Genomic DNA, 56,697 nt, shown 5'->3' on the forward strand with positions numbered 1-56,697 from the left:
TGGGTCGGGCAGGCCACACGCACGATCTGGCAGCCCGACGCCGTCAGCTCGGCGATCTGCTGGAGCGTCGCCCCGATGTCGGAGGTGCGGGTGGTCGTCATCGACTGCACCGACACCGGGGCGCCGCCCCCGACCGCCACCGGCCCGACCTGGATCCGCCGCGACACGCGCCGCTCGGCGATCGGCCGGACCGGTACCTCGGGGAGCCCCAAGGGGATGGCGGTCATGACGTCACTCCCGGTTCGAGGAGACGGTCTCGCGCATGGCGCGCAGGGACTCCTTGAGCGAGCCCATGGTGGCCAGGACGGCGGTGGGCTCGTAGCCGCAGTGCGCCATGCAGTTGTCGCAGCGCGGGTCCTTGCCGCGGCCGTACTTGTCCCAGTCCGTCTCCTCGATCAGTTCCCGGTACGTGGGCACGTATCCGTCGCTCATCAGGTAGCAGGGGCGCTGCCAGCCGAAGAGGGAGTAGTTCGGGATCGCCCAGGCCGTGCACGGGAAGTCGACCTTGCCCTCGAGGAAGTCGAGGAACAGCGGGGAGTGGTTGAGCCGCCAGCGGGCCCGGTTGCCGCCCGAGAAGGCCTTCTTGAACAGCTCCCGGGTCTGCTCCACGCCCAGGAAGTGCTCCTGGTCGGGCGCCTTCTCGTAGGCGTAGGCGGGCGAGATCATCATCTCGTCGACCTTGAGGTCGTCGTTGAGGAAGTTGAGGACCTCGACGATGGTCTGCGGGGTGTCGGTGTTGAAGAAGGTCGAGTTGGTGGTGACCCTGAAGCCGCGCCGCTTGGCCTCCTTGATGGCCTCCACGGCCTCGTCGAACACGCCCTCCTTCGCCACGGACTCGTCGTGACGTTCGCGCAGCCCGTCGATGTGCACCGCGAAGGCGAAGTACGGCGAGGGCTTGAACTTGTCCATCTTCTTGCGCATGAGCATGGCGTTGGTGCAGAGGAAGACGTACTTCCGCTTGGCCACCAACTGCCGCACGATCTCGTCGATCTGCGGGTGCATCAGCGGCTCGCCGCCCGCGATGGAGACCATCGGCGCGCCGGACTCCAGCACCGCCCCCACGGCCTGCGCGACCGGCATGCGCTGCTTGAGCACCCCGGCCGGGTGCTGGATCTTGCCGCATCCCTCACACGCCAGGTTGCAGGCGAAGAGCGGCTCCAGCTCCACGATGAGCGGGAACTTGTCCCGTCGGCGAATCTTCTGTTCGGCCAGGTATGTAGCGACCTTGATGGACTGGCGCAGCGGCATGGCCATCTGGGCTCACCTCCGGGGGAGCAACAAAGAACGGTGCCATTCGAAAAATGCGGGGAGAACGGATCGAAGAACACGGAAAGCCGATATTCCACCGCGTACGGTGCCGATCCGGACGAGTTCGTGTTCTGGAGCGTCCACGACCACCCGGACGGCCGCAACCGGGCGCGGGCCCGTGCGGACGGCGCTCAGGAGCGTGGCCGCGGACTCCATGTCCACGGCGATCGCGCCGGTCGCGAGCAGGTCGGCGCGTTCGGGGCCGCGGACGACGTGGTCCGAGCCGGTCAGCGGCCCGGTGTGGACGGTGCGCCCCGGGACGGCTCGCGCGAGTTCCTTCACGAGCCGGTCGGTCGCGACGCACGCGACGGTGGAGCGCGGATCCCGGGTCTCCTCGGCGACGACCAGGTCGCCGGGGTGCATACCGGGGGCGAGTCCCGCGCAGAAGCCGGTGGCGAGCACGGCGGCTTCGCCGAGCGCCGGGTCGGCGAGGACCCGGGCGACCGAGCGTTCGGCCGCCTTCGGGCCCATGCCGGTACGCAGGACGGTGACCGGCCCGCCGGCGCCGGCGCGGTCGCCGGTGCGCAGGGCGAGGTGCTCGATGCCGAGGGCGCAGGCGATCAGCAGCGGGGACGGGCCGGTCTGCGGGGTCATCAGCTGCCCTTCACCCCGGCCGCGGCGGACTCGGCGGGGGCCTGCGCGGGCCGGGACTTCTTGGCGAAGGGCTCCCCGTGGACGTACCGGCCGAGTGCGGTGAGCGGGAAGACCTGGCGGTAGAGGTGGTAGTTGATGGAGAAGTCCCACGGGAAACCGGTTCCCGTGAAGTAGGGCTCGTCCCACGAGCCGTCCTCGCGCTGGGTGGCAGCGAGCCACTCCACACCGCGCTCCACGGCCTTGGACTCCCGCTCCCCCGCGGCCAGCAGGGCCATCAGCGCCCAGCCGGTCTGCGAGGCGGTCGAGGCGCCCCGGCCGCTCCACTCCCGCACGTACCGGTAGGAGCGCAGGTCCTCGCCCCAGCCGCCGTCCTCGTTCTGCACGGACTCCAGCCAGCGCACCGCGCGGCGGATGGCCGGGTGCGAGGTGGGCAGCCCGGCGGCGGTCAGGGCGGGGATCACGGACCCGGTGCCGTAGACGTAGTTGACGCCCCAGCGGCCGAACCACGAGCCGTCCGCCTCCTGCGCGTCCAGGAGCCACTGGACGCCGCGGCGGGTGCGCGGGTCGTGGGCGAGGCCCTCGACGGCGAGCATCTCGACGACGTGCGCGGTGACGTCCGCGGACGGCGGGTCGATGACCTCGCCGAAGTCGCAGAACGGCAGCCGGTTGGGGAAGGCGCTGGTGTTGTCGACGTCGAAGGCGCCCCAGGCGCCGTTCTTCGACTGCATGCCGAGGTTCCAGCGCACCCCGCGGCCGATGGCCTTCTCCACCCGCTCCGGGTCGTGGTGCCTGACCCGGCGCAGCGCGAGGACGACCTCGGCGGTGTCGTCGATGTCGGGGTAGTTGTCGTTGTGGAACTCGAACGCCCAGCCGCCGGGCGGGAGTCCGGGGCGCTTGACCGACCAGTCGCCGGGGCGCACGATCTGTTCGCCGAGCATCCAGTCCGAGGCCTTCACCAGCTGCGGGTGGTCCTCGGGGACACCGGCGTCGGCCAGCGCGATGGTGGCCAGGCAGGTGTCCCACACCGGGGACTGGCAGGCCTCGATCATCCGGGCGCCGTCCTCGCGCCACACGGCGAAACGGTCCAGCGACTCCAGGCCGGCCCGCATCACGGGGTGTTCGAGGTCGTAGCCGAGCAGGTAGAGCGCGATGACCGAGTAGACGGCCGGGGGCTGGATGCCGCCCCAGCAGCCGTCGTTCTCCTGCCGCTCGATGATCCAGCGGGCGGCGCTGTTCATCGCGGCCTTCCGCAGCCGGCGCGGGGCGACCTTCCGGTAGGCGTGCAGGGCCTTGTCGATGCGCTGGAAGGCGCCGTCCCAGCTGGCCGCCGGGGCCAGGGGGCGGGGCGGGTTGGGCCGGGCCGGGTCGGTGTGCAGTTCGTCCAGCGGGAACGGCGCGGGACGCACCGGCCGCTTCGCGGAGACGATGGTGAGCGGCACGATGGTCTGCCGGGCCCAGCAGCCGAAGTCGTAGATGTTGAGCGGGACCCAGGTGGGGAAGTAGATGAGTTCCGGCGGGAGTTCGGGCAGGTCGTCCCACTTCCACCAGCCGAACAGGGCCAGCCAGATCCGGGTGAAGACGCGGGCGGAGGCGATTCCGCCGCGGGACCTGATCCACTCGGAGGCCCGCGCCATGTGGGGCGCGTCGGGCGAGTCGCCGGCCAGGCGGAGGGCGACATAGGCCTCGATGGTGGTGGACAGTTCGCCGGGGCCGCCGTAGAAGGTGGCCCAGGTGCCGTCCTCGCGCTGCTCGCCGCGGATGAACAGGGCGGCGGCGCGGGTGGTCTCCTCGTCCTGGATGCCGAGGAACTGACGCAGAAGCAGGTCTTCGGCGTCCATCGTGACGTTCGTCTCGAGGTCGCCCTTCCACCAGCCCTGGGTGTCCTGCTTGGAGAGCAGGAAGTCGGTGGCGCGCCGGGTGGCGCGTGCGGCGGCTTCGGGTACCCCGGCCGCCGCGGCGGGGACGGTGCTGTCGGTGTCGCTGGCCGAGGCTGCCAGGGGCCGCAGGGAGGCCCCGGTGCTTCCGTCGGTCGTCGCTGTCATGGCTTCCCCTTCGTGCAGTGTGCATGTGGTGCGTCTGCTGGGTCCGCCGTCGGCCGGTGCTCGTGTTCCCACGACACCGGCCGGCGACTACGCGAGGGCTATTCGACCGATAATGATCATCTCTTTCGTACAACGACGAAGTCCGCGAGGGCCGTGAACCGGTCCCGCACCCGGTCGGGCATGTCGACGGCGTCGAGGGCTTCGATGGCGATGGTGTGCTGGCGACGCGCCTCGTCGGCGGTCCACTCCCGCCCGCCCGCTTCCTCGATGAGGGCGGCACGGGCCGCGAACTCCTCCTCGGAGAAGTTCGCGAAGTCACTGGTCTTGGCGTCGGCGGTGAGGATCTCGCCGAGTCGCTCGGAGGCGGGCCCGCCGGCCGCGAGGGCGGCCACGACCGGCAGCGACTTCTTGCGCTGGCGCAGGTCGCTCCAGGTCTGCTTGCCGGTGGCGTCCGGGTCGCCCCAGATGCCGAGCAGGTCGTCGACGGCCTGGAAGGCGAGGCCCAGGTGGTAGCCGTACTTCTCGAGGGTGTCGGCGGTGGGCTCGTCGGCGCCGCCGAGCACCGCGCCGATGGAGCTGGCGCAGGCGAGCAGCGCGCCGGTCTTGTTGCCCTCCATCTCCAGGCACTCCTCGACGCTGACGCGGTCGCGGTGCTCGTAGGAGATGTCCTGGGCCTGACCGTCGATCAGGGAGCGGCTGGCCTTGGTCAGCCGGCGGGTGGCGCGGCCCGCCTCGACGGTGCCCAGTTCGAGCAGCACCTCGTTGGCGAGGGCGAACAGGGCGTCGCCGACCAGGATGGCCTGGGCGGGGCCGTGCACCTTCCAGACGGTGTCGCGGTGGCGGCGCTGTTCGTCGCCGTCCATCAGGTCGTCGTGCAGGAGGGAGAAGTTGTGCACCAGCTCCACGGCGACCGCGCCGGGCACGCCGGCCTCGGGCGCGGCGCCGGTGACCTCGGCGGAGAGCACGGCGAGCGCGGGGCGTACGGCCTTGCCGCCGTCGCCGTCGGCGGGGTTGCCCTGGGCGTCGATCCAGCCGAAGTGGTAGGCGGCGACGGTGTCCATGGGAGGGGCCAGGCGGTCGACCGCCGCCCGCAGGACCGGCGTGGCCAGGGTCCGGCCGCGCTCCAGAAGCGCGGTCACGTCCACCGTGGTCCGTCGATCGGCCGTCGGGGCCGGGGGCACAGTGGGCACAGTCTTTCCTCCAGTTGCGGTGCCGGGAGTGCGGGAGTCGGTCCCGCGTGGATCGGCTTTCACGCCGCCTCCTCGAAGAAATCGGGAAGGAGGCCGCGGGACCGGCCCGGGGTGCCGAGTGCGGCGGCGGCCGCCCCGACACCGCTGCGAACCGCACTCTCCATGGTCGCGGGCCACCCGGTGGCGGTCCACGCTCCGGCCAGGTAGAGGCCGGGTGCCTTGGTGCGGGCGCCGGGCCTCAGGCGTCCGACGCCGGGGGCGGGGGCGAACGTCGCGGTGCGTTCCCTGGTCACGAAGAAGTCCTTCACCTCGGCACCCCGGGTGCGCGGCAGCAGCCGCTCCAGTTCGGGCAGGTACCGCTCGCGCAGCGCGGCCACGGGCTCGTCGATCTCGCTCTGGGCGGTCGACTGGGACAGCGCCAGGTACTGACCCTCCTTCAGTCCGGAGGCCTCGGTGCGGTCGAACACCCACTGGACCGGGGTGCCGAGGGCCGTGAGGAACGGCGTGGCGAGCACCTTGCGGTCGTAGATCACGTGGATGTTGAGGATCGGCGCGGTGCCGATCTCCAGAAGATTCTCCGGGGCGTCGAGCGCGCCGTCCGGCAGCAGGTCGTGCGCCTCCCGCTGGGGCACGGCGAGGACGACGGCGTCGGCTTCGAGCGTCTCGCCGGGAACCTGAACGCTCCAGCCGCCGTTCTCGTTTACAGAGACGGAGGTGACGCGTGTACGGACCTCGGTACGGACGCCCGCGGAGTCGAGCGCCTTGCGGGCCAGCCGGTCGTGCAGTTCGCCCAGCGGGACTCGGGCCCACCCGATGTCGGCCGCCGACGGGTCGGACAGCAGACCGGTCTTGAACACCATCGCGGCGAGCCCCAGGGAGGCGTCGCCCGCGACCGCGTTGAGGGTGGCGACCCCGACCAGGTCCCACAGGGCCTCGATGGCACGCGCCGACTGACCGTGTGCGGTCAGCCAGCTGCCGAAGTCCTGGGTGTCCAGGGCCGGATCGGAGGGGTCGAGTCCGCCCAGCGCGAGCGCGGCGCGCCCCACGGAGGCGCGTTCGGCGAGGGAGAGGTGCGGGTAGGTCGCCAGGCTGCGCCCCAGGTGCAGGGGCACGGGCAGGGCGTCGCGCCGCAGTCTGCCGAGCCGGTTGCCCTCGGTCCTCGCCAGGTCGACCACGGGCACGTCGAGACGTTCCTGCACCGGTGCGAGCGCCGCTCCGCCGATCCTGTCGAGGAACCACCGGTAGGCGGTGCAGCAGCGCAGGTACACGTGCTGGCCGTTGTCGACGGTGAGGTCGCCGCGCTGGAAGGAGAAGGCGAGCCCGCCCAGCCGGGGACGTCCTTCGAGCAGGGTGACGCGCACGCCGGCGTCGGCGAGCGCGAGCGCGGTGGTGACCCCCGCGAGCCCGCCGCCGACCACGACGGCATGCCCGCCGGGGCCGAGGGCCGAGACGTTCGCGAGCACTCCGCCCTCACGCGTGCCCTTGCCCTGCGTCATGGTGCGCCCTTCCCTGTCCGGCCGCCGTGGTGTTTGAACGGCGTACGGCTGACCGTCTCAGTCAGGGACGCCGAGCGCCACCGCAGGGTTGCCCGCCGCTGCCCGCCGGTGGTTTTGTCCGGGTCCTGGGTGTCGAGTGTGCCCGGTGTGTCCATCAGGCGCGCCTCCTGACGGTCCGCCGGGTGACGTGCCGGGCGTCGAGGCCGGACAGGCCGCGCACGGCGACGTACGCCTTCTCGTGTCCCGGCAGGGAGACCCGGCCGCGCAGCACGGCCTCCGGGTCGCGCTCGATGCGGTCCAGGAGGCGGCGGTAGATGCCGGCCATGGCGGCCACGCAGGCGCCGCTGCGCCGGTCGAGCATCGGCAGCAGCCGGTAGCCCTCGGCGAAGAGGGCGCGGGCCCGGCGCACCTCGAAGTGCACGAGGCCGGTGAAGTCGGAGCCCTCGGGTGGGGTGGGTCCGTCGAACCCGGCCGAGCAGCCGAACTTGGCGAGGTCGTCGGCGGGCAGGTAGGTGCGCCCGCCCTCGGCGTCCTCCCGGACGTCGCGCAGGATGTTGGTGAGCTGAAGCGCCAGCCCGAGTGTGTCGGCGTACTCGGGTGCGCGCTCGGCGCCGCGTGCCCCCGGTTCGGTGCCGAACACGCCGAGCGAGAGGCGTCCAATGGCGCCCGCCACGCAGCGGCAGTAGACCTTGAGGTCGTCCCAGGTCTCGTAGGTCTCGCCGCGCAGGTCCATCTGGACGCCGTCGATCAGCTCGTCGAGGCCGCCGAGCGGGATCGGGAACCGCCGGGCCGCGTCGGCGAGGGCGACGGCGACCGGGTCGGTGTCGTCCTCGCCGACCGCGCCGTCCTGGATCCGGGCGAGCACGGCCCGGGTCTCCTCCAGCCTGGCGGCCTTGACGTCGCCCGGCAGCGCCCCGTCGCCGATGTCGTCCACGCGGCGCGAGAACGCGTACAGCGCGGACATCGCCCGCCGCTTGGGCGTGGGCAGCAGCCGGATGCCGTAGGCGAAGTTGCGTGCCTGCTGACCGGTGACGGCCTCGCAGTAGCTGTAGGCGGCGAGCACCGGTGCCGGCATGTTCGCTGACGACTCCACGGACCCGATCACCCCTCTCCTCGCAGGACCACGCCCGCCTCGCGCAGCAAGTGGACCTTGCCTGACCTGGGCGGGCCGGGAAGTACGTCGTGATCCGCCGCCGTGATCGCGCGCAGCGCCGCCCTTCCGCCCGCCACGAACCCCGCGAGGAGCAGCCGCAGCCTGCCGTGGACGCTACCCACCAGAGGGGCCCCTTCATTCAGCAGGTCGCGGGCGCGAGCGGCCTCGTACGCGATCAGGGCGCGCACGGAGGCGTTGGCGGTGGGGGCGGCGAGGTCCGACTCCTGGACGTGGAAACGTTTCATGTCCTCGGCGGGCAGGTAGATCCGGTCCCGTCCGAGGTCCTCGGCTACGTCCTGGAGATGCTCGACGATCTGCAGGGCGGTGCAGATCTCGTCGGAGCGGCGGATCCGTTCGGGGGTCGAGGTGCCGGTGACGGCCAGGACGAGCCGGCCGACCGGGTTGGCGGACAGCTCGCAGTAGGCGAGCAGGTCGTCGTAGGTCTCGTACCGTGCGACCAGCTGGTCCTGGCGGTTGGCGGCGACCAGGCCGAGGAAGGGCTCGGGGGTCAGCGCGTGGCGGCGCACGGTGGGCACGAGGCGGCGCAGCAGCGGGTGGCGGGGCGGGCCGTCGGAGCCGCCGGAGCCGCCGAAGACGCAGCGCAGGTCCGTCTCGAAGGCGTCCAGCATCAGCAGCCGGTCGTCGGCGCGGTCCTCGGGGACGCCGAGGAGGCGGGCGTCGGCGCCGCCGGGGGCGAGATCGCCGTCGCCGATGTCGTCGACGAGGCGGGCGAAGCCGTAGACGGCCATGAGGTCGGCGCGCCAGGCGCGGGGCAGGAAGAAGGGGGCGACGGGGAAGTTCTCGTCGGCGGCCTTGGCGAGGGTGCCGCGCTCCGGGTCGACGGCGTGCGCCGTCTCGGTGGCCGTCATCGCGGGCTGCCCTGGGCGGGGACGGCGCACGCTTCGGGGAGCCGGGGAGTTTCCGTAGCCATTGCCGTCACATCTCCCGTTCTACACTGCCGACCCAATACACACTATTTCGGACACGCCGCCCCGCCACCCGCGCGGCAGGCCCGCTCCAGGGTGTCGGGCATTATCGCCCCATGTGCCGCGTTTCGGGACCGGTACAGCTTACGTTGTACAACTCACGGGCGTCCGTCGGGGTGCACGACGCATCACAACAACACACCCATTGGCTTCAAGATTCCCGGGAACGCCAGGAGTTGACGCTTCCTTTGCAGACGCGGGGACCCGCCGGAACAGTTCCGGCGGGTCCCCGCGTGTCGGGCTACTTGCCCGTGAACTTCTCGTACTCCTTGAGCACCTCGTCGGTCGGGCCGTCCATGCGCAGCTCGCCGCGCTCCAGCCACAGGACACGGTTGCAGGTGTCTCGGATGGACTTGTTGTTGTGGCTGACCAGGAAGACCGTGCCGGCCTCCTTCTTCAGCTCCCGGATCCGCTCCTCGGAGCGGGTCTGGAACTTGCGGTCGCCGGTCGCCAGCGCCTCGTCGATCATCAGGACGTCGTGGTCCTTGGCGGCGGCGATGGAGAACCGCAGCCGGGCGGCCATGCCGGAGGAGTAGGTGCGCATCGGCAGGGTGATGAAGTCGCCCTTCTCGTTGATGCCGGAGAAGTCGACGATGTCCTGGTAGCGCTCCTTGATCTCCTCGCGGGTCATGCCCATGGCCAGGCCGCCGAGGATGACGTTCCGCTCGCCGGTCAGGTCGTTCATCAGGGCCGCGTTCACCCCGAGCAGGGAGGGCTGGCCGTCGGTGTAGACCTTGCCGCGCTCGGCGGGCAGCAGGCCGGCGATGGCCCGCAGCAGCGTCGACTTGCCGGAGCCGTTGGAGCCGATCAGGCCGATGGCCTCGCCCCGGTGGGCGGTGAAGGAGACGCCGCGCACGGCGTGCACCTTGCGCACGCCCCGCTCCTCGCCGCGCTTGATCATCCGGCTCAGGGCGGCGGTCGCGCTGCCCTTGCCGCTTCTGGCGCCGTTGACGCGGTAGACGATGTGCAGTTCGTCCGCGATGACCGTCGGCACCCGCTGGTCCTGCTGCTGCTCAGCCACGGCCGTACCTCTCCTCCGCCTTCCAGAAGTACACGAAGCCGCCGACGGCGAGGACCACGGCCCAGCCGAGCCCGACCGCCCACACGTGCGGCGGCAGGTTGTCGGAGCCGTACCCGTCGATCAGCGCGAAGCGGATCAGGTCCATGTAGACGGCGGCCGGGTTCCACTGGAGCACGTCGGCGAGCCAGTCCGGCTTGTCCTTCAGCATGACCGGGATGGAGAACATGACGCCCGAGGCGTACATCCAGGTCCGCATGATGAACGGCATCAGCTGGGCCAGGTCCGGTGTCTTGGCCCCCATGCGGGCCACGACGAGCGCGAGGCCCACGTTGAACAGGAACTGCAGGACGAGGGCCGGGAGGACCAGGAGCCAGGACAGCGAGGGGTAGCTGCCGAAGCCGATGACCACGGCGAACATGACGATCATCGACGCCAGCAGCTGCTGGAGCTGCTGGAGCGCGAACGAGATGGGCAGCGAGGCGCGCGGGAAGTGCAGCGCCCGCACCAGTCCGAGGTTGCCGGAGATGGCGCGCACACCCGCCATCGCGGAGGACTGGGTGAAGGTGAAGACGAACACGCCCGTCACGAGGAACGGGATGTACACGTCCTTGGGCATGCCCCGGCCCGCGTTGAGGATGAGACCGAAGATCGCGAAGTAGACGAACGCGTTCAGCAGCGGGGTGGCCACCTGCCACAGCTGGCCGAGCTTGGCCTGGCTGTACTGGGCGGTCAGCTTCGCCCGGGAGAAGGCGAGAATGAAGTGCCGCCGTCCCCAGAGCTGACGGACGTACTCCACGAGGGAAGGTCTGGCACCGCTCACGGACAGCCCGTACTTGGCGGCGAGCCGGGCCGGTGTGAGGCCCTCGTCGGGCGACACGGGCTTGGTCATGGCGACCGTGCCGTCGTGCGTTGTCTCACTCACTGGTGGATACTTTCGTCTTCGAAAATGCTCGGCCGCGCGGGCCTGCATGGACCTGGTGGCCCCGGTCGGGGCCGGAACGCTCTCGGTACGAGCTTGTCAGATCACCGGGGGCCGGCCCAGCCGGGTCAGCCGCCACACCGTACGCCACCGCATGGGCCGGCGGGGACCGCACGGGGTGGCCCAGCCCTCGCGGAAGCCGCCGAACCAGGCCTTGAGCGCAGGTCGCGACGGGCGGCGCAGCAGGGTCAGCGCCATCCACACCCCGAGGTAGACGGGGACCAGGAGCGCGGGCAAGTTGCGGCGGGCGAGCCAGACGCGGTTGCGGGCGACCATGCGGTGGTAGACCGCGTGCCGCGAGGGCGCGGTCGTGGGGTGGTTGAGCACCATGTCGGACCGGTAGTCGATCATCCAGCCCGCGTCCAGGGCCCGCCAGGCCAGGTCGGTCTCCTCGTGGGCGTAGAAGAACGCGTCCGGCAGCCCGCCGACCTGGGTCAGGACGCGGGTGCGCACCGCGTTGGCGCCGCCGAGGAAGGTGGTGACCCGGGAGGAGCGCATCGGGTCGGAGGCGCGCAGCCTCGGGACGTGCCGGCGCTGGGTCTCGCCGGTGTCCGGGTCGGCGATGCGGAAGCTGATGATGCCGAGTTCGTCGTCGGCGGCGAAGGCCTCGCGGCACAGCTCGGCGGTGTCGGTGCGGGCGAGCAGGCCGTCGTCGTCGAGGAAGAGCAGGACGTCGACGTCGCCGCCGCCGGGGCCGAAGGCCTCGATGCCGACGTTGCGGCCGCCGGGGATGCCCAGATTCTCGGGCAGCTCGACGGTGCGCACGCCCTCGGGCACCTCCGGGACGGGGGCACCGTTGCCGACCACGACGACCTCGACCGGGTCGCCGTCCTGCTTGGCAACCGAGTCGAGCAGGGCGCGCAGCTCCTCGGGGCGGTTGCCCATCGTGATGACGACGGCGCCGACCTTCATGGGCGTACTCACTTCAGCCTGCTGGAGGCGAGGATGGACACCAGGTGCAGCAGGGTCTGCAGCAGCGCGATGCCGGCGAGTACGGCGGTGCCGAGGCGGGTGAAGAACAGGTCGCCGCGCGCCTGGTCGACGATCGCGAGGACGAGGATCAGCAGGGACGCCTCGATGCCGAGGATGAGCCGGTGGAACTTGAGCGCCCCGGCGGCCCGGCGGGCCAGCGCCATGCCGGAGGAGCGGATCTCGGAGGCGGCCTCCTTGACCGGGGGCATCCCGTTCTGGTGCCGGGCGACGCCCACCAGGTCGGTCTCGGCCTTGATCAGGATGGCGCCGAGCGCGGCCAGGGTGCCGAGGAAGGCCCACAGCCAGTCGATGCGTCCGGTGCCCCAGATGTCGGCGGCGCGCAGGCCGAGGCCGACCAGGACGGCGGCGTCGGTCAGGTAGGCGCCGACGCGGTCCAGGTAGACCCCGCCGAGCGAGTACTGCTTCCTCCAGCGCGCGATCTCGCCGTCGACGCAGTCGAGCAGCAGGTACAGCTGGACCGCGACCACGCCGAGCACGGCACCCCAGACGCCCGGCACGAGCAGCGCGGGGGCCGCGAGCACGCCGCAGACGGTCATCAGGTACGTGAGCTGGTTGGGCGTGACCCTGGTGTTCACCAGGTAGCGGTCGATCCGCAGCGAGACCTCACGCATGTAGAGGCGTCCCGCCCAGTGCTCACCGCTGCGCCGGTCCTTGACCCCCGCGGGATGGACGACCGGGCGTAGTTCAGCTACCGATGGCCTTGACATAGTCGGCGTACAGGTCCTTGATCTGGTCGGTTTTGAGGTCGAGGTGCTCGAGGATCGTGTAGCGGCCGGGCCGCGTCTGGGGGGCGAACTCCACGGCCCGGAAGAACTCCTCGGGCGTGAACCCGATCTCCTCGGGCAGCACCGGCAGCCCGTGCCGCCGCAGGACCTCGGCCATGTGGGCGGACTCCTCGTGGGCCCCGCGCAGGTACATCGCGAAGGCCGCGCCCAGGCCGCACTGCTCGCCGTGGGCGGCGGCGCGGGTGGGGAAGAGCAGGTCGAAGGCGTGGTTGATCTCGTGGCAGGCGCCGGAGGCGGGCCGCGAGTCGCCGGAGACCGACATGGCGATGCCGGTGAGGACCAGTGCCTCGGCCAGCACCTGGAGGAAGTCGTTGTCGCCGATGCCGCCGGGGTGCCGGAGCACGGCCTCGCCGGCCTGGCGGGCCATCGCGGCGGCCAGGCCGTCGATCCGCTCGCCCTTGACGCGGTTGGCCAGCTCCCAGTCCGCGATCGCCGAGACGTTGGAGACGGCGTCGCCGATGCCGGCGCGCACGAAGCGGGCCGGGGCGGCGCGGACGACGTCCAGGTCGATGACGACGGCGATCGGGTTCGGCACGCCGTAGGAGCCCCGGCCCGCGTCGTTGTCGAGGGTGGCGACCGGGGAGCACAGGCCGTCGTGCGCGAGGTTGGTCGGCACGGCGACCAGCGGGAGGCCGATGCGCGCCGCCGCGAACTTGGCGCAGTCGATGATCTTGCCGCCGCCGAGGCCGACGACCGCGTCGTAGTGGCCGCCCTTCATGGCGCCGGCGAGCTTGATCGCGTCGTCCAGCGTCCCGCCGCCGACCTCGAACCAGTCGGCGCCGGGCAGCGACGGGGCGACGCGCTCGCGCAGCCGGGCACCCGAGCCGCCGCTGACGGCGACGGCGAGCTTGCCCGAGTGGGAGATGCGCTCGTCGGCGAGTACGCACCCCAGGTCGTCGAGGGCACCCGCGCGGATGTCCACGACGACCGGCGACGGGATGAGCCTCGTCAGTACAGGCACGCGATCTCCCTGCCCTTGGCGAGGTCGTCGTGGTTGTCGATCTCGACCCACTTGACGTCGCCGATCGGAGCCACGTCGACCTTGAAGCCGCGGTTGACGAGCTCCTGGTAGCCGTCCTCGTAGTACAGCTGCGGGTCGCGCTCGAAGGTGGTCTTCAGCGCGTCGGCCAGGTCCGCGGCGGCCTCGCCCTCGATGAGGGTGACGCCGATGTACTCGCCACTCGCCTCGGCCGGGTCCATCAGCTTGGTGATGCGCCGGACGCCCTTGTCGGGGTCGACGACGACCTTCATCTCCTCCTCGGCGAGGTTCTTCACCGTGTCGAGGGCGAGGATGATCTTCTTGCCGTCGCCGCGGGCGGCGAGCAGGGTCTTCTCGACGGAGACCGGGTGCACGGTGTCGCCGTTGGCGAGGATCACGCCGTCCTTGAGGGCGTCACGGCCGCACCACAGGGAGTAGGCGTTGTTCCACTCCTCGGCCTTGTCGTTGTCGATCAGGGTGAGCTTGACGCCGTACTTCTGCTCCAGCGCCTCCTTGCGGTCGTACACGGCCTCCTTGCGGTAGCCGACGATGATCCCGACCTCGGTCAGGCCGACCTCGGCGAAGTTCGCCAGCGTCAGGTCGAGGACCGTGATGCTGTCCTCCGCGCCCTCGGGGCCGACCGGGACCAGTGCCTTGGGCAGGATGTCGGTGTAGGGGCGCAGACGGCGTCCGGCGCCGGCCGCCAGCACGAGGCCGATCATGCGGGTTCTCCTTCGTCGTGTACGGCGGGTGCGCCGACCTTGTGGGCGGCGACCCAGAAGCGGATGCTCTCGACGAGCACCACGAGTGCCACGGCCACGGCGAGGACCGTGAGCGCGAGCTTGAACTGTGTGGCGGTGAGCAGCACGGCCAGCACGCAGATCACCAGCGTGCGGCCCTCGTGCCCGCCGATCGTCCGCACCAGCCACTGCGGCGGCGCGCCCGCGTCGCCGCGGATGCGGTAGACCGTGTCGTAGTGATGGTAGGCGACCGCGGCAACCAGCCCGAAAGCCGCCGGAAGGGCCCCGTTCACGTCGGCCTTCGCGGCCAGTGCCAGGACCGTGAGGTATTCCGCGGCCCGGAAGAACGGCGGGACCAGCCAGTCGAGGGCGCCCTTGAGGGGGCGGGCGACGGCGAGGGCGGAGGTCAGGACGTAGACGATCGCGGCGACGAGCGGCCAGGGGCCGCCGAAGCCGGTGAGCGCGGCCGCGGCGACGACGGCGGCGCCGCCGAGGAGGGCGACGGCGGGGGCGGTGAAGCCGGGCAGCCGGCGGGCGGCGGTGCGCAGGCCCTTGGCGCCGGCGTCGGCGAGCGGGCCGCTGTCGGCGAGGTCGGCCAGCGCCTTCGCCGCCCGGTCGGTGCGGGTGGCCCTGCGGGTCAGCGAGCGCAGGACCCGGCCGGCGGTGGTGTAGGTCGCGGAGAACGCGCAGCCGATCAGCAGCGCGTAGAAGGTGATCCGGGGCGTGGCCAGCGCGGTCAGCACGGCGATCATGGCCCAGCGTTCGCCGATCGGGAGCACGATCATGCGGCGCGCCCAGACCGTCCAGCCGACGCTGTCCAGCTTGTCGGAGAGGGCGGCGGTGGGGCTGGTGTTGGCGGAGGCGTCGTGGTTGGCCTCGTTGAAGGAGAAGTCGACGACGTGACGGCAGGTCTGCAGGACCATCGCGCCCAGCGCGAGGGCCCACACGTCGTCGCCGCCGCGGGCGGCGCCGAGGGCGAGGCCCGCGTAGTAGGCGTACTCCTTGGCCCGGTCGAAGGTGGCGTCGAGCCAGGCGCCGAGCGTGGAGTACTGCAGGGAGTAGCGGGCGAGCTGCCCGTCGGTGCAGTCGAGGACGAAGGACGCGATGAGCAGGACGCCGGCGGCGACGAAACCGCCGCGGGTGCCGGTGGCGGCGCAGCCCGCCGCTATGAGCGCGGTGATCAGCGAGGCGGTGGTGACCTGGTTGGGGGTCAGTCCGCGGCGCGCGCACCAGCGGGCGATGTAGCGGGAGTAGGGGCTGATGAAGAAGGTGGTGAAGAAACCGTCGCGGGCCTTGACCGCCGACTTCAGGCGTACGGCCTCGTCGTCGACGGCGGCGACGGCCTGCCGTGCCTCGTTGCGGGCCTGCGGGTCGGCGGGGACGGCGGCGACGAGGCTGCCGAGCTCGGGGCGGTGGACGTCGGCGCCGTCGGCGTCGAGGGCGGCGGTGATCCGGTCGGCGAGGCTGTCGACGGCCACGGCGGTGCCGCCACCCGCGGAGTTCTCGCGGGCCATCGCGCGGGTCAGCGCCTGGCGGGCCGCCGGCTGGGCGGTCACGGCGCCCGGGACCGCGGCGAGCGGGAAGCGGGGGTCGGTGAGGCCGAGGCGCAGGGCGTGCGGGTGGCCCACGAAGCGGGCGTCGACCACGGCGACCCGCTCCCCGCCCGGGACCCGGGCCAGGAGGGTCTCGGTGTCGGCGGCGCCGGAGGCGAGGTGCACGTCGAAGCCCAGGGACCGCAGCTCGCTCTCGATCGACGAACCGGGGACCGGCTGACCGGTGAGGATGGCGGTCGGCAACCGAACTCACTCCCTGGTGCCGGCGCCGCGGCGCCGGGCCTGTGCATGGTGGAGCGCCCGTGCCTGAGGCACCCGGGCGGCATGTCGGCAGAGGTTATCGGATGCCGGGAACGCCGTGTTCACCGCCCGTTTCACGGTCGGTCGACGCCGCTTGCACCCACCTTCGCCGCGATCATCATTGTGGATCCGGGGCCCGTCCCACAAACCGCGCTCCCAGACCGGGCATCGCGGACATCGCACAGTGTCGGCGGTTGTTCGCACAGGGTCAGGGCACTCCTGGGCGGACCACGTCGGCATTCGGCGGAGGCGACGCTTCCGAATGCCTCGCAGCGCTCTGACCTGCATAGCGTTTTCCCAGGTCAGGGCACATGACAACGGTGTTCAGTGCCGCGTTGCCCGATACCCCCTACCCGTAGTTGACTGTCATCCGGGCGCCCGGGGCCGGACGCCCCTGCGGACAAGGAGGCGGCTTTCTCATGGGGGCTGGGCACGATCACGGGCACGGACACGGGGGGCACGCCGGCGGGACGGTGACCGCCGCCTACCGGGGCCGGCTGCGGGTGGCGCTGGCGATCACCCTCGCGGTCATGGTCGTCGAGATCGCCGGCGGTCTGCTCGCCGACTCGCTCGCGCTGATCGCCGACGCCGCGCACATGGCGACGGACGCCCTGGGGCTCGGCATGGCCCTGCTGGCCGTCCACTTCGCGAGCCTCCCGCCGAGCGACCGCCGCACCTTCGGCTACGCCCGCGCCGAGATCCTGGCCGCCCTGGCCAACTGCCTGCTGCTGCTCGGGGTCGGCGGTTACGTCCTGTACGAGGCGATCGACCGGTTCATCACGCCGGCCGACACCGCGGGCGGGCCGACCGTGGTCTTCGGCGCGATCGGCCTGGTGGCCAACATGGTGTCGCTGTCGCTGCTGATGCGCGGCCAGAAGGAGAGCCTGAACGTGCGGGGCGCCTTCCTGGAGGTGGCGGCGGACGCGCTGGGCTCCCTGGCGGTGATCGTCTCGGCGCTGGTCATCCTGGCCACCGGCTGGCAGCCCGCCGACCCGATCGCGTCGCTGCTGATCGGCCTGATGATCGTGCCGCGTACCTGGCGGCTGCTGCGCGAGACCCTGGACGTGCTCCTGGAGGCCGCCCCCAAGGGCGTGGACATCGCCGAGGTGCGCGCCCACATACTGGCCCTCGACGGGGTCGAGGACGTGCACGACCTGCATGCCTGGACCATCACCTCGGGCATGCCCGTGCTGTCGGCGCACGTGGTGGTCGACGGCGAGGCGCTGAGCGCGATCGGCCACGAGAAGATGCTCCACGAGCTGCAGGGCTGCCTGGGCGACCACTTCGACGTGGAGCACTGCACGTTCCAGCTGGAACCCAGTGGTCACGCGGAGCACGAGGCGCGGTTGTGCCGTTGAGGTTCGGCGGGGGACACACCGGGCCGCCGAACCGTCCGGGGTTGCTGGGGACCGAACCGTCCGGGGCTGCTGGGGGGCGCGCAGGCAGCGGAACGCGCCGTTGAACGCCCCCGTCCGCTTCCGGTCCGCCGCGATGCCCTGCCCGGAGGCGAGGGACCGGGGGTTCCGGGAGGGCGGCGCCGGGAACGGTCTTCCATCGGACCCCTGCTCGGTGTCCGACCGGCCGCCCCCGGTGCCCGCGCGGGCACCGGGACATGCGGGTGTGCCGGGAAGTGCCGAGAGTGCCGGATTCGTACGGCACACTTGGGGCGCGAGGACCGATGTGAAGGATGGGTATGCCGATCACTCCTGCCACCGCGACGCCCAGCTCGTCGAACGGCACCGCAGACGCGATTTTGCTGGAACTGGTCGACGAGAACGGCTTGACGATCGGCACCGCGGAGAAGCTCTCCGCGCACCAGCCGCCGGGACGGCTGCACCGCGCCTTCTCCGTGTTCCTCTTCGACGAGCGGGGGCGGCTGCTGCTCCAGCAGCGGGCGCTGGGCAAGTACCACTCCCCCGGCGTGTGGTCCAACACCTGCTGCGGCCACCCCTACCCGGGTGAGGCTCCGTTCGCGGCGGCGGCCAGGCGGACGTACGAGGAGCTGGGGGTGTCGCCCTCGCTGCTCGCCGAGGCGGGCACGGTGCGCTACAACCATCCCGACCCGGCCTCCGGGCTGGTCGAGCAGGAGTACAACCACCTCTTCGTCGGCCTGGTGCAGGCCGAGCTGCGCGCGGACCCGGAGGAGGTGGCGGAGACGGCCTTCGTGTCCCCGGCGGAGCTGACGGAGCGGCACGCGAAGGACACCTTCTCGGCGTGGTTCATGACGGTGCTGGACGCTGCCCGGCCGGCCGTCCGCGAGCTGACGGGCCCGTCGGCGGGCTGGTGAGCCGACCCCGCGGCGGGGTGTCCGGGGCGGAGCGTCCTGCCGCGGAACGTGCTACCGCGGGGCGTGCTTGAGCGGCAGGGCGGCCCAGATCACCTTGCCGCCGCTCGCGGTGTGGGCGATGTCGCAGGCCCCGCCCGCCTCCCTGGTGACCTCGCGGACCAGGAGCAGCCCCCGCCCGCCGGTGCGGCCGTGGTCGGTCTCCAGGGCGGTCGGGCGGTAGGGGTGGTCGTCCTCCACGGCCACCCGCACCCACTCGGGTCCGACGGCGACCTCGACGGCGAGCTCCGGCGAGAGCACGGCCGCGTGCCGGACCGCGTTGGTGACCAGTTCCGAGACGATCAGCAGAAGGGCCTGCGTGACGTCGTCGCAGACCGGCACTCCCTGGCGCGTCAGCAGGTCGCGCACGGCGTGCCGGGCCTGCGGGACCGAGGCGTCCACGGCGGGGGCGGTGAACCGCCAGACACCTTCGTACGGCAGCGGCCCGGCGGGCCCGGTCTCGTCCATGGTCCGGTCGCCACCCCTGGGCTCGATTGTCACCACACCCCTGAGTGTTGGTAACGCGCCGGGCCGCTCCCGGGGACTGAACACAAGTCAGCAAAAATCGAGCGGTTTCTGATCGTTGGCGCATGACACGCGACCGTTCCTGTCCCGCCCGCCCGGCCGCTCGACACGGAGGGCCGATGGATAGCATCCGGTCCATGGAGCCGCAGCTGCTGCACCGGGTCGCCGACTCGGTCGCCACCGTCGTCGTCCACCACCCGGCCAAGCGCAACGCCATGACGGCCGGGATGTGGCGGGCGCTGCCCCGCGTCCTCGACGGCCTGGCCGCCGACCCCGGGGTGCGGGCGCTGGTGCTCACCGGTGAGGGCGCCACGTTCTGCGCCGGGGCGGACATCTCGACCCTGCGCGAGTCGGCCGAGGAGGCGCAGGGTCTGGCGGTACGGGCCGAGGAGGCCCTCGCCGCGTTCCCCAAGCCGACGCTGGCGGCGATCCGGGGGCACTGTGTGGGCGGCGGGGCACAGCTGGCGGCCGCGTGCGACCTGCGGTTCGCCGAGGAGACGGCGCTGTTCGGCGTGACCCCGGCCAAGCTGGGGGTCGTGTACCCGGCGTCCGCGACCCGGCGGCTGGTGGCGTTGACAGGGCCCGCCACGGCGAAGTACCTGCTGTTCAGCGGCGAGTTGATCGACGCTGCCCGGGCGCTGCGCACCGGACTGGTGGACGAGGTGCTGCCGGAGGGCGAACTCGACAAGCGGGTGGCGGAGTTCACCCGGGTGCTGGCGTCCCGCTCGCTGCTGACGCAGGCGGCGGCCAAGGAGTTCGCGAACGGACGCACGGACCGTGACGACCACTGGGCCGCGCAGGCACGCGGCAGCGGCGACACCGCGGAGGGGGTCGCCGCCTTCCTGGAGCGCAGGCAGCCGCGGTTCGGCTGGAGCGGGCCCGCGCCGGGGTGAACGGGCCGGGTCCGCGGAACTCCTCGCCGAGGTGCGCCGCCGCGTTCTGGTCGTCCTCTTCGACGACGTGCGGATTCGACGACGTGCGGAGTCTCGGTGTCACCGGCCCGGTGGCGGTCTTCGCGGGCGCCGAGAAGTACACACTCGCCCCCGGCGGCCAGGGCACCGGGTCCCCGCCCGGCCCGCGCCCGACCGACCGGCTGCGCGGGCACGGGCCGCGTGCCCGGCGTCCGGCCTCCGTCCGCACCGGGGCGATCCCGCCGGCCCGGGCCGGCGGGCCGCCGCGCCACCACCCACCGGGACCACGGCCACCGTGCCGAGTCCGCCGGGCCGCCGCGCCATGCCGTCGATGCCTCGTCCACCGCCCGATGGCCACGAATGACGAGGATCCCGCCTCTCCCGCCGTGCGCCGCACAGGCCCGCAGGACGTACTGAGCGGTTGGTAACGTGCGGGGCATGACAACTGCCGCCATCGACGCACGCGCGGGCCGCCGCTGCCACAACGCGCTCAACTCCCTGCACTCGACGCACTACTTCTCCCCCGACCTGGGCCGGGAGCTGGGCGCCCTCGGGGTCACCGACGCCCGGGCCGTCAATTTCGCGGTGCGTGCCGCCGCGCTGGGCGCGGTCGGCGCCGGCGCCGTGACGGCGGCTTTCTACAACTACAAGCACGACCTGGTCGCCCGGCACGTGCCCGCCGTGTGGGAGAAGGTCGCGCCGGAGCAGGCCCTGGCGGCACGCCTGCGTGCCGTGGACACGACGCTGCGCCGGCTGCTGGGCGAGGACGCCGTGGCGTCGGCGGAGATGGCGGAGGCCGCCGAGCTGGCCCTGCGCGCCGCCGAGGGCTGCTCGCGCGGCGCCCGCCCGCTCTACTCGGCCCACGCGGACCTGCCCGTGCCCGACGCCCCGCACCTGGCGCTCTGGCACGCGGCGACGCTGCTGCGCGAGCACCGCGGCGACGGCCACCTCACCGCCCTGACGACCGCCGGCCTGGACGGCCTGGAGGCGCTGGTGACGCACACCGCGACCGGCAAGGGCATGGCACCGAAGTGGATCTTCACCACCCGGGGCTGGACCCGGGAGGAGTGGAACGCGGCCGCCGGCCGGCTGCGGGAGCGCGGACTGATCGACGCGGCGGGTGAGCTGACGGAAGAGGGCACGGCCCTGCGCGAGGGGATCGAGCGGGAGACCGACCGGCTGGACGCCGCACCCTACGCCCACCTCGGAGCCGAGGGCGTGGCGCGCCTGACGGAACTGGGGGCGGCCTTCGCGCGTACGGCGCTCGGTGCGGGCGCCTTCCCCGCGGACCTGCTCGCCAAGCGCTGACGCGCCGCCGACACGCCCGGGCGCGCACGGGGACGCACGGACAGGCATGCGGCACCGGTGCGGAGGTACCCGTACGTCTCCCGGCCGAGGTGGCCGGGAGACGAAAGGGGCTGACTCGTGTTCCGTGCCATCGCAGACGTACTGCGCCAGATCGGTGGCGCGGTCGCCACCGTGGTGACGCTTCCCTTCCGGGCCCTGGCCCGGCTCTTCGGCGGGGCCTCGTCCGCCACCCGGGGCCAGGTCTGATCTCGGCCCCTTGCCACCGGTTCCGACCGGCCGGGACGGCGCCCTGATCCACGATCGTCGTCGCCACCTGCCACAATTGCCGCGCAACCTCAGTGAGAAGGCGGTACGGGATCGTGACGACACCCGGGTCCAGCGCGTCCGACGCGTCCAGCGCGTCCATCGACGTGAGGTCCATCGAAAGCAGGATCGCCGACGAGCTCGGCGTGCGGGAGCGGCAGGTGAAGGCCGCGGTCGAGCTGCTGGACGGCGGTTCGACGGTGCCCTTCATCGCCCGCTACCGCAAGGAAGCGACCGAGATGCTCGACGACGCGCAGCTGCGCACGCTCGAGGAACGGCTGCGCTACCTGCGGGAGCTGGAGGAGCGGCGTACGGCGATCCTCGACTCGGTGCGTGAGCAGGGCAAGCTCACCGAGGAGCTTGAGGCGCGCATCCGCGGCGCGGAGACCAAGGCGCGCCTGGAGGACATCTACCTGCCGTTCAAGCCGAAGCGGCGGACGAAGGCGCAGATCGCGCGCGAGGCGGGTCTCCAGCCGCTGGCCGAGGGTCTGCTCGCCGACGCGTCGGTGGACCCCCTCGCCGCGGCGGCCGCGTTCGTCGACGCCGGCAAGGGTGTGGCCGATCCGCAGGCCGCCCTGGACGGGGCGCGCTCGATCCTCACGGAGAAGTTCTCGGAGGACGCCGACCTGATCGGCGAGCTGCGCGAGCGGATGTGGGGGCGCGGGCGGCTCGCCGCCAAGGTGAAGGACGGCAAGGAGGAGGCGGGCGCGAAGTTCGCCGACTACTTCGACTTCGCCGAGCCGTTCACCGACCTGCCCTCGCACCGTGTCCTCGCGATGCTGCGCGGCGAGAAGGAGGACGTGCTCGACCTCGTCCTGGAGCCCGAGGAGCCCACCGAGGGCCCGTCCTCGTACGAGGCGATCGTCGCGAGCCGGTTCGGGATCGCCGACCGCGGCCGGCCGGCCGACAAGTGGCTGGGCGACACCGTCCGCTGGGCCTGGCGCACCCGCATCCTGGTCCACCTCGGCATCGACCTCAGGCTGCGGCTGCGCACCGCGGCGGAGGACGAGGCAGTGAACGTCTTCGCCGCCAACCTGCGCGACCTGCTGCTCGCCGCCCCCGCGGGCACGCGGGCGACGCTCGGCCTGGACCCCGGTTTCCGTACCGGCGTGAAGGTCGCCGTGGTCGACGCGACCGGCAAGGTCGTGGCCACGGACGTGATCCACCCGCACGTCCCCGCCAACCGGTGGGACGAGGCGATCGCCAAGCTGGCGCGGCTGGCGAAGGAGCACGCGGTCGACCTCGTCGCCATCGGCAACGGCACGGCTTCCCGCGAGACGGACAAGCTCGCCGGGGAACTGATCTCCAAGCACCCGGAGTTGAAGCTCACGAAGGTGATGGTGTCCGAGGCGGGCGCCTCGGTGTACTCGGCCTCCGCCTTCGCCTCCCAGGAGCTGCCGGACATGGACGTCTCGCTGCGCGGCGCGGTCTCGATCGCCCGCCGGCTGCAGGACCCGCTGGCGGAGCTGGTGAAGATCGACCCGAAGTCGATCGGCGTCGGCCAGTACCAGCACGACCTGTCCGAGGTGAAGCTGTCGCGTTCACTGGACGCGGTGGTCGAGGACTGTGTGAACGGCGTGGGGGTGGACGTCAACACGGCCTCCGCACCGCTGCTGGCCCGGGTCTCCGGCATCACCTCCGGGCTCGCCGAGAACATCGTGGCGCACCGCGACACGAACGGGCCGTTCACGTCGCGGACCGCGCTGAAGAAGGTGTCGCGGCTCGGCCCCAAGGCGTACGAGCAGTGCGCGGGCTTCCTGCGGATCCGGGGCGGTGACGACCCGCTGGACGCGTCCAGTGTGCACCCCGAGGCGTACCCCGTGGTGCGGCGGATGGTGAAGACCGCCGGGCAGGAGGTGGCCGGGCTGATCGGCAACACGTCGGTGCTGCGGTCGCTGAGGCCGGACCAGTTCGTGGACGAGACGTTCGGTCTGCCGACGGTGACCGACATCCTGCGGGAGCTGGAGAAGCCGGGGCGCGATCCTCGGCCCGCCTTCAAGACGGCCACCTTCAAGGAGGGCGTGGAGAAGATCTCCGATCTGTCGTCCGGGATGGTGCTGGAGGGGGTCGTCACGAACGTCGCCGCGTTCGGGGCGTTCGTGGACGTCGGGGTGCATCAGGACGGGCTCGTGCACGTGTCGGCGATGTCCAGGACGTTCGTGAAGGATCCGCGGGACGTGGTGAAGCCCGGGGACATCGTGAAGGTGAAGGTGATGGACGTCGACATTCCGCGGAAGCGGATTTCGTTGACGTTGCGGTTGGACGACGAAGCCGCTGCGCAGGGGGAGCCGAAGAGGGAGCGGGGCGGGAAGCCGCCTCGGCAGCGGCAGCAGCGGCAGGGCAGTTCCGGGGGCGGTAAGGGGCGGCCTTCGTCGGCGCCTGCTGCGTCCAACGGGGCGATGGCGGACGCGTTGCGGCGGGCCGGGTTGGCGTAGGCCGTCCGGCGGTTGCAGCGGGGGGTGGGTGCGCGGCCCGGCGGTGCGGGGTGCCGCTGCGCCCACCCGTGCCGCCCCCAGCGGCACGATTGCCCGCAGCTGGGGGGGGAGCGGCTACGTGCGTTCCGTCACCTTGCCGTTCGTTACCTCCAGGCGGCGGGTGACCTTGACCGCGTTGAGCATGCGGCGGTCGTGGGTGACGAGGAGGAGGGTGCCCTCGTAGGCGTCCAGGGCCGATTCGAGCTGTTCGATGGCCGGCAGGTCGAGGTGGTTGGTCGGTTCGTCCAGGACCAGGAGGTTGACGCCCCTGCCCTGGAGGAGGGCGAGGGCGGCCCTGGTGCGTTCGCCGGGTGAGAGGGTGGACGCCGGGCGCGTGACGTGGTCGGCCTTGAGGGCGAACTTGGCCAGGAGCGTGCGGATCTCCGCCGGTTCCAGGTCGGGGACGGCGGCGCGGAAGGCGTCGAGCAGGATCTCGGGGCCGTGGAACAGCTTGCGGGCCTGGTCGACCTCGCCGAGCAGGACTCCGGAGCCGAGCGCCGCGTGCCCGCAGTCGAGCGGGACGCGGCCGAGCAGGGCGCCGAGGAGCGTGGACTTGCCCGTGCCGTTGGCTCCCGTCACCGCCACCCGGTCCGCCCAGTCGATCTGGAGGGAGACCGGGCCGAGCACGAAGTCGCCGCGCCTGACCTCGGCGTCGCGCAGGGTGGCGACGACCGCGCCCGAGCGGGGCGCCGACGCGATCTCCATGCGCAGTTCCCATTCCTTGCGCGGTTCCTCTACGACCTCCAGGCGTTCGATCATGCGCTGGGTCTGGCGGGCCTTGGCGGCCTGCTTCTCGCTGGCCTCGCTGCGGAACTTGCGGCCGATCTTGTCGTTGTCGTTGCCCGCCTTGCGCCGGGCGTTCTTGACGCCCTTGTCCATCCAGGCGCGCTGCGTCTGGGCCCTGTCCTGGAGCGAGGACCGCTTGTCGGCGTACTCCTCGTACTCGTCGCGGGCGTGCCGCCGGGCCACCTCGCGTTCTTCCAGGTACGCCTCGTAGCCGCCGCCGTAGAGGTTGATCTGCCGCTGGGCGAGGTCGAGTTCGAGGACCTTGGTGACGGTGCGGGTGAGGAACTCGCGGTCGTGGCTGACGACCACGGTGCCGGCGCGCAGGCCGGTCACGAAGCGTTCGAGGCGCTCCAGGCCGTCCAGGTCGAGGTCGTTGGTCGGCTCGTCGAGGAGGAAGACGTCGTAGCGGGAGAGGAGGAGGGAGGCGAGGCCGACGCGGGCCGCCTGGCCGCCGGACAGGGACGTCATCGGCTGGTCCAGGTCGACGGTCAGGCCCAGCGCCCCGGCGGTCTCCTCCGCCCGGTCGTCGAGGTCGGCGCCGCCCAGGGCAAGCCACCGCTCCAGGGTGGTCGCGTAGGCGTCGTCGGCTCCGGGGGCGCCGTCCACCAGGGCCTGGGTGGCCTCGTCCATGGCGCGCTGGGCATCGGTGACTCCGGTGCGGCGGGCCAGGAACTCCCGGACGCTCTCGCCGGGGCGGCGCTCCGGCTCCTGCGGAAGATGGCCGACGGTGGCGGTGGGCGGGGACAGGCGCAGTTCGCCCTGTTCCGGGGCGGTCAGTCCGGCGAGCAGCCGCAGGAGGGTGGACTTGCCCGCGCCGTTGGCCCCGACGAGGCCGATCACGTCGCCGGGTGCGACGACGAGGTCGAGCCCGGTGAACAGGGAGCGGTCGCCGTGGCCGGCGGCGAGGTTCTTGGCGACGAGGGTGGCAGTCATCAGACCGTCGATCCTAGCCGCGCCCGGGCACACCGGTTCCGGGCGGCGGGGCGCGTCCGGCGGTCATGCGCAGGGGTGCTCCCCGGGGCGGGGCCGCACCGGGCACGGCATGGGGCGTTCGGTTAACGTCCTGGTGTGGAAACCGAACTGGATGGCGAACTGACCGGTGAAGTCGTCGTGGTCGGCGGCGGCGTGATCGGGCTGACGACGGCCGTCGTCCTCGCCGAGCGGGGCAGACGGGTACGGCTGTGGACGCGGGAGTCCGTGGAGCGGACCACCTCGTCGGTCGCGGGCGGACTGTGGTGGCCGTACCGGATCGAGCCGGTCGCGCTGGCGCAGGCGTGGGCGCTGCGCTCCCTGGACGTGTACGAGGAACTGGCCGAGCGGCCCGGGGAGACCGGCGTCCGCATGGTCGAAGGGGTGCTCGGCGAGACCGGCCCCGACGAGGTGGGCGCGTGGGCCGCGGCTCGGCTGCCTGGGCTGCGTGCCTCGACCTCGGCGGAGTACCCCGGTTCCGGGCTGTGGGCGCGGCTGCCGCTCATCGACATGTCGACTCATCTGCCGTGGCTGCGGGAGCGACTGGTGGCCGCGGGCGGCACGGTGGAGGACCGTGCGGTGACCGACCTGGCCGAGGCGGACGCGCCGGTGGTGGTCAACTGCACCGGCCTGGGCGCCCGGGAGCTGGTGCCGGACCCGGCCGTACGGCCGGTGCGCGGGCAACTGGTCGTCGTGGAGAACCCCGGCATCCGGAACTGGCTGGTCTCGGCGGACGCGGAGTCCGGGGAGACCACGTACTTCCTTCCGCAGCCGGGACGGCTCCTGCTGGGCGGGACGGCCGAGGAGGACGCCTGGTCGACCGAGCCGGACCCGGCGGTCGCGGAGGCCGTCGTGCGGCGGTGCGCGGCCCTGCGGCCCGAGATCGCCGGGGCGCGGGTGCTCGCACACCGGGTGGGACTGCGGCCGGCCCGGGACGCCGTCCGGCTGGAGCGCGTGACGCTGCCGGACGGGCGGCGGCTGGTGCACAACTACGGTCACGGCGGCGCGGGCGTCACCGTGGCCTGGGGCTGCGCACAGGAGGCGGCCCGGCTCGCCTCCTGACGCCGCTGTCCCGGTCGGCCGGCCCGTGAGGGTCAGTCCTCGTGGTGCTTGCCGATCGGGTCGCCCTCCACGTCCGTGCCGGGGCCGGGGCCGATCCGGATCTCGAACTCGCCCTCGTACTGCTTGTGACCCTCGATGACGGCCAGGCCGACGGCTTCGGAGGCCATCTCGCCGCGCACGATGAGCGGGTCGCGGCGCAGGTCGCGCATGAGGGCGACGCACATGAAGATCATCACGATGACGAAGGGCGCCGCCGCGAGGATCGTGAGGTTCTGCAGACCGGTGAGCGCGTCGGCCTCGCCGCTGCCGATCAGGAGCATGATGGCCGCGACCGCGCCGGTCACCACGCCCCAGAAGACCACGGTCCAGCGGCTGGGTTCGAGCGCGCCCTTCTGCGAGAGCGTGCCCATCACGATGGAGGCCGCGTCGGCGCCCGAGACGAAGAAGATGCCGACGAGGATCATCACCAGCAGGCTGGTGGCGGTGGCGATGGGGTACTCCTGGAGCACGGCGAAGAGCCGGCCCTCGGGGGTCGTGTCGTCACCGAGCCGGTTCTGCTCCTGCAGCCGCATCGCCGAGCCGCCGAAGATGGCGAACCAGATCAGGCTGACCGTGCTCGGGACGAGGATGACGCCGCCGATGAACTGGCGGATGGTCCGGCCCCGGCTGATGCGGGCGATGAACATGCCGACGAAGGGCGTCCAGGAGATCCACCACGCCCAGTAGAAGACGGTCCAGCTGCCCAGCCAGTCCGCGACGCCCTTGCCACCGCTGATCTCGGTGCGGCCGGCCAGTTCGGGCAGGTCGCCGAGATAGCCGAAGATCGACGTCGGCAGCAGGTCGAGGATCAGGATCGTCGGCCCCGCGACGAACACGAAGACGGCGAGCAGCAGGGCCAGCACCATGTTGATGTTGGACAGCCACTGGATGCCCTTCTCGACGCCGGAGATCGCGGAGGCCACGAACGCCACCGTCAGCACCGCGATGATGCCGACCAGCAGCCCGGTGCTGACCTTGTCCATCCAGTCGAGCTTCTCGACGCCGGAGCCGATCTGCAGTGCGCCGAGGCCCAGGGAGGCCGCGGAGCCGAAGATCGTCGCGATGATGGCCAGGATGTCGATGACCCGGCCGCCGGTGCCGTTGGCGTGCTTCTCGCCGATGAGCGGGGTGAACACCGCACTTATGGTCTGCCTGCGGCGCCTGCGGAAGGTGCTGTAGGCGATGCCGAGTCCGACCACCGCGTAGATCGCCCACGGGTGGAGCGTCCAGTGAAACAGGGTGGTGGCCATGGCCGTCTCCATGCGGGCGCCGGAGTCGGCCGGGTTCGTGCCCGGCGGGGCCGTGGTGTAGTGCGCCAGCGGCTCGCTCACGCCCCAGAACATCAGGCCGATGCCCATGCCCGCGCTGAACATCATGGCGATCCAGGACACGGTGCGGAACTCGGGCTCCTCGCCCTCGGCGCCCAGGTGGATGCGGCCGTAGCGGCTGGCCGCGAGCCAGAGGGCGAAGACCACGAACCCGGAGGCGGCCAGCGTGAACGCCCAGCCGCCGTTGTGCATCAGGCCACCGAGCAGGGTGCTGGAGGCGTCCTCCAGCGAGTCGGTGGCGACGCCACCCCAGACGACGAACGCCAGGGTCAGGACGGCGGTGACGCCGAAGACGACGCGGTCCGTGCGCGGCTTGTGCTCCTGCCCCGGCAGGCCCGCTTCCGAACCGGGAAGCGTGCCTCTTTCGTGCTCTTCCTTGTCGCTTGGTCGGTCCTGCGTCACAGGCGGCACCTTTCAAGTCGATGAGGCCGAAAATACCCGTCCGCTACGCCCTTACCACGTAAGACGCGGAACCCACCTCCTCGGCAGTGGGTATCGGGCTCACCCACCGTCACGTGATGTGTCCCGCGCTCGTCCAGGAGCGGCGCGGCACCGGGGCGCGCTGCGACTGGCACAGCGGTACATAGGCGCCCTTCTCCCCGGTCCGGCGCACCCCTACACCGTGCGGAGCGAGTTCGTCCCCGATGCCGCCGACGAACAGTACGCGGGCCGCCGGGCGGGAGAGGGCCCATGTGATCGTCGGCGTGTCGGCCGGATGGCGATCGTGTGACAGGGGTGGCCGTGGACACGACAGCGCGCACAGGGGCTGAATAGGCTCCGAACAGACTTCGTGCCCCTACGACTTGGAGCTTTCGTGCACCGCAGAATCATCGTGCCGGGCGCACTGGGCGCCGCCTCCCTCATGCTGGCGATCCCGGCGTCGGCGACGGCCCACTCCCCCGGCGCTCCGGGCATCGGCGACCCCTACTACCCGGCCTACGGCAACGGCGGATACGACGTCACCCACTACGACCTGCGTCTGAAGTACCAGCCCGCCACGGACCGGCTGGAGGGGACGGCGACGATCCTGGCCCGCACCACCGCGGACCTGTCCCGGTTCAACCTCGACTTCCTGCTGGACGTCGGCGAGGTGCGGGTGAACGGCGCCAAGGCGTCCTTCACGACCTCGGGCGAGCACGAGCTGGAGATCACCCCGCAGCATCCCCTGGACAAGGGCACGCCCGTCACCGTGGTCGTCCGCTACAGCGGTGTGCCGTCGTCGAAGCAGGCGTACGGCTTCACCAGCTGGCACCGCACCCCGGACGGAGGCGTCGGCGCGAACGAGCCCGAAGCCGCCTGGTGGTGGTTCCCCAGCAACGACCATCCGCTCGACAAGGCCACCTACGACGTGTCGGTGCAGGTGCCGGACGGCACCCAGGCGATCTCCAACGGCACGCTCCAGTCGACGAGTTCGCAGCTCGGCTGGACGCGCTGGAACTGGCGCTCGGACAAGCCGCAGGCCACGTACCTGGCGACGCTGGCGGTCGGGAGGTTCGACCTCACCACGGGCACCACCGACGGCGGCATCCCGGTCGTCAACGCCTACAGCAGGGACCTGGGCGCGAACGACGGCGCGGCACGGGCCAGCGTGGAGCGGACCGGGGAGGTCGCCGACTGGCTGAGCGACTACTTCGGGCCGTATCCCTTCAACGCGCTCGGCGGCTACGTGCCGAACACCACCACCGGGTACGCGCTGGAGACGCAGACCCGGCCGTTCTACAGCCCGCGGCAGTTCGCGAACGGGTCGAACGTGTCCGTCGTCGTGCACGAGCTGGCCCACCAGTGGTACGGCGACCTGGTCTCCGTGCGCGGCTGGAAGGACATCTGGATCAACGAGGGCTTCGCCCGGTACGCCCAGTGGCTGTGGTCCGAGCACGAGGGCGAGGGCACGGCACAGGAACTGGCCGACTACACCTACGCCTCGCACCCGGCCGACGACGCCTTCTGGACGGTGAAGCCGGGTGACCCCGGCCCGGAGAACCAGTTCGACGGCGCCGTGTACGACCGCGGTGCGCTGGCCCTGCAGGCACTGCGCAACGAGGTCGGGGACGAGGACTTCTTCGCGCTGCTGAAGGGGTGGCCCGCGAAGCACGCCTACGGCAACGCGTCCGTCGCCGACTTCCAGCGGTACGCCGAAGAGGCCTCGGGCAAGCCGCTGGCCGCGCTGTTCGACACCTGGCTGTTCCAGCCGTCGAGGCCTCACGCCCCGGCGGCGCGCGCCCAGTCGCTCGCGAAGGCGTCCGAGGTGCCCGTCGAGCCCCGCTCGTGGCGGAAGATCGCCGCGACGAACGACGTGCACGAGCACTGAGCACTGAGCGTCTGCCGCTCCTAGACGGTGTCCCCGCGGTCGTAGACGATCACGGGGACACCGCGCCGGGCGAGGCGGCCGAGGGCCGTGTCGATCGCCTCGTAGCGCACGGGGACCCCCTTGCTGCCGGTCCGCACACCGCGCCGGCCGATCGTGTTGGCCACCCACACGTACGGCTCGACCTGGACGAACTGGACCGCGCCGAGTCCGAAGTCGTTGGACGCGCGGCCACGGTGCCAGGCGCGGTAGGCCGCCTCCGGCTCGGGCCAACGGCGGGAGACGGCCAGGACGAAGCCCTTGCCCCAGCCGCCGAGGTCGTTGCAGACGTGGGCGATCACCTTGACGCCCTTGACCGACGGCGCGGTGGCGTCATCCCGGACATATCCGATCTCCGACATGACGCCACCGTACGGGCCGCCACTGACAGTGACCCGGCACGCACTCCGCCGTGTGCTGCTCCGCCCGCCGCGACGGCTACCGCGCCGCGTTCTGCGTGACCCGGCGCCGGACTCCGAACCAGCCCGCCACCAGCATCACGGCGATCACGGGGACCAGGAGGAGGGTCTTGCGGCCGACCTCCGCGTCGTTCCACATCAGGACGAGCACGGCCAGCAGGAAGGCGATGGTGGCGGTCTCCGTGACCGGGCTGCCGGGCAGCCGGAAGTGCGGGCGGGCGACGAGCCCGGAGCGTGCCCGGCGGACGAAGACCAGGTGGCAGATCATGATGATCACCCAGGTGCTGATGATGCCGAGCGAGGCGACGTTCAGGACGATCTCGAAGGCCCTGCTCGGCACCAGGAAGTTCAGCCCGACGCCGAGGACGCAGACCCCGCAGGTCAGCAGGATGCCGCCATAGGGGACCTGGCTGCGGCTCATGACGGAGGTGAACTTCGGCGCGGAGCCGGCCGTCGCCATGGAGCGCAGGATGCGTCCGGTGGAGTAGAGGCCGGAGTTCAGGGAGGACATCGCCGCCGTGAGGACGACGAGGTTCATCACGTCACCGGCCGCCGGTACGCCGATCCTGGACAGGACGGTGACGAACGGGCTCTCGTCGCCGGAGTAGAGCGAACCCGGCAGCAGCAGCGCCAGCAGGACGACCGAGCCGACGTAGAACAGGGCGACGCGCCACATGATGGAGTTGACCGCGCGCGGGACGACCTTCTCCGGCTCGGCGGTCTCGCCGGCGGCGACGCCGACCAGTTCCAGGGCGGCGTAGGAGAAGATCACGCCCTGCATGACCACGATCACGGGCATCATGCCCTGCGGGAAGAGACCGCCGTGGTCGGTGATCATGCTCAGGCCCGGTGTGTGTCCGCCCACGTCGTGCTGGGTGGCCAGCAGGAAGATGCCGATCAGCATGAAGCCGACGAGGGTGGCGACCTTGACGATCGCGAACCAGAACTCCATCTCGCCGAAGATCTTCACGGAGATGAGGTTCACGGCCAGGACGACCGCGAGGGCGATCAGGGCGAGCACCCATTGGGGGATGCTCGTGAACATGCTCCAGTAGTGCGTGTACAGCGCGATCGCGGTGATGTCGGCGATGCCGGTCGTCGACCAGTTCAGGAAGTACATCCAGCCGGCGACGTAGGCGCCCTTCTCGCCGAGGAACTCCCGCGCGTACGACACGAAGGATCCGGAGGAGGGCCGGTAGAGCACCAGCTCGCCGAGGGCCCTGACGACGAAGAAGGCGAAGACGCCGCAGACGAGGTAGGCGATCGCGAGGGCGGGTCCCGCGTCGCGCAGACGCCCGCCGGCGCCGAGGAAGAGGCCGGTGCCGATCGCGCCGCCGATGGCGATCATGTTGATGTGGCGGGCCTTGAGGTCCTTGCTGTAACCGGCGTCGCCCGCGTCCGCGGGGATGGTTCCGGCCGCCTGGGGAGGGGCGGCCCGTGCCGTGTCGACGGCGTCCTTGCTCACGGGTGGTTCCACTCTCTGGTGCGCTCGGGCGGAGTGCGCCCGAGTCGTCCGTACGTGTGTCTCGGGCCCGCACCACCCAATGACGCGGCACAGACCAGGACGGCACCTTCCCACGACGCTGCGTGGGCATGCGGTGGTTCATGTCACACAGCGTGACTTCTCACAAGATCCACCGATGCCCCGCACAGGTCGGGCAAAGGGCGTGCGACAGGTGCGGGAGAGGTTTCACAGCACTGGTGAGACAGCGATACTGCTGCACATGACGACGACCGACACCGAGGAGCCGACCCTCACGATCGACGAGCTGGCCGCGCGGGCCGGCGTCACGGTGCGCACGGTCCGCTTCTACGGCACCAGGGGCCTCCTGCCGCCACCGGTGCTCGGTCCGCGCCGGGTGGGGCACTACGGCCGGGAGCACCTGGCCCGGCTCGCGCTGATCGAGGAGCTGCAGCACCAGGGCATGACGCTGGCCGCCATCGAGCGGTATCTGAAGCGGCTGCCCGAGGACCTGAGCCCGCACGACCTGGCCCTGCACCGCGCGGTGGTGGCCTCCTGGGCCCCGGAGACGGTGGAGCGCCTCACGCGCGAGGAACTGGGCCGGCGGGCGGGGCGCCCGCTGACCGACGAGGAGGTGGACCGACTGACGTCCATGGACATCGTCGTCGGGGACACGGACGACCCGGCCGGCGACGTCTACCGGGTCGACGCCGGGCTGCTACGGCTGGGCGTCGAACTGCTCGACGTGCCCTTCTCCCCCGAGACGCTCCTCGCCGCCCGCACGGCCCTCCTCGAACACTCCCGCGCCGCCGCGCGCGACCTGTCGCGGCTGCTGCGCGACGCGGTCGCCGAGCGCGACGCGCCGGACGTGCGGTCGCTGTCGGCGCACATGCACCCGCTGGTGGTGCAGGCGCTGCTGACCACGTTCCAGCGGTCGCTGCGCGAGGAGCTGCGGGAGTGGCTCGACGCGGGCGGCGAGGAGAGCGGGGACTGAGGCACCGGCCCCGGCCCCCGCCGGAAGACCCGCCCGCCGCGGGCGCGGCTCAGCGGCCGTCGGTGAAGACCTCCCCCTTCTCGGCCTTCTCCACCAGCAGCGCGGGCGGGGTGAAGCGCTCGCCGTAGCGGTCGGCCAGCTCGCGCGCGCGGGCCACGAAGCCGGGCAGACCGCCCTCGTAGCCGTTGATGTACTGGAGGATGCCGCCGGTCCAGCCCGGGAAGCCGATGCCGAAGATCGAGCCGATGTTGGCGTCGGCGACGGAGGTCAGGACGCCTTCCTCCAGGAGCCGCACGGTGTCGAGCGCCTCGGAGAAGAGCATGCGCTCCTGCATGTCCTCGAAGGGGATCTCGTGTCCGGGCTTCGTGAAGTGCTCGCGCAGGCCCGGCCACAGCCCGGCGCGCCTGCCGTCCTCGCCGTACTCGTAGAACCCGGCGCCGCCGGAGCGTCCGGGGCGCTGGAACTCGTCGACCATGCGGTCGATGACGGCCTCGGCGGGGTGCGCGGTCCAGGTGCCGCCCGCCTCCTCCACGGCCCGCCTGGTCTCGTTGCGGATCTTCCGCGGGAGGGTGAGGGTCAGCTCGTCCATCAGGGAGAGCACCTTGGCCGGATAGCCCGCCTGGGCCGCCGCCTGCTCGACCGAGGCGGGCTCGACGCCCTCCCCCACCATGGCGACGCCCTCGTTGATGAAGTGGCCGATGACGCGGGAGGTGAAGAAGCCCCGCGAGTCGTTGACGACGATCGGCGTCTTGTTGATCTGCCGGACCAGGTCGAAGGCGCGGGCCAGCGCCTCGTCCCCGGTCCGCTCGCCCTTGATGATCTCCACCAGCGGCATCTTGTCGACGGGCGAGAAGAAGTGCAGCCCGATGAAGTCGCCCTGCCGCTCGACGCCCTCGGCCAGCGCCGTGATGGGCAGTGTGGAGGTGTTGGAGCACAGCAGCGCGTCCGGGGCGACGACGTGCTCGATCTCCTGGAACACCTTGTGCTTGAGCGAGGTGTCCTCGAACACCGCCTCGATCACCGCGTCGCACCCCGCCAGGTCGCCCGCCTCCGCGGTCGGCGTGATCCGGGCGAGCAGCGCGTCGGCCTTCTCCTGGCTCGTACGGCCCTTGGCGACGGCCTTCGCGCACAGCTTCTCGGAGTACGCCTTGCCCTTGAGCGCCGACTCCAGCGAGACGTCCTTCAGCACGACGTCGATGCCCGCGCGGGCGCACGAGTACGCGATGCCCGCGCCCATCATCCCCGCGCCCAGGACGGCGGCCTTGGTGACCTTGCGGGGCTCGACGCCCTGCGGGCGGTTGGCGCCGGAGTTGACCGCCTGGAGGTCGAAGAAGAACGCCTGGATCATGTTCTTCGAGGTCTGTCCGGCGGCCAGCTCGACGAAGTAGCGGGCCTCGACGACCTGGGCGGTCTCGAAGTCGACCTGGGAGCCCTCGACGGCGGCGGCCATGATGTTGCGCGGCGCCGGGTAGGGGGCGCCGTTCGTCTGCTTGCGCAGGTTGGCCGGGAAGGCGGGCAGGTTGGCGGCGAACTTCGGGTGGGACGGCGTGCCGCCGGGGATGCGGTAGCCCGGCCTGTCCCAGGGCTGGGCGGACTCCGGGTGGGCGTCGATGAAGGCGCGGGCCTTGGCGAGCATGTCCTCGCGGCTGTCGGCGACCTCGTCGACCAGGCCGTTCTCCAGCGCGCGGCGCGGGTTGTACTGGGTGCCCTGGAGGAGGACCTTCAGCAGGGCGTCGGTGATGCCGAGCATCCGGACGGTGCGGACCACGCCGCCGCCTCCCGGGAGCAGGCCGAGGGTGACCTCGGGGCAGCCGATCTTGGAGCCGGGCGCGTCGAGGGCGACGCGGTGGTGGCAGGCGAGCGCGATCTCGTAGCCGCCGCCGAGGGCCGCGCCGTTCATGGCGGCGACGACGGGCTTGCCGAGGGTCTCGATGCGGCGCAGGTCGCGCTTGACGGCCATGCCGCCGTCGAAGAGGTCCTGCGCGGTCTCGGGGGTGACGCGGATGAGGTCGCGCAGGTCGCCGCCGGCGAAGAAGGTCTTCTTGGCGGAGGTGACGACGACGCCGCGGATGGAGTCCTTCTCGGCCTCCAGGCGGTCGGTGACCGCCGTCAGGGAGTCGCGGAACGCCTGGTTCATGGTGTTCGCGGACTGGTCGGGGTCGTCGAGGACGAGGGTGACGACGCCGGTGTCGTCCTGCTCCCAGCGGATGGTGGTGGGCTCGGTGCTCATGAGGGTGTGCTCCAGGTGATCCGTCGTGTCCGGTATCCGTCGGGAGGGGGTCAGATGCGCTCGACGATCGTGGCGATGCCCATGCCGCCGCCCACGCACAGGGTGGCGAGGCCGTAGCGCTTATCCTGGCGCTCCAGCTCGTCGACGAGGGTGCCGAGGATCATCGCGCCGGTGGCGCCGAGCGGGTGGCCGAGCGCGATGGCGCCGCCGTTGACGTTGACCTTGTCCAGCGGCAGGCCCATGTCCTTGACGAAGCGCAGGACGACCGCCGCGAAGGCCTCGTTGATCTCGACCAGGTCGATGTCGTCGATGGTCAGCCCGGCCTTGGCGAGCGCCTTGCGGGTGGCGGGGGCGGGGCCGGTGAGCATGATGGTGGGCTCGGAACCGGAGACGGCCGCGGAGACGATCCGGGCGCGCGGGGTGAGCCCGTAGCGGTCACCGACCTCCTTGGAGCCGATGGCGACCAGGGAGGCGCCGTCGACGATGCCGGAGGAGTTGCCCGCGTGGTGGACGTGGTCGATCTTCTCCACCCAGTGGTACTTCTGCAGCGCCACGGCGTCGAAGCCGCCCAGCTCGCCGATGTCGGCGAAGGAGGGCTTGAGCTTGCCCAGCGAGTCCGCGGTGGTGCCGGGGCGCGGGTGCTCGTCGTGGTCGAGGACGGTGAGACCGGCGCGGTCCTTCACCGGGACGACGGAGCGCTCGAAGCGGCCGTCCTTCCAGGCGGTGGCCGCGCGTTCCTGGGAGAGGGCGGCGTACTCGTCGACGTCGCGGCGGGAGAAGCCCTCGATGGTGGCGATGAGGTCGGCGCCGATGCCCTGTGGGACGAAGTTGGTGGCGAGGTTGGTCATCGGGTCGTTGAACCAGGCGCCGCCGTCCGAGGCCATCGCAACGCGGGACATGGACTCGACGCCGCCGGCGAGGACCAGGTCCTCCCAGCCGGAGCGCACCTTGGCGGCGGCCAGGTTGACGGCTTCCAGGCCCGAGGCGCAGAAGCGGTTCTCCTGGACGCCGGCCACCGTGTCCGGCAGTCCGGCGGCGATGGCCGCGATGCGGGCGATGTCGGAGCCCTGGTCGCCGACCGGTCCGACGACGCCGAGCACGATGTCGTCCACGGCGGCCGGGTCCAGGTCCGGGAAACGGGCGCGGATCTCGTGGATGAGGCCCACGACCAGGTCGACGGGCTTGGTGCCGTGCAGGGCGCCGTTCGCCTTGCCGCGTCCGCGCGGGGTGCGGATCGCGTCGTACACGTACGCTTCGGTGCTCACTGGCAGGCCTTTCACTGAGGGTTGTGCACTGCGGGGTTCGGGAGGGGCGCCCGGGGCGGTCCCGGCTCGCGGGGCAGGTCCCAGTCGCGGGTCACGGACTCGGCGCCGGCGCCGGGCAGGGCGGGCCCGGTGCGTACGGCGGTGGGGGTCGCGGAGAAGCGGGGCGCCGGGGCCGGCTGGGTGATGCCGTCGTGGTCGGTGAAGGTGGCGCGGGCGGCGAGGTGCGGATGGTGCGGGGCCTCGCGCAGCGACAGGACGGGTGCCGTGCAGGCGTCGGAATCCGCGAACACGGCCGTCCACTCGTCCCGGGTACGGGCCTTGAAGCGGGCGGCGACGGCCTCGCGCAGCTCGGGCCAGCGGGCCAGGTCGTCGCGGACCGGTGCCTGGTCGGGGATGCCGAGGAGCCGCATGAACTCGGCGTAGAACTGCGGCTCGAGCGCGCCGACCGCCATGTACCGGCCGTCGGCGGTCTCGTAGGTGCCGTAGAAGGGGCAGCCGCCGTCGAGGAGGTTGGCGCCGCGCCGGTCCTGCCAGCTTCCGGCGGCGAGCATGCCGTGGATCATCGAGGAGAGGTGGGCGGTGCCGTCGACGATGGCGGCGTCCACGACCTGCCCGGTGCCGCTCGCGCGCGCGTGGTGCAGGGCGGCGAGGATGCCGACGACCAGGTAGAGGGAGCCGCCCGCGTAGTCGCCGAGGAGGTTGGCGGGGGCGGGCGGCGGTTCGCCGGGGGCGCCGATCATGCCGAGGGTGCCGGTCAGCGCGATGTATCCGATGTCGTGCCCGGCGCGCTGGGCGAGCGGGCCGTCCTGGCCCCAGCCGGTCATGCGGCCGTAGACCAGGCGCGGGTTGCGGGCGTGGCAGTCCGCGGGGCCGACGCCGAGCCGTTCGGCGACGCCGGGGCGGTAGCCCTCGATCAGGACGTCGGCGCGTTCGGCGAGGTCGAGGACGCGCTCGGGGCCGTCCGGCGTCTTGAGGTCGACGACCACGGAGCGCTTGTTGCGGTTGGTGACGTCGCGGGCGGGGTCGATTCCGAGGCCCGGTCCGCCGGGGCGGTCGACGCGGACGACGTCGGCGCCCAGGTCGGCCAGGAGCATGGCGGCGAAGGGTCCGGGACCGATGCCGGCCAGTTCGACCACGCGCACGCCGGTGAGCGGGCCCTCGGCACCCGGCGTCCGCGTCGGCGTCTTCGCTTCCGACATCCAGCCCCCAGCTCTGTGACACAACCGATGTAACACCAGTGATGCTAAGAACGTGTTCCACTGGGCACAAGACCCGGGCGAGCAAGCGCTTAGCCAATTGTGGTCGAGGCTCCTCGTCGGGACGCGCGGTCCTCACGCTAGCCTCAGCCACCGGCAACGGCGCGTGCTGCGGACCCATGGGTTGCCGACGGGTGACGGAGGGATGTCATGAGCAGGCTGAAGGCGGCCGACCGGCCGTACGACATCGTGCTGTTCGGGGCGACGGGGTTCGTCGGCCGACTGACGGCGGAGTACCTCGCCGCGCAGGCGCCGCAAGGGCTGCGCTGGGCGATCGCAGGGCGCAGCGAGGAGAAGCTGCGCCGCCTGCGCGACCGGCTGACTGCTGCGGCGGGCACCGCGGCGGACGTCGGCGTGCTGGTCGCGGACGTGTCCGACCCCGGCTCGCTGCGCGAACTCGCCGGGCACGCGCGCGTGGTGGCCACGACGGTCGGCCCCTACGTCCGGTACGGCGACGCGCTGGTCGCCGCCTGCGCGGATGCCGGCACGGACTACCTCGACCTCACCGGGGAGCCCGAGTTCGTGGACCTGACGTACGTCCGCCACGACGCCCGCGCCCGGGAGACCGGCGCCCGGCTGGTGCACGCCTGCGGCTTCGACTCCGTTCCGCACGACCTCGGCGTGTACTTCACCGTGCGGCAGCTGCCGGAAGGCGTGCCGCTGAGCGTGGACGGCTTCGTGACCGTCAGCGCCACGTTCTCGGGCGGTACGTTCGCCTCCGCGCTGGGCCAGTTCGCACGCGGGCGGCAGCTGCGGGCCGCCGCGCTGGAACGCCGGCGGCACGAGCCCCGGCTGGTGGGCCGCCGTGTGGTGACGCCGACGGGGGCGCCCCGGTTCGCCGGGGAGGTGGGGGCGTGGGCGCTTCCGCTGCCGACCGTCGACGCGCAGATCGTGCGCCGGTCCGCGAAGGCCCTGGACCGCTACGGCCCGGACTTCCGCTACCGCCACTACGCGGCCGTGCGGCGCCTTCCCGTCGCCGTGGGCGGGGTGGCCGCCGTGGGCGCGCTGCTGGCGGCGGCCCAGGTGCCGCCGGTACGGCGCCGGCTGTCCGCCCGGCTCGCGCCGGGCGAGGGCCCGAGCGCCGGGCGGCGGGCGAGGAGCTGGTTCTCGGTCCGCTTCGTGGGCGAGGGCGGCGGCCGGAGGGTGTTCACCGAGGTCTCCGGCGGCGACCCCGGCTACGACGAGACCGCCAAGATGTTCGCCGAGGCGGCGCTGTGCCTCGCCCTCGACGCCCTGCCGCCGACGGCGGGGCAGGTCACGACGGCGGTCGCGATGGGCGACGCGCTGACCGGGCGGCTGCGGGCGGCGGGCATCGGCTTCCGGGTGGCCGCGGCCACCTGACGGGCCGCCCCGGGAGGCGTGCGGCGGTCCCGGCCACCCGAACCACCCGGCGATCGTGAGGACCGTCCCGCCGACCGGGCCGGTCCCGCGCCCACCGCCGGCACCGGGCCGACGACCACGGCCCGCTCGACCGAGACTTGCACGCCACCTTGCTCGACGTGACCGGGCACGGTGCGCGACCGGGTGCCGGAGAGGAATTCGATGAAACCCTTGAAGGCATGAAGTTCCTTCTCGAAGTCACCATGGACGACGGCCCGCTCGCCGACGACCCCGCGGGCGAGCTGCAACGGATCCTGCGCTACTGGGGCGGCAACCTGAAGCACTACGCGCTGGAACCCGGCGACGGCTCGGCGGTCTACGACTCGGACTACCGGGAGGTGGGCCGCTGGAGCGTCGAGGGCCAGGCCGGGTAGACGGCGTCCCGCAGGGCCGCGCGGCACAGGGCGTCGGCCCTGCGGGTGGTCTCCGGCAGCCGGTGGTCGAGGGCCAGGGCAAGGGTGTGGGCGCAGGCGTTGCCGAGGCCCACCCGGTGCCCGACGGAGACGAAGACCGGCTTCACGCCGTCCCGGGTACGCACCGCACGCCCGACCTCCTCCGCACCGGCGAGCAGCGGGGACGTGCTGCCGCGCGGGGCGTCCGGGTCGTCGTACGTGAAGGTGAACGGGTTCTTGGCCACGCCGATCGTGGGCAGGCCGGTGAGGACGCCCAGGTGGCTCGCGAGGCCGAAGCGGCGCGGGTGGGCCAGCCCGTACCCGTCGCACACGACCAGGCCGGGCGGGCAGGGCAGCGCCTCCAGCGCGGCGAGCACGGCCGGGATCTCCCGGAAGGCGAGCAGACCGGGCACGTAGGGGAAGGCGATACGCCCTACGGCCGTGGCCTCGGCGACCACGGCGAGGGTCGCGGCGTCCAGCACGACGGCCGCCGCCGCGACGACGTCGCGTTCGTCGTCGTAGGCGACGTCCACACCGGTCACCCGGCCGGTGCCGGGCTGTGGGCCGGGCTCGTCGAGCACCACGCTTGCGCGCAGTTCGTCCTGGACGGCGCGGGCCCGCTCCTCGGTCGCCGGCCAGTCGTCGGGGGTCTGCGCGGTCACGGTCGTCATGGTGGCCGCAAGCCTACGGGAGCCCGGAGTAGGCTCGCGATCATGTTCGTACTGGAGCTGTCCTACACCGCCCCGCTCGAATCCGTCGACGCCGTCCTCGAGGACCACGTGGCCTGGCTCGACGGGCTGTACGAGGAGGGCGTGTTCCTGGCGTCCGGGCGCAAGGAGCCCCGCGACGGCGGAGTGATCCTCGCCGTCGCGGGGGACCGTGCGCGGATCGAGGAGATCACCGCGGGCGACCCGTTCGTCAGGGCGGGCGTGTGCGCCTACCGGGTCACCGAGTTCGTCGCCACGAAGACGGCGCCCGCGCTGGAGCGCTACCGGGAGACGCTCGGTTAGGAGTCGCGGCTCACTTGCCCAGCGCCTGCCGCAACTCCCCCTTGTTCATGCTCGACCGGCCGTGGACGTCACGGCGCTTGGCCTCCTGGTACAGCTGGTCGTAGGTGGGCCCCTGGGGGCCCTGCCGGTTCCCGGACCGCCGGCCGCCGCGCTTGCCCGGCGACTTGTCCCGCGTCGAGGTGCGGCTGGCGGTCTTCGACTCTCCGGACTGCGCGCGCTCCTTGTTCACCGTCCGCGCCGCGATCTCCTCGGCACGGCCGGTGCTCTCGCCGCGGTCCTTGGCGCTCTGCTTGATGTGCTCGTACTGCCGCTCCCGCTTGGAGTTCGAACCGCTCGGCATGTCCGCTCACTTCCTCTCACGTTCAGCGAACGGTTACCCACGTTACGGACGAACACCCTCACCCGCCCGGCGTCAGCGCTCCGGCCCGGCGACCCGCCCCTGCGGGCCCGCGGTCCAACAGCCCGGGCCCGGGGTGCAGTCCACGGCGTCGTACGACCCGGTGTCGACGGTGTGCCGGGCCCGCCGTCCGTGGTGCCGGCCGCCCGGGCGCCGTGCCGGCCGGCCGGGCGCTGTGCCGGCCGACGGCGGCGAGCCCACAGAACCGGATGTCCGAGACCCGTCACCGGGTGCCGTGTGCCACGCGCGCGTGGCGCACGAGCGGCGCAAGTGCCCTTCGGGGCACGCGAGGAGAGCCGTGTCACTCCCGGGCATGAACGCGGTGACAGAGGTCACTCGCTCGTCGTGTGCACGGATGGGCTGATTCCGACGTCTCTTCCAGTGCCCGGCCCGCACCACCCCCGAAGCCCGTCCAGCCGTCACGAGGGAGCAAGGCGTTGTCCACCGTCATCGAGCAGCCCGTCGAGGCGCGTCTGGTCGCCGCCGCGCCGCGTATGCCGAACATCCCCGCCACCCTCCACTACGACCGCCGTGACCCGTTCGCCGTCCGCATGACGTTCCCCGCCCCGGCCACGCTCGAAGGCGTGGAGGTCTGCTGGACCTTCTCCCGCGAGCTGCTCATCGCGGGGATGGGCGAGCCGAACGGGCACGGCGACGTCCGGGTGCGCCCCTACGGGTACGACCGCACCGTCCTGGAGTTCCACGCACCCGAGGGCACCGCCGTGATCCATGTGCGCTCGGGCGAGCTGCGCCGGTTCCTGCAGGCAGCCGGTGAGCTGGTGCCTGTGGGTCTGGAGCACCTCCAGCTGGACCTGGACCACGATCTCGCGGAGCTGATGCGCGGGAGCTGCTGACCACCGTGCCGGAACCCGCGCCGGCGCAGGCTCAGCCGCCTGCCGGCGCCTGCGCGGTCTCGTCGCTCACCGCGCCCCACACCTCGGCCACGATCTTCCGCATGCCGGGCGCCGCGCTCCCGCACCGTCCTGTCAGCTCCGCGATCCGTTCCCGGCCGCGCGCTCCGCTCCCCGCGCCCTCCGGGACGCCCAGTCCGGCGGCGGCCGCCAGCGCGGCCATGGCCGCGTCCCGTTCGGACGCCTGCCCGGCCGGCGGCCTTCCCTCCAGGACGTGCCGTACCTCCTCGCGCAACGCCCGGGCCACGGCTCCACGCGCGAGCACGTGGTCCACCGACGGGAACACGCCGAGCACGCGCCTCTTCTCGGCACGCACGTACCCCTCGGCCACGAGCTGCTCCCGCACGGCGTCGTAGGTGATCCGGGCGTGCAGCCGCACCCACGTCCTCCAGCGGTGCGGCATCGACTCGCGGACGAGCTCCAGCAGCCCGTCCAGGACGGCGTCCCCGGTGCGGGAGTCCAGGTCGGCGGGTGTCGCGATGCCGTCGTCGTCGGTGAGCAGACCACGCCCGGCCAGTTCGGTGAGCGCGCCGGCGCGCACCAGGTGGTGGACCCGGGCGGTGTCGGCGGCCGTGGACCGCGCGGGGTCCCAGGCCAGCAGGCAGAGCCGGGCCGGCAGTGAGAGCGAGCCGTTGGGCACGGGGGCCTCCTCGGGGTCCGCGTAAATGCGTTGACAGGCCAACCGGGTCTTCTCTAGGTTCGGTACCGCTTCTGTTGCCGCCGATCGGAGAAGGACGTTGCTCGTCTGAGGTCCTGAGACACCGCCTCACACGTATCCCACGTGTGGGCGCCGCGTGCGACCTCGGCGTTCGAGCCGTCCCGTGCCTCCTGACGCAGCAGGGCCTCTTGCGTGCCCTCCCCTCGTCCGACGACGGCCGCCCGCTTCCGGTGTCTCGATACGCGTTTGCCCCTGACCGCATCGAGCAACCGCGGAGACCCCGTATGTCTATTTCCCCCACTTCCCTCACCTGCACGTCCCTGTCCTTCGCCTGGCCCGACGGCACCGCCGTCTTCGACGGACTCGACCTCGCCCTCGGCCCCGGCAGGACCGGTCTCGTCGGCGTCAACGGAGCTGGGAAGTCAACCCTGTTGAAGCTGATCGCCGGACAGCTCACCCCGACCGGGGGCACCGTCCGGGTGGCCGGCGAGGTGGGCCACCTGCCGCAGAACGTCACGCTCGACACCGCGCTGCGGGTCGACGAGGTGCTCGGCATCTCCGGGCGGCGGGCCGCGCTGCACGCCATCGAGGCGGGTGACGCGAGCGAGGAGCACTTCGAGGCCGTCGGCGACGACTGGGACGTCGAGGAACGCGCGCTGGCCACGCTCGGCGAGCTGGGACTCGGCCACGTGGGTCTCGGCCGCACCGTCGGCGAGGTCTCGGGCGGCGAGTCGGTGCTGCTGCGCCTGGCCGCGCTGCTGCTGCGCCGGCCGGACGTCCTGCTCCTGGACGAGCCCACCAACAACCTCGACGTGTACGCGCGCAGGCGGCTGTACGCGGCCGTCCGGTCCTGGCCGGGCGTGCTGGTCGTGGTCAGCCACGACCGCGAGCTGCTGGAACTGGTCGACCAGATCGCCGACCTGCGTTCCGGCTCGGTCACCTGGTACGGCGGGAACCTCTCGGCGTACGAGGAGGCACTGGCCGTGGAGCAGGAGGCGGCCGAGCGGATGGTGCGGGTCGCCGAGTCCGACCTGCGCAAACAGAAGCGCGAACTGGCCGACGCCCAGGTGGTCCTGGCCCGGCGCAGGCGCTACGGGCAGAAGATGTACGACACCAAGCGCGAGCCCCGGGCGGTGATGAAGCTGCGTGCCCGTACGGCGCAGCAGTCGGCCGGCAAGTACCGCATCATGCACGAGGAGAAGCTGGCCGAGGCGAAGGAGAGGCTCGACGACGCGGTGGAGGCCGTGCGGGACGACGACGAGATCCGCGTCGACCTGCCGTACACGGCCGTGCCGCCGGGCCGGACCGTGCTCACCCTGCGGGACCTGGAGCTGGCGTACGGCGCCCGTGTGACGGGCGGTCTCGACCTGCACGGCCCCGAGCGGATCGCGCTGGTCGGGCGCAACGGTGCCGGCAAGACCACGCTGCTGCGGACCGTCGCCGGGCAGCTGGAGCCGGTGGCGGGAGAGGCGACGGCACACGTGCCGCTCCGGTTCCTGCCGCAGCGCCTCGACGTCCTCGACGGCGAGCTGAGCGTCGCCGAGAACGTGGCCCGGTTCGCGCCGGGCGCCACCAACAACCGGATCAGGGCGCGGCTGGCGCGCTTCCTGTTCCGGGGTGCCCGCGCCGACCAGCGGGCGGCCACCCTGTCCGGCGGCGAACGCTTCCGGGCGGCGCTGGCGGCGCTGATGCTGGCCGAGCCCGCGCCGCAGTTGCTGATGCTGGACGAGCCGACGAACAACCTGGACATGGCGAGCGTCCGGCAGCTCACCAGCGCCCTCGACGCGTACGAGGGGGCGCTGATCGTGGCCAGTCACGACATACCGTTCCTGCGGTCGCTCGGCATCACGCGCTGGCTGCTGTTCGAGGAAGGAGAACTGAGGGAGACCACGCCGGAAGCCGTCGGGTATCCCGCCTGACGTCCTCAGGACGAGCGGGTTCATCGGCCCCGGCGGAGGACGGGACGGCGGACGGGTGGTCTTCGAGGGCGCCCCGCGCGAACTGCTCGCGGCCCGCGACCCGGCCACCGCGGAGCATCTCAGGAGGGCCACGAGGCGCCGACGGGGGTTCCGTCCGCACTGGTCCGCGCTGCATGATGGCGAACCGGCGCCGCGTCACGGGCGCCGCAGCAGCCAGCACCGACTCGGAGCCCGGAGACCCCCTCGTGCCCAGCAAGAAGGCCCTCGTCCGCCGTCCCAGTCCCCGGCTCGCCGAGGGACTGGTGACGCACATCGAGCGGGAGAAGGTCGATCACGGCCTTGCCGTCGAGCAGTGGGACGCCTACGTCGAGGCCCTCGGAGCGCACGGCTGGGAGACGCTGGAGGTGGACCCTGCCGACGACTGTCCGGACTCGGTCTTCGTCGAGGACACGGTCGTCATGTACCGCAACGTCGCGCTGATCACGCGGCCCGGCGCCGAGTCGCGGCGCGCGGAGACGGCCGGTGTCGAGGAGGCCGTGGCCCGGCTCGGCTGCTCGGTCAACTGGGTGTGGGAGCCCGGCACCCTGGACGGTGGCGACGTCCTGAAGATCGGCGACACGATCTACGTGGGCCGCGGCGGGCGCACCAACGCGGCCGGGGTCCAGCAGTTGCGGGCGGCGTTCGAGCCGCTGGGCGCCCGGGTCGTCGCCGTGCCCGTGAGCAAGGTGCTGCATCTGAAGTCGGCGGTCACCGCGCTGCCGGACGGGACGGTGCTCGGGCACATCCCGATGACGGACGTGCCCTCGCTGTTCCCCCGTTTCCTGCCGGTGCCGGAGGAGTCGGGGGCGCACGTGGTGCTGCTCGGCGGGAGCAAGCTGCTGATGGCGGCAAGCGCGCCGAAGACGGCGGAGCTGCTCGCCGACCTCGGTCACGAGCCGGTGCCCGTCGACATCGGGGAGTTCGAGAAGCTGGAGGGCTGTGTGACGTGCCTCTCGGTCCGGCTGCGGGAACTGTACGTCTGAGCACGGCGCCGAGGGCGCCTGACCGGCCCCGGACCTGCGGGTCTCGGGGCCGTGTCGTACCCCGTGGGACAGTGGCTGATCAGCGACCTTTACAGTGCGTTTAACCTACGCTCTCGTAACCTACGGTTTCGTAGCCTACGATCCCGTAGGTTCCCGGCACCGCTCGCCGGCTGCTCCGCTCTGTCGTACGTCCCCCTGGAGTTCTCCGTGACGATCGTCTCCCCGCACTTCGGCACTTCCGCCGACTGGACCGACGCCCGGCTGCTGTTCGCGCTGGAAGAAGTGGTCGAGAAGGAACTCAACCGGCATCTGAAGGTCGCCAAGGACTGGATGCCGCACGAGTACGTGCCGTGGACCGACGCGCGGAACTTCCCCGGGATCTTCGAGGACGGCCAGGCCTGGGAGAAGGAGCAGTCCAAGGTCACCGAGATCGGCCGGATCGCCCTCGTGGTGAACCTGCTGACGGAGGACAACCTCCCCAGCTACCACCACGAGATCGCCAGCCTCTTCGGCCGCGACGGCGCCTGGGGCACCTGGGTGCACCGGTGGACCGCGGAGGAGGGCCGGCACGGCATCGTGATGCGCGACTACCTGCTCGCCTCGCGCGCGGTCGACCCGGACAAGCTGGAGCAGTTCCGCATGGCCCACATGAGTGAGGGTTTCGAGTCGGACAACCGGCACTCGATGCTGCACTCGGTGGCCTACGTGGCCTTCCAGGAGCTGGCCACCCGCATCTCGCACCGCAACACGGGCCACCAGTCCGGCGACCCGGCCTGCGACCGCATGCTGGCCCGCATCGCGACCGACGAGAACCTGCACATGGTCTTCTACCGGAACCTGCTCAAGGCGGCCTTCGAGCTGGCCCCGGACCTGACGATGCAGGCGGTCCGGGACGTGGTCGTCAACTTCCGGATGCCGGGTCACGGCATGCCCGGCTTCGAGCGGGCCGCCGCGCAGATGGCGATCGGCGAGGTCTACAACCTGCGTATCCACCACGACGACGTGATCCAGCCGGTGCTGCGCTTCCTGAAGATCATGGAGATCGACGGCCTCGGTCCCGAGGGGCAGCAGGCGCAGGAGGAACTCGGGCTGTACATGGGCGGGCTGGACGCAGAGGCGGCCAAGTTCGACGAGAAGCTGGCGGCACGCAAGGCGCGGATGGCGGCCCGCGCGGCGGGCTGACCGCCCCGGACCCGCTCCGGACCCGGGACCCGTACGGGCGCAAGGCGCCCGTACGGGCCACTCAGGACATGGTCCGCCGCAGGGCCAGCCGTTCCTTCTCCGACAGGCCGCCCCAGACACCGAAGCGCTCGTCGTTGCTCATGGCGAACTCCAGGCAGGTCGAGCGGATCGGGCACAGGGCGCAGATGCGCTTCGCGTCCCGTACGGAGCTGCCGGGCTCGGGGAAGAAGAAGTCGCCCCCGGTCTGCGCGCACAACGCCTGCTCCTGCCAGCTGAGGTCGGGCGTCGCGGTGGTCTCGATGTGCATGGACAGCAGCGTGCCGGGAGACGAAAAACGTTCGATCAACGCGTCATCAACGCCGCGCGTCCGGCACCCGCAGCCGATCAGATCGTCCTCCGCCGCGCACGGCGGCACACGGCGGCGCGCGGAAGCGCGTGTCAGTGGTCGGTGGAAGACTCGTCAGTGCAGACAACGGGACCCTTACGAGGAGGGCGATCATGCTCACCACCCGTTTCGTCACCGGCGCTCCGAACTGGCTCGACGTCGGCACCCCCGACCTCGACGGCGCCACGTCCTTCTACGGCGGCCTCTTCGGCTGGCGGTTCCGGTCGGCGGGGCCGGAGGCCGGCGGCTACGGCTTCTTCGAACGGGACGGCCGGATCGTGGCCGGCGGCATGGAGACGACCGAGGAGCAGGGGCCGCCGTCCTGGACGGTGTACTTCCGGGTCCCGGACGCCCGGACCACCGCCAAGGCCTCCGAGCAGGCCCACGGCGGCGTCCTCGTGCAGCCGACGGACGTCATGGAGCAGGGCACCATGGCGATCCTCGCCGACCGGGCCGGGGTGCCCTTCGGCATCTGGCAGGCCGGGCAGCGCGCCGGCCTGGACGTGGCCGGCGATACCGGCGCCCTGTGCTGGGTCGAGCTGCACACGGCGGACATCGCGGCCGCCGCCGCGTACTACCGCGCGGTACTCGGCCTGGAGACCTCCGCCGTCACCTTCCCCGGCGGGTCCTACACCTGCGTCAATCCGGCCGGAGAGGGCGAGGAGGCCATGTTCGGCGGCGTCGTCCCGCTCGCCGAGGACCCCGCGGACACGGATGCCGGGTGGCTCCCGTACTTCGCGGTCGACGACGCGGACGCCGCGGTCGCCCGGACCACGGAACTGGGCGGCTCGGTGGGGGTGCCCGCGACGGACATCGAGGGCGTCGGCCGGGTGGCACGGCTCGCCGACCCGTACGGCGCCCGGTTCGCGGTGCTCAGGCCTGCACCGCGCCAGGGATAGGGAGAGCGGGTGCGCGTCCGGCGCGCGCTCACGTCGAGGCCCGGCACCCGGGTTCGCACCGGCTCACCCGGCATTCCCCTCCCCCGCGGTGCGGCCGACCGGAGCGGCGCGGCCGACCACGCGGCTGCCGCGGGGCACCGGGTCCTCCGGCCGTCCCCGGTCGCGGAGACCTGCCCGGCACCCGGGCGCGCGTACCGGCACGTTCCGTCTTCCGGCCCGGGTGCGGCGTCCGCACTGGCGCGACGGTGCCCCGCGACCGGCTCGCGCGCGGGCGTGCCCGCGTCCGGGGGCACGGGGGCCGTCCGGGCGGCGCGGCGGCGCGACCGGCTCACGTCGTGGCGCGGTGGACGAGGGTGGTCGGCAGGATCAGGCCGGGCGGGGTGGCGGTCGAGGGCCGAGAGGCGTCGGTGTCTTCGGCCGCCCCACCGTCCAGGCCGCGCAGCAGCAGGCGGGCCATCAGCCGGCCCATGCCCTCGATGTCCTGGCGGACGGTGGTCAGCGGCGGGTCGGTCTCCTCGGCGACGGGCAGCATGTCGTCGAAGCCCACCACGGCCACGTCGTCCGGCACCCGCCGCCCGCGCTCGCGCAGCACTCGCAGGGCGCCCGCCGCGGTGAGGTCGTTGGCCGCGAACACGGCGTCCAGGTCGGGGCACCGGTCGAGCAGTTCCCGCATCGCCCGTTCCCCGCCGCCGGAGGTGAAGTCGCCCCGCGCGATCAGCCCCGGGTCTGCGTCGGCCCGGACGTCGCGGAAGCCCGCCAGCCGGTCGGCGGCGGAGGTCTGGTCGAGCGGCCCGGTGATGTGGGCGACGCGGGTGCGGCCGAGCCCGGCCAGGTGCTGGACGGCCGACCGGGCGCCGCCGCGGTTGTCGCTGTCCACGTAGACCACGTCGCCGCGTCCGTCGTCCCAGTCGGGGCGTCCGCCGAAGACGGTCGGCAGGCCGGCGCCGCGGACCAGGCCGGGCAGCGGGTCGTTCAGGTGCAGGGAGAAGACGAGTGCGCCGTCGACGTGCCCGCCGGCCAGGTACCGGCCGACGCGGGCGTGGTCCTCGCGGCCTTCGGTCAGCAGCAGCACGAGCTGGTTGTCGTGGGCCGTCAGTTCCTTGCTGATGCCGCGCAGTTGCTGGGCGAAGTAGGGGTCGGCGAAGACCCGCGTCTCCGGTTCGGCGGCGACGACGGCGACGGCCCGGTGCCGCCGGGTCACCAGGGAGCGGGCGGCCTGGTTGGGCACGTACCCCAGTTCCTCCACGGCCCGCCTGACCCGCTCGGCCAGCGCCTCGCGCACCCCGTGGGCGCCGTTGACCACGCGGGACACGGTGGCCCGCGAGACCCCGGCGCGCTCGGCCACGGCCTCCAGGGTGGGGCGCGGCGCGGTCTCGGTCACGGGCGGCTCCTCCTCGGCGGCTGCGGCTCAGGATAGCGGCAGGCCGCGGCGCGGGAGGGAGCCCTCCAGGGGCGGGAAACGTGCGTGTTCGGTGGTCAGGACGGGCGTATGCGCAGCCGGCCGGCGTCGGCTCAGTGCTCGTGCGCGTGTTCGTGCGCGGGCGCCTCGCCGGCCGGCGCCGCGCTCTTCGCGGCCGCTCCGCCGTGGTCGTGCGGCTCGTACCCGGGAATCGTGCCGTCCGGCTTCTTCACCAGGAACAGGCCCACCATCCCCATGTCGGAGTGGCTCTGCACGTGGCAGTGGTACATCCAGGCCCCGGCACCCACCCCCTCCCCCGCGACGATCTGGAAGCCGAAGGAGTCCGCCGGGCCGGTGATCTTGTTGTCGATGACCCGGGTCGGGTCGTCGGGGCCGGTGAGGATGCCGGTGCGGTTGTCCGCCCAGCGGTGACCGTGCATGTGGAAGGTGTGGTAGTACTCGCCGTGCGTGATCATGACGATCTCGACGCGGTCGCCCACCGTGGCCTCGAAGTCGGGGCCGGTGTGCGGGTCGCGGTTGTTGATGGTCATGTCGTTGAAGACGATCGTGTGCGTGGCGTCCGGCAGCACGTCGCCCTTGCGGCGCACGATCACCGGGCCGTACAGGCCCTTGCGGATGCCTCCGGTGCCGTGTTCGGTGCCGACGACGTGGTCGTGGTAGTGCCAGTAGCCCGCGCTGCCCGGCCGCCAGGTGCCGTCGTCGCGGCGTCCGGGCTTGTGGGTGCGCCAGGTGTAGGTGCGGGTGCCGCCGGGCTCGACGTCGCTCTTGTTCATCGCGGTGCCGTCGCTGGAGATCTCGTAGTCCAGGCCGTGGACGTGCAGACTGGCCCGCACGTCCATCGTGTTGGTGAACTCGATGTGCAGCGTGTCGCCCTCGTTCAGCTCGATCAGCGGGCCGGGGACGGAGGCCTTGCCCTTCTCGAAGCCGTAGCCCATCTGCCCGTCGGGCAGATTCTCGGCGTACATCCTGAGGTGTCTCACCTCGCCCCCGGCCGGCGCCGTCTTCGCGGTGATCCCCTTGGCCGCCGGTGCCGCGCCCGCGGCCTCCGGAGCGATGGACAACGATGTCGCGGCGGCAGCGCCGCCCAGCAGTACGCGTCGGTTGAAGCCTCGTCTGTCCATGCCGAACTCCCCACGCCGATACGGAATATGCGCAGACCCAGGACCTGATTGGCTGTGACGAACCTGTGGGACCGTACCGGTTGCCGCCATGTTTATCCACACTCAGGACAAAGTTCGTTGGATCCCGGTCATACCTATTGGCGTACCGCGCAAAGAGGTCTAGCTTCCTTGGCGCTGCTGCCGTGACCGAGGAGGTGCCCATGCCCCTGAGAGGGTTGAGCGCGAGAAGAAGAGGCTGGGCGGCGTGTGCCACCGCCGCTTTCGTCGCCGCGGGACTGCTTGCTGGCCCCACCGCCAGCGCGCGTCCGGCGCCGGACCCATCTCTGACAACGATGTCGATCAAGTCGCCGCCGGGCGGCGCCAACGTACGGGTGCTGATCTTCTACGGGTCCGCCGCGGCCGGGGACGAGTCGCCGGTCGTGAACGCCGGTATCGCGGCCATCGAGCGGATCGGCCTCTCCGGCCCGGCCGGGGAGCAGTTCAAGGTCGAGGCCACGGACAACGCCAATGTCTTCACCAACGAGAAGAAGCTCGGCCGGTTCAACGCGGTCGTGTTCCTGACCGGCGGCGGCGACGTCCTGACTCCCGCCCAGGAGGCAGGACTCGAGGCGTACATGGAGGCCGGGGGCGGGTTCCTCGGCGTCCACGACGCGGCCCGCGCGGAGCCGTACTCGGACTGGTTCACCGGTCTGGTCGGCGCCCGTCCCGCCGCCGACAGTCCGACGAAGGTCCAGCGGGCCACGGTCGAGGTCGGTGACCGGCGGCATCCGGCCACCAAGGACCTGCCGGCGGAGTGGAAGCGCCCCGACCAGTGGCTGAACTGGAAGGAGAACCCGTCCGGCGACGTGCACACCGTGGCCCGGGTACGCGAGTCGACGTACGCGCCCGGCGCGAGCGCCAACGGCTGGGACCACCCGGTCAGCTGGTGCCGTGACTACGACGGCGGCCGGTCCTTCTACACCGGCATGGGCGGCACGGCGTCGTCGTACGACGAGACCGAGTTCCGCAGCCATCTGCGCGGCGCCCTGATGTGGACGACCCGGCTCTCGCAGGCCGACTGCAAGGCGACCATCGACGCCAACTACAAGGCCGAGCGGCTCACCAAGCCCAACCAGCCCGGCCAGAACGACCAGATCGGCGAGCCCCACGGGCTGGTCACCGCCCCCGACGGCCGCGTCTTCTACATCGGCCGCGGCGGTGCGGACTCGTCCCAGCCGGTGGTGACCGACTGGAACGACCCGGACGTCGGCAAGGGCACCGGGCAGATCCAGGTCTGGGACCCGAAGACCGACAAGGTCACCCTCGCCGGTGAGCTGACCGTCTTCGGCAACAAGGGCGGCGGCGACGAGCTGGTCAAGGTCGAGGAGGGCCTGCTCGGCATCGAGCTGGACCCGGGGTTCGAGGAGAACGGGTGGGTCTACCTGCACTACACCCCGCACTCCCGAATCAACCGGGACACGCACATGGCCGAGCGTCGGGTCTCCCGCTTCACGCTCGACCGGGCGACCGACAAGCTGGACATGGGCAGCGAGAAGGTGCTGCTGAAATGGCCGGTGCAGATCCACAGCTGCTGCCACGCGGGCGGTGGGATGGCCTGGGATTCCAAGGGGAACCTGTACATCGCCACCGGTGACAACAACTCCAGCCAGTTCAGCGACGGTTACTCGGGCAACAACCCGGAGCCCAACTTCAAGGGCGTCTCCTTCGCCGACGCGCGCCGCACCGCCGGCAACACCAACAACCTCAACGGCAAGATCCTGCGCATCCACCCGGAGCCGGACGGGACGTACACGCTCCCCGAGGGCAACCTCTTCACGGGCAAGGAAACCGCCGAGGGCGGTGGCAAGACGCGCGGGGAGATCTACGTGATGGGTGTGCGCAACCCGGCGCGCATCTCCGTCGACAAGAAGACCGACACCCTGTACGCCGGCTGGGTCGGCCCGGACGCCGGTGCCCCGTCGACGACGTGGGGTCCGGCCAAGTACGACACGTTCGCCACCATCACCGAGGCGAGCAACCGCGGCTGGCCGTACTGCATGGGCAACAAGCAGCCGTACCGGGACCGGAATCTGCCGGACCCGTCGAAGCCGCTGGGCTGGTACGACTGCGACCACCCGAAGAACGAGTCGCCGAACAACGACGGCCTGGTCAACCTGCCGCCGGTGACCGGCAACAACATCTGGTACTCGCCCCAGGGCGGCGGCCCAGACTTCCCGCGCGACGAGAACGGGATCCCCTCGTACAAGGAGGACGAGGCCACCTACCGGCTGCCCTGGCTCAAGGGCGGCGGCCAGGCCGCGATGAACGGCCCGGTCTACCGCTACGACGCCGGCAACGCCAGCGAGACCAAGTGGCCGGCGTACTGGGACGGCAAGTGGTTCGTCGGTGACTTCTACGACGCCGACCAGCCGCGCAACGCGGTGCTGATGGACCCGAAGACGCAGGGCGACGGCGGTCTGCCGGTGCACTCGGAGTCCCTGAAGAGGATCGTGCCGGTCGGCAACGACGGCATCAAGAACCTGATGGGCTGGAAGTTCGGCCCGGACGGCGCGCTGTACGTCCTGGACTACGGCCGCGGCTTCTTCACCTCGGACTCCAAGTCGGCCCTGTGGCGGGTCACCTACGAGGGCGGCGGCCCGACGCCGGCCGCCGGACAGCTGGCGAGGAGGTCCGAGTGATACGCCAACGAAGAATGTGGGCCGCGCTGTTGGCCGGTCTGCTGATGGTGCTCGGTCTGCAGGCGACGTCCGCCTCCGGACAGCCCGCGGCGGCGCCCGCCGCGGCCGCCGCCGACCAGGTGCTGACCTGGACGGCGGGCGACGACATCACCAAGTACACGTCGGCGCCCGAGACGGCGGTGGCCGGTCCGGCCACGATCGTCTTCGAGAACAGTGAGGCGACCGGAAACACGACCGGCATGCCGCACACGCTGACGTTCATGACCGGCGATCCCGAGTACAACAGCGACGTGCAGCTGAACATCCTGGCCAACCCGAACGACGACCAGGGCGGCAAGCACACCGCCGAGGTCACCCTCACCCCCGGCACGTACATGTACCACTGCACGATCCCGGGCCACGGCCAGATGACGGGCGTGCTCGTGGTGACCGAGGGCGGCGGCGGCGAGGACACCACGGCGCCGGCGACCTCGGCCGAGGTGGGCGGCACGCAGAACGCCGACGGCGCCTACGTCGGTTCCGCGACCGTGACGCTCGCCGCCACCGACGAGGGCGGCTCCGGCGTCGAGCGGATCGAGTACGCGATCGGTGCCGACGGCGCCTGGCAGCCGTACACCACGCCGGTCGTCGTCGACCAGGTCGGCGAGCACACGGTGCGCTACCGGGCGTTCGACAAGGCGGGCAACGCCGCCGAGGAGAAGAGCGTCACGTTCACCGTGGCCGCGCCCGACACCGACGACACGACCGCGCCGGAGACCTCGGCGACGGTCAGCGGCGAGAAGAACGCGGACGGCGCGTACATCGACATGGCGACGGTGACCGTCACCGCCTCCGACACCGGTTCCGGCGTCAACACCATCGAGTACGCGGTCGGCGACGGCGCCTGGACGGCGTACACGGCGCCTGTGATGGTGCACGAGGTCGGCGAGCACACCGTGCGCTACCGGGCCACCGACAAGGCGGGCAACGTCGCGGCTGAGAAGAGCGTCGCCTTCACCGTGGCCGCCGCTCCCCCGCAGGACACCACCCCGCCGGTGACCGGCGCGACCGTGGACGGCACCAAGAACTCCGACGGCGCCTACGTCGGCAGCGCGAGGGTGACCGTGAACGCGGCGGACGAGGGCGGTTCCGGCGTCGCCGGTGTGGAGTACTCGCTGGACGCCGGGCCCTACCTGGCGTACACCGACCCGGTGGTCGTCGACCGGGTGGGCCGGCACACCGTGGCCTACCGGGCGAGCGACAAGGCGGGCAACACCTCCGAGCCGCTGACCGTGAGCTTCACGGTGGTGGCCGGCGGGGTCCCGGCGCCGCCCTGCCCGGAGTACGACGAGCGCCAGACGGTGATCGTCGGCACGGTGGACACGGGAGTGCCGAACCGGGTCACCAACAACCGGTGCCGGATCAACGAGATGATCGAGGACGAGAAGGAGTGGACGTCCCAGGCGCTCTTCCTCAAGCACGTCCGCAACGTCATGGACGCGCTGCGGGACGAGGGAGTCGTCGACAAGCGTGAGGTCAAGGCGATCAACAAGGCCGCCAAGCAGTCGAAGATCGGGCTGCCCGGCCAGACCGAGGGCTACCGCACGATCATGGACGGCACCCAGGAGTCCTTCGCCAAGTGGGAGCAGGTGGGCGGCGGTTCGTTCGGGCTGAACGCGGACGGGTCGATCACCTCGGGCACCTCGAAGGACGGCCTCGGGATGCTGTGGTTCCCCGAGCGCAAGTACGGGAACTTCTCGCTGAAGCTCCAGTGGCGTGACGACGCCCCGGGCACCGCGAACACCAACGGCGGCGTCTTCGTGCGCTTCCCGCAGGTGCACGACCACCCGGAGGAGTCGCGGCCGGAGTGGGTCGCCATCAAGTACGGGCACGAGATCCAGGCGTTCGACAGCCCGACCGGCGACATGTACAAGTCCGGCTCCGTGTACGGCTTCGACCGGGTCGGCCTGGCCGGCGCGGGTGTGACGGAGAAGGGCACCTGGAACGACTACGAGATCCGGGTGGAGGACCAGCACTACTCGGTCTTCCGCAACGGTGTGCTGATCAACGAGTTCGACAACTTCGGCGGCCAGGTCTTCTACCCGGAGCGCTCGGACGATCCGGGCACCGACGGGCGGCGGTTCGCCTCGGGCTATGTCGGGCTCCAGGTGCACAGCACCTCGGACGTGATCTCGTACCGGGACATCCGGATCAAGGAGCTGTAGAGCCGTAGAGAGCCGGGGCGTTGTTGCTCAGTCCGGGCCGGGAGACTTCTTCCTGGCCCGGCTGGGCTGGACCCGGCTCGGCTCGCCCGGCATCTTCGGATACTCGGGCGGGTACGGCAGGTCGCCGAGCCCGTGGTCGTGCTCGTCCTTCGTCGCCAGCTCCAGCAGCGCGTCGAGGGAGTGTCTGACCTCGTCCATGCCCGCGTGCACGTCGCCGAGTTCGGCGAAGCGCGCGGGCATGGTCGTGATGTCGAAGTCCTGCGGGTGCGCGACTCCCACCTCGTCCCAGGTCAGCGGGGCGGAGACCGGCGCGTTCGGGCGGGGGCGGACGGAGTAGGCGGAGGCGATGGTGCGGTCGCGGGCGGTCTGGTTGTAGTCGATGAAGATGCGCTCGCCGCGCTCCTCCTTCCACCACTTGATGGTGACCCGCTCGGGCATCCGCCGTTCCATCTCCCGGCCGACGGCGATGGCGGCGCGCCGCACCTGGGTGAAGGTCCAGCGCGGCTCGATGGGCACGAAGACATGGATGCCGCGCCCCCCGGAGGTCTTGGGCCAGCCGCGCAGCCCGCCGAACTCGTCGAGCACCGCCCGCAGTTCGTGGGCGGCCCGGGCCGCGTCGTCGTAGTCCGTCCCGGGCTGCGGGTCGAGGTCGATGCGCAGTTCGTCGGGGTGGTCGACGTCGTCGCGGCGCACCGGCCAGGGGTGGAAGGTGAGGGTCCCGTACTGGGCGGCCCACAGGACGGCCGCCTCCTCGGTGGGGCACATCTCGTCGGCACTGCGTCCGCTGGGGAAGGTGATGTGCGCGGTCGGGATCCAGTCGGGCATCCCCTTGGGCGCGCGCTTCTGGTAGAACCACTCGCCGGTGATCCCGTCCGGATAGCGCTGGAGCGTGGTGGGCCGGTCGCGCAGGGCGCGCAGGACACCGGGGGCGACGGCCTGGTAGTACCGGGCCACGTCGAGCTTGGTGTACCCGCACTCGGGGAAGAACACCTTCCCCGGACT

The 56,697-nt window shown here is 72.0% G+C and carries 50 protein-coding genes (1 of these 50 only partly in view); 19 read left to right on the top strand and 31 right to left on the bottom strand.

The window, feature by feature from the left end:
• The 16 genes from ACIQFU_RS32280 to ACIQFU_RS32355 all read right to left on the bottom strand — a co-directional run.
• Positions 1–227: flavodoxin-dependent (E)-4-hydroxy-3-methylbut-2-enyl-diphosphate synthase (locus tag ACIQFU_RS32280; protein ID WP_402556311.1), on the bottom strand; the 227-nt coding region annotated here is incomplete at its 3' end.
• A 4-nt stretch (positions 228–231) separates the two neighbouring features.
• The gene (hpnH, locus tag ACIQFU_RS32285) at positions 232–1,254 is read right to left on the bottom strand and encodes an adenosyl-hopene transferase HpnH (protein ID WP_087788700.1); all 1,023 of its coding nucleotides are present in this window, start codon (positions 1,252–1,254) and stop codon (positions 232–234) included.
• A gap of 6 nt (positions 1,255–1,260) precedes the next feature.
• Entirely contained in the window at positions 1,261–1,902 is a 642-nt protein-coding gene (locus tag ACIQFU_RS32290) for a 1-hydroxy-2-methyl-2-butenyl 4-diphosphate reductase (RefSeq protein ID WP_402556313.1), read from the bottom strand.
• Positions 1,902–3,944 (bottom strand): squalene--hopene cyclase, encoded by a 2,043-nt coding sequence (gene shc / locus ACIQFU_RS32295; protein WP_402556314.1) that lies wholly within the window; start codon positions 3,942–3,944, stop codon positions 1,902–1,904. Before shc ends, ACIQFU_RS32290 begins: the two co-directional genes overlap by 1 nt.
• Positions 3,945–4,060: 116 nt before the next feature.
• Positions 4,061–5,125, bottom strand: a complete 1,065-nt coding sequence (locus tag ACIQFU_RS32300; RefSeq protein ID WP_402556451.1) for a polyprenyl synthetase family protein — start codon at positions 5,123–5,125, stop codon at positions 4,061–4,063.
• A gap of 68 nt (positions 5,126–5,193) precedes the next feature.
• The gene (gene hpnE, locus ACIQFU_RS32305) at positions 5,194–6,630 is read right to left on the bottom strand and encodes a hydroxysqualene dehydroxylase HpnE (protein WP_402556316.1); all 1,437 of its coding nucleotides are present in this window, start codon (positions 6,628–6,630) and stop codon (positions 5,194–5,196) included.
• On the bottom strand, positions 6,627–6,785 hold the full coding sequence (locus ACIQFU_RS32310) for a DUF6380 family protein (RefSeq protein WP_402556317.1): 159 nt from the start codon (positions 6,783–6,785) through the stop codon (positions 6,627–6,629). Before ACIQFU_RS32310 ends, hpnE begins: the two co-directional genes overlap by 4 nt.
• On the bottom strand, positions 6,785–7,735 hold the full coding sequence (gene hpnD / locus ACIQFU_RS32315; RefSeq protein ID WP_402556318.1) for a presqualene diphosphate synthase HpnD: 951 nt from the start codon (positions 7,733–7,735) through the stop codon (positions 6,785–6,787). Before hpnD ends, ACIQFU_RS32310 begins: the two co-directional genes overlap by 1 nt.
• Positions 7,732–8,652 carry a squalene synthase HpnC gene (gene hpnC, locus ACIQFU_RS32320; protein WP_402556319.1) on the bottom strand — a complete coding sequence of 307 codons (921 nt, stop codon included), beginning with the start codon at positions 8,650–8,652 and terminating at the stop codon, positions 7,732–7,734. Before hpnC ends, hpnD begins: the two co-directional genes overlap by 4 nt.
• Before the next feature lie 358 nt (positions 8,653–9,010).
• Entirely contained in the window at positions 9,011–9,790 is a 780-nt protein-coding gene (locus ACIQFU_RS32325) for an ABC transporter ATP-binding protein (protein WP_402556321.1), read from the bottom strand.
• Positions 9,783–10,712 carry an ABC transporter permease gene (locus tag ACIQFU_RS32330; protein WP_402556323.1) on the bottom strand — a complete coding sequence of 310 codons (930 nt, stop codon included), beginning with the start codon at positions 10,710–10,712 and terminating at the stop codon, positions 9,783–9,785. The genes ACIQFU_RS32325 and ACIQFU_RS32330 overlap by 8 nt, the downstream gene beginning before the upstream one ends.
• 96 nt (positions 10,713–10,808) lie before the next feature.
• Positions 10,809–11,681: a glycosyltransferase family 2 protein gene (locus ACIQFU_RS32335; protein WP_402556453.1), complete on the bottom strand. Its 873-nt coding sequence runs from the start codon at positions 11,679–11,681 to the stop codon at positions 10,809–10,811.
• Between the two features lie 8 nt (positions 11,682–11,689).
• Positions 11,690–12,469, bottom strand: coding sequence for a CDP-alcohol phosphatidyltransferase family protein (locus tag ACIQFU_RS32340; protein ID WP_164381555.1), 780 nt, complete (start codon positions 12,467–12,469; stop codon positions 11,690–11,692).
• Positions 12,447–13,508: an iron-containing alcohol dehydrogenase family protein gene (locus ACIQFU_RS32345; protein WP_402556324.1), complete on the bottom strand. Its 1,062-nt coding sequence runs from the start codon at positions 13,506–13,508 to the stop codon at positions 12,447–12,449. Before ACIQFU_RS32345 ends, ACIQFU_RS32340 begins: the two co-directional genes overlap by 23 nt.
• Positions 13,496–14,248 (bottom strand): sugar phosphate nucleotidyltransferase, encoded by a 753-nt coding sequence (locus ACIQFU_RS32350; RefSeq protein ID WP_402556326.1) that lies wholly within the window; start codon positions 14,246–14,248, stop codon positions 13,496–13,498. Before ACIQFU_RS32350 ends, ACIQFU_RS32345 begins: the two co-directional genes overlap by 13 nt.
• Positions 14,245–16,062: a DUF5941 domain-containing protein gene (locus ACIQFU_RS32355; RefSeq protein WP_402556327.1), complete on the bottom strand. Its 1,818-nt coding sequence runs from the start codon at positions 16,060–16,062 to the stop codon at positions 14,245–14,247. The genes ACIQFU_RS32350 and ACIQFU_RS32355 overlap by 4 nt, the downstream gene beginning before the upstream one ends.
• A 476-nt stretch (positions 16,063–16,538) precedes the next feature.
• Here ACIQFU_RS32355 and ACIQFU_RS32360 point away from each other — a divergent pair, with 476 nt between their 5' ends.
• A complete protein-coding gene (locus ACIQFU_RS32360) occupies positions 16,539–17,477 on the top strand; it encodes a cation diffusion facilitator family transporter (protein WP_402556329.1) in 939 nt (312 codons plus the stop codon).
• A gap of 335 nt (positions 17,478–17,812) precedes the next feature.
• Positions 17,813–18,406, top strand: a complete 594-nt coding sequence (idi, locus tag ACIQFU_RS32365) for an isopentenyl-diphosphate Delta-isomerase (RefSeq protein WP_402556331.1) — start codon at positions 17,813–17,815, stop codon at positions 18,404–18,406.
• Positions 18,407–18,457: 51 nt separating this feature from the next.
• Here the strand turns inward: idi and ACIQFU_RS32370 are convergent, their stop codons facing one another.
• Positions 18,458–18,910 carry an ATP-binding protein gene (locus ACIQFU_RS32370; RefSeq protein WP_402556332.1) on the bottom strand — a complete coding sequence of 151 codons (453 nt, stop codon included), beginning with the start codon at positions 18,908–18,910 and terminating at the stop codon, positions 18,458–18,460.
• A 194-nt stretch (positions 18,911–19,104) separates the two neighbouring features.
• On the opposite strand from ACIQFU_RS32370, the gene ACIQFU_RS32375 reads away from it, so the two are divergent.
• The 4 genes from ACIQFU_RS32375 to ACIQFU_RS32390 all read left to right on the top strand — a co-directional run bounded on the left by ACIQFU_RS32375 (position 19,105) and on the right by ACIQFU_RS32390 (position 23,924).
• The gene (locus ACIQFU_RS32375; protein WP_402556334.1) at positions 19,105–19,860 is read left to right on the top strand and encodes an enoyl-CoA hydratase/isomerase family protein; all 756 of its coding nucleotides are present in this window, start codon (positions 19,105–19,107) and stop codon (positions 19,858–19,860) included.
• Between the two features lie 456 nt (positions 19,861–20,316).
• A complete protein-coding gene (locus tag ACIQFU_RS32380; RefSeq protein ID WP_402556335.1) occupies positions 20,317–21,186 on the top strand; it encodes a hypothetical protein in 870 nt (289 codons plus the stop codon).
• A gap of 117 nt (positions 21,187–21,303) precedes the next feature.
• Entirely contained in the window at positions 21,304–21,432 is a 129-nt protein-coding gene (locus ACIQFU_RS32385; protein ID WP_402556336.1) for an LPFR motif small protein, read from the top strand.
• 113 nt (positions 21,433–21,545) lie between these two features.
• On the top strand, positions 21,546–23,924 hold the full coding sequence (locus ACIQFU_RS32390) for a Tex family protein (RefSeq protein WP_402556338.1): 2,379 nt from the start codon (positions 21,546–21,548) through the stop codon (positions 23,922–23,924).
• 114 nt (positions 23,925–24,038) lie between these two features.
• Here ACIQFU_RS32390 and ACIQFU_RS32395 read toward each other — a convergent pair whose 3' ends face one another.
• On the bottom strand, positions 24,039–25,682 hold the full coding sequence (locus ACIQFU_RS32395; RefSeq protein ID WP_402556339.1) for an ABC-F family ATP-binding cassette domain-containing protein: 1,644 nt from the start codon (positions 25,680–25,682) through the stop codon (positions 24,039–24,041).
• A gap of 135 nt (positions 25,683–25,817) precedes the next feature.
• On the opposite strand from ACIQFU_RS32395, the gene ACIQFU_RS32400 reads away from it, so the two are divergent.
• The gene (locus tag ACIQFU_RS32400; RefSeq protein ID WP_402556341.1) at positions 25,818–26,780 is read left to right on the top strand and encodes an FAD-dependent oxidoreductase; all 963 of its coding nucleotides are present in this window, start codon (positions 25,818–25,820) and stop codon (positions 26,778–26,780) included.
• A gap of 32 nt (positions 26,781–26,812) precedes the next feature.
• Here the strand turns inward: ACIQFU_RS32400 and ACIQFU_RS32405 are convergent, their stop codons facing one another.
• Complete coding sequence (locus ACIQFU_RS32405; RefSeq protein WP_402556343.1) at positions 26,813–28,549, bottom strand: BCCT family transporter; 1,737 nt, start codon at positions 28,547–28,549, stop codon at positions 26,813–26,815.
• Between the two features lie 412 nt (positions 28,550–28,961).
• Here ACIQFU_RS32405 and ACIQFU_RS32410 point away from each other — a divergent pair, with 412 nt between their 5' ends.
• Positions 28,962–30,455 (top strand): M1 family metallopeptidase, encoded by a 1,494-nt coding sequence (locus ACIQFU_RS32410; protein WP_402556345.1) that lies wholly within the window; start codon positions 28,962–28,964, stop codon positions 30,453–30,455.
• A 20-nt stretch (positions 30,456–30,475) separates the two neighbouring features.
• Here the strand turns inward: ACIQFU_RS32410 and ACIQFU_RS32415 are convergent, their stop codons facing one another.
• Positions 30,476–30,853, bottom strand: coding sequence for an Appr-1-p processing protein (locus ACIQFU_RS32415; protein WP_402556346.1), 378 nt, complete (start codon positions 30,851–30,853; stop codon positions 30,476–30,478).
• Positions 30,854–30,929: 76 nt separating this feature from the next.
• Positions 30,930–32,375, bottom strand: coding sequence for an amino acid permease (locus ACIQFU_RS32420; RefSeq protein WP_402556348.1), 1,446 nt, complete (start codon positions 32,373–32,375; stop codon positions 30,930–30,932).
• A gap of 259 nt (positions 32,376–32,634) precedes the next feature.
• On the opposite strand from ACIQFU_RS32420, the gene ACIQFU_RS32425 reads away from it, so the two are divergent.
• Positions 32,635–33,366 (top strand): MerR family transcriptional regulator, encoded by a 732-nt coding sequence (locus ACIQFU_RS32425; protein ID WP_402556349.1) that lies wholly within the window; start codon positions 32,635–32,637, stop codon positions 33,364–33,366.
• 49 nt (positions 33,367–33,415) lie between these two features.
• Here the strand turns inward: ACIQFU_RS32425 and ACIQFU_RS32430 are convergent, their stop codons facing one another.
• Genes ACIQFU_RS32430 through ACIQFU_RS32440 form a run of 3 tightly spaced genes read right to left on the bottom strand, consistent with a single transcriptional unit; the run spans position 33,416 to position 38,060 of the window.
• The gene (locus ACIQFU_RS32430) at positions 33,416–35,596 is read right to left on the bottom strand and encodes a 3-hydroxyacyl-CoA dehydrogenase NAD-binding domain-containing protein (protein WP_402556350.1); all 2,181 of its coding nucleotides are present in this window, start codon (positions 35,594–35,596) and stop codon (positions 33,416–33,418) included.
• Positions 35,597–35,646: 50 nt separating this feature from the next.
• Positions 35,647–36,861 (bottom strand): acetyl-CoA C-acetyltransferase, encoded by a 1,215-nt coding sequence (locus ACIQFU_RS32435; RefSeq protein WP_402556351.1) that lies wholly within the window; start codon positions 36,859–36,861, stop codon positions 35,647–35,649.
• Between the two features lie 11 nt (positions 36,862–36,872).
• Complete coding sequence (locus ACIQFU_RS32440) at positions 36,873–38,060, bottom strand: CaiB/BaiF CoA transferase family protein (RefSeq protein WP_402556352.1); 1,188 nt, start codon at positions 38,058–38,060, stop codon at positions 36,873–36,875.
• Between the two features lie 207 nt (positions 38,061–38,267).
• Between ACIQFU_RS32440 and ACIQFU_RS32445 the strand changes: the two genes are divergently transcribed.
• Positions 38,268–39,458: a saccharopine dehydrogenase family protein gene (locus tag ACIQFU_RS32445; protein ID WP_402556354.1), complete on the top strand. Its 1,191-nt coding sequence runs from the start codon at positions 38,268–38,270 to the stop codon at positions 39,456–39,458.
• Between the two features lie 218 nt (positions 39,459–39,676).
• Positions 39,677–39,871, top strand: a complete 195-nt coding sequence (locus tag ACIQFU_RS32450; RefSeq protein WP_402556356.1) for a hypothetical protein — start codon at positions 39,677–39,679, stop codon at positions 39,869–39,871.
• Here the strand turns inward: ACIQFU_RS32450 and ACIQFU_RS32455 are convergent.
• Positions 39,826–40,560, bottom strand: a complete 735-nt coding sequence (locus tag ACIQFU_RS32455) for an endonuclease V (protein ID WP_402556358.1) — start codon at positions 40,558–40,560, stop codon at positions 39,826–39,828. The two genes, ACIQFU_RS32450 and ACIQFU_RS32455, sit on opposite strands and share 46 nt — an antisense overlap.
• A 42-nt stretch (positions 40,561–40,602) precedes the next feature.
• Between ACIQFU_RS32455 and ACIQFU_RS32460 the strand changes: the two genes are divergently transcribed.
• A complete protein-coding gene (locus ACIQFU_RS32460) occupies positions 40,603–40,899 on the top strand; it encodes a YciI family protein (RefSeq protein WP_402556359.1) in 297 nt (98 codons plus the stop codon).
• A 10-nt stretch (positions 40,900–40,909) separates the two neighbouring features.
• On the opposite strand, the gene ACIQFU_RS32465 is transcribed toward ACIQFU_RS32460, so the two are convergent.
• Complete coding sequence (locus tag ACIQFU_RS32465; protein ID WP_402556360.1) at positions 40,910–41,239, bottom strand: plasmid stabilization protein; 330 nt, start codon at positions 41,237–41,239, stop codon at positions 40,910–40,912.
• Between the two features lie 494 nt (positions 41,240–41,733).
• On the opposite strand from ACIQFU_RS32465, the gene ACIQFU_RS32470 reads away from it, so the two are divergent.
• Positions 41,734–42,150 (top strand): SsgA family sporulation/cell division regulator, encoded by a 417-nt coding sequence (locus ACIQFU_RS32470; protein WP_402556361.1) that lies wholly within the window; start codon positions 41,734–41,736, stop codon positions 42,148–42,150.
• Between the two features lie 31 nt (positions 42,151–42,181).
• Here ACIQFU_RS32470 and ACIQFU_RS32475 read toward each other — a convergent pair whose 3' ends face one another.
• Positions 42,182–42,847 carry a GPP34 family phosphoprotein gene (locus tag ACIQFU_RS32475; protein WP_402556363.1) on the bottom strand — a complete coding sequence of 222 codons (666 nt, stop codon included), beginning with the start codon at positions 42,845–42,847 and terminating at the stop codon, positions 42,182–42,184.
• A 302-nt stretch (positions 42,848–43,149) separates the two neighbouring features.
• Between ACIQFU_RS32475 and ACIQFU_RS32480 the strand changes: the two genes are divergently transcribed.
• From ACIQFU_RS32480 to ACIQFU_RS32490, 3 genes are all read left to right on the top strand, one after another.
• Positions 43,150–44,784, top strand: coding sequence for an ABC-F family ATP-binding cassette domain-containing protein (locus tag ACIQFU_RS32480; protein ID WP_402556365.1), 1,635 nt, complete (start codon positions 43,150–43,152; stop codon positions 44,782–44,784).
• 245 nt (positions 44,785–45,029) lie between these two features.
• Positions 45,030–45,806, top strand: a complete 777-nt coding sequence (gene ddaH / locus ACIQFU_RS32485; protein ID WP_402556367.1) for a dimethylargininase — start codon at positions 45,030–45,032, stop codon at positions 45,804–45,806.
• A 207-nt stretch (positions 45,807–46,013) separates the two neighbouring features.
• A complete protein-coding gene (locus ACIQFU_RS32490; protein ID WP_402556368.1) occupies positions 46,014–46,988 on the top strand; it encodes an acyl-ACP desaturase in 975 nt (324 codons plus the stop codon).
• Positions 46,989–47,049: 61 nt separating this feature from the next.
• On the opposite strand, the gene ACIQFU_RS32495 is transcribed toward ACIQFU_RS32490, so the two are convergent.
• Positions 47,050–47,295 (bottom strand): WhiB family transcriptional regulator, encoded by a 246-nt coding sequence (locus ACIQFU_RS32495; RefSeq protein ID WP_402556370.1) that lies wholly within the window; start codon positions 47,293–47,295, stop codon positions 47,050–47,052.
• Positions 47,296–47,486: 191 nt separating this feature from the next.
• Here ACIQFU_RS32495 and ACIQFU_RS32500 point away from each other — a divergent pair, with 191 nt between their 5' ends.
• Positions 47,487–48,272 (top strand): VOC family protein, encoded by a 786-nt coding sequence (locus ACIQFU_RS32500; protein WP_402556372.1) that lies wholly within the window; start codon positions 47,487–47,489, stop codon positions 48,270–48,272.
• A gap of 328 nt (positions 48,273–48,600) precedes the next feature.
• On the opposite strand, the gene ACIQFU_RS32505 is transcribed toward ACIQFU_RS32500, so the two are convergent.
• Both ACIQFU_RS32505 and ACIQFU_RS32510 read right to left on the bottom strand, forming a co-directional pair.
• A complete protein-coding gene (locus ACIQFU_RS32505) occupies positions 48,601–49,653 on the bottom strand; it encodes a LacI family DNA-binding transcriptional regulator (RefSeq protein WP_402556374.1) in 1,053 nt (350 codons plus the stop codon).
• A gap of 131 nt (positions 49,654–49,784) precedes the next feature.
• Positions 49,785–50,813 carry a multicopper oxidase domain-containing protein gene (locus ACIQFU_RS32510; protein ID WP_402556376.1) on the bottom strand — a complete coding sequence of 343 codons (1,029 nt, stop codon included), beginning with the start codon at positions 50,811–50,813 and terminating at the stop codon, positions 49,785–49,787.
• 200 nt (positions 50,814–51,013) lie between these two features.
• On the opposite strand from ACIQFU_RS32510, the gene ACIQFU_RS32515 reads away from it, so the two are divergent.
• On the top strand, positions 51,014–53,491 hold the full coding sequence (locus tag ACIQFU_RS32515; protein ID WP_402556377.1) for a ThuA domain-containing protein: 2,478 nt from the start codon (positions 51,014–51,016) through the stop codon (positions 53,489–53,491).
• Positions 53,492–53,505: 14 nt separating this feature from the next.
• Positions 53,506–55,695 (top strand): OmpL47-type beta-barrel domain-containing protein, encoded by a 2,190-nt coding sequence (locus ACIQFU_RS32520; protein ID WP_402556455.1) that lies wholly within the window; start codon positions 53,506–53,508, stop codon positions 55,693–55,695.
• A 27-nt stretch (positions 55,696–55,722) separates the two neighbouring features.
• On the opposite strand, the gene ligD is transcribed toward ACIQFU_RS32520, so the two are convergent.
• A protein-coding gene (gene ligD / locus ACIQFU_RS32525; protein ID WP_402556378.1) for a non-homologous end-joining DNA ligase crosses the window boundary here: on the bottom strand, positions 55,723–56,697 show its 3' portion. Its footprint extends 51 nt past the window's final position; 975 of the gene's 1,026 nt are visible here — the last part of the coding sequence; the start codon falls outside the window, past its right edge; its stop codon occupies positions 55,723–55,725.

It is taken from the genome of Streptomyces sp. NPDC093065 (assembly GCF_044754585.1).
Taxonomy (GTDB): Bacteria; Actinomycetota; Actinomycetes; order Streptomycetales; family Streptomycetaceae; genus Streptomyces.

Bases quoted from the DNA above. Each gene is read 5' to 3' on its own strand.
- hpnH (WP_087788700.1), bottom strand. From the start codon at position 1,254: ATGGCCATGCCGCTGCGCCAGTCCATCAAGGTCGCTACATACCTGGCC.
- ACIQFU_RS32290 (WP_402556313.1), bottom strand. From the start codon at position 1,902: ATGACCCCGCAGACCGGCCCGTCCCCGCTGCTGATCGCCTGCGCCCTC.
- shc (WP_402556314.1), bottom strand. From the start codon at position 3,944: ATGACAGCGACGACCGACGGAAGCACCGGGGCCTCCCTGCGGCCCCTG.
- hpnE (WP_402556316.1), bottom strand. From the start codon at position 6,630: ATGACGCAGGGCAAGGGCACGCGTGAGGGCGGAGTGCTCGCGAACGTC.
- ACIQFU_RS32310 (WP_402556317.1), bottom strand. From the start codon at position 6,785: ATGGACACACCGGGCACACTCGACACCCAGGACCCGGACAAAACCACC.
- hpnC (WP_402556319.1), bottom strand. From the start codon at position 8,652: ATGACGGCCACCGAGACGGCGCACGCCGTCGACCCGGAGCGCGGCACC.
- ACIQFU_RS32335 (WP_402556453.1), bottom strand. From the start codon at position 11,681: ATGAAGGTCGGCGCCGTCGTCATCACGATGGGCAACCGCCCCGAGGAG.
- ACIQFU_RS32340 (WP_164381555.1), bottom strand. From the start codon at position 12,469: ATGTCAAGGCCATCGGTAGCTGAACTACGCCCGGTCGTCCATCCCGCG.
- ACIQFU_RS32350 (WP_402556326.1), bottom strand. From the start codon at position 14,248: ATGATCGGCCTCGTGCTGGCGGCCGGCGCCGGACGCCGTCTGCGCCCC.
- ACIQFU_RS32360 (WP_402556329.1), top strand. From the start codon at position 16,539: ATGGGGGCTGGGCACGATCACGGGCACGGACACGGGGGGCACGCCGGC.
- idi (WP_402556331.1), top strand. From the start codon at position 17,813: ATGCCGATCACTCCTGCCACCGCGACGCCCAGCTCGTCGAACGGCACC.
- ACIQFU_RS32370 (WP_402556332.1), bottom strand. From the start codon at position 18,910: ATGGACGAGACCGGGCCCGCCGGGCCGCTGCCGTACGAAGGTGTCTGG.
- ACIQFU_RS32375 (WP_402556334.1), top strand. From the start codon at position 19,105: ATGGAGCCGCAGCTGCTGCACCGGGTCGCCGACTCGGTCGCCACCGTC.
- ACIQFU_RS32380 (WP_402556335.1), top strand. From the start codon at position 20,317: ATGACAACTGCCGCCATCGACGCACGCGCGGGCCGCCGCTGCCACAAC.
- ACIQFU_RS32395 (WP_402556339.1), bottom strand. From the start codon at position 25,682: ATGACTGCCACCCTCGTCGCCAAGAACCTCGCCGCCGGCCACGGCGAC.
- ACIQFU_RS32415 (WP_402556346.1), bottom strand. From the start codon at position 30,853: ATGTCGGAGATCGGATATGTCCGGGATGACGCCACCGCGCCGTCGGTC.
- ACIQFU_RS32425 (WP_402556349.1), top strand. From the start codon at position 32,635: ATGACGACGACCGACACCGAGGAGCCGACCCTCACGATCGACGAGCTG.
- ACIQFU_RS32430 (WP_402556350.1), bottom strand. From the start codon at position 35,596: ATGAGCACCGAGCCCACCACCATCCGCTGGGAGCAGGACGACACCGGC.
- ACIQFU_RS32440 (WP_402556352.1), bottom strand. From the start codon at position 38,060: ATGTCGGAAGCGAAGACGCCGACGCGGACGCCGGGTGCCGAGGGCCCG.
- ACIQFU_RS32445 (WP_402556354.1), top strand. From the start codon at position 38,268: ATGAGCAGGCTGAAGGCGGCCGACCGGCCGTACGACATCGTGCTGTTC.
- ACIQFU_RS32450 (WP_402556356.1), top strand. From the start codon at position 39,677: ATGAAGTTCCTTCTCGAAGTCACCATGGACGACGGCCCGCTCGCCGAC.
- ACIQFU_RS32455 (WP_402556358.1), bottom strand. From the start codon at position 40,560: ATGACGACCGTGACCGCGCAGACCCCCGACGACTGGCCGGCGACCGAG.
- ACIQFU_RS32460 (WP_402556359.1), top strand. From the start codon at position 40,603: ATGTTCGTACTGGAGCTGTCCTACACCGCCCCGCTCGAATCCGTCGAC.
- ACIQFU_RS32465 (WP_402556360.1), bottom strand. From the start codon at position 41,239: ATGCCGAGCGGTTCGAACTCCAAGCGGGAGCGGCAGTACGAGCACATC.
- ACIQFU_RS32480 (WP_402556365.1), top strand. From the start codon at position 43,150: ATGTCTATTTCCCCCACTTCCCTCACCTGCACGTCCCTGTCCTTCGCC.
- ACIQFU_RS32495 (WP_402556370.1), bottom strand. From the start codon at position 47,295: ATGCACATCGAGACCACCGCGACGCCCGACCTCAGCTGGCAGGAGCAG.
- ACIQFU_RS32500 (WP_402556372.1), top strand. From the start codon at position 47,487: ATGCTCACCACCCGTTTCGTCACCGGCGCTCCGAACTGGCTCGACGTC.
- ACIQFU_RS32510 (WP_402556376.1), bottom strand. From the start codon at position 50,813: ATGGACAGACGAGGCTTCAACCGACGCGTACTGCTGGGCGGCGCTGCC.
- ACIQFU_RS32515 (WP_402556377.1), top strand. From the start codon at position 51,014: ATGCCCCTGAGAGGGTTGAGCGCGAGAAGAAGAGGCTGGGCGGCGTGT.
- ACIQFU_RS32520 (WP_402556455.1), top strand. From the start codon at position 53,506: ATGTGGGCCGCGCTGTTGGCCGGTCTGCTGATGGTGCTCGGTCTGCAG.